Genomic DNA, 55,517 nt, shown 5'->3' on the forward strand with positions numbered 1-55,517 from the left:
GGACGCCGCGGGATCCCGGACCGGGTCAGGAGGCGGGGCCGCCCTCGGAGGTGGCGGACATCAGCTCCGACAGCGAGCCGTTGAAGCGGGTCAGCAGCCTCGTGAACACCTCGCGCTCCTCCTCCGCCCAGCCCTCGGTCACCCGGGCCATCAGCTCGCGCCGCGAGGAGCGGACCTCCTCCAGCCGCGCCAGCCCGCGCGGGGACAGGGCGAGGACCACCGCCCGGCCGTCCTCGGGGTGCGAGGTGCGCTTGACCAGCCCGCCGTCCACCAGCGGGGCCACCTGCCGGGTGACGGTGGAGGAGTCGATGCCCATGCCGCCCGCGAGCGCCTTGACGCCCATCGGGCCTTCGAGGTCGAGGCGGTTGAGCAGCAGGTAGGCGGCACGGTCCATGGAGTTGCGGGCCTGGCCGACCCCGCCGAGGCGGGTCTGCTCGGCCCGGCGGGCGAAGACGGCCACCTCGTGCTGGAGCGCGTCGAGGAGTCCGGATCCGGCGGGCGCTTCGGCCGCCGTGGGCAGGTCGGAACTGGCCGGGATGGAGGGCATGGCCGTGGCTCTCTTCGCGTGGGGCCGACAAGGATGGGGGACAGAGTACGCGGCCCTGCGGCGGCTCGTACGCCGCGTTTGACAACTGATACGCACCGTCGGGGCAGCCGCCCCCGGAGCGTTCCGCATGGCGAGATTTCGCCCCCGGTCCGAAGCCCGCCCGAGGGCTTCCTCAAGACCGCGCGGACGTCCCGTCCATCCCTGAGCCGGGGCCTTCGCGGGCTGCGAGACTGGCCGCATGAACTACCGCGTGCAGCCCGTCCCGCAGGTCATCCTCGACGACGTGCGGGGGGCTCAGAAGATGCTGTCCGGGGTGTCCCGGGTGACCGCGATGGAGGGCAGCCGGCACCTGTCCTCCCTCGTGGGCGCCCCGGTCCACCTCAAGTGCGAGAACCTCCAGCGCACCGGCTCCTTCAAGCTGCGCGGCGCGTACGTGCGCATCGCGGGCCTGCGTCCCGAACAGCGCGCGGCCGGGGTCGTCGCCGCGAGCGCCGGCAACCACGCCCAGGGCGTGGCGCTGGCCTCCTCCCTGCTCGGGGTCCGCTCCACCGTGTTCATGCCGGTCGGCGCCCCGCTGCCCAAGGTGGCCGCCACCCAGGAGTACGGGGCCGAGGTGCGGCTGGAGGGGCAGGTCGTCGACGAGACCCTGGCCGCCGCCCAGGAGCACGCGGAGCGGACGGGGGCGGTGTTCATCCACCCCTTCGACCACCGCGACATCATCGCCGGCCAGGGCACCGTCGGACTGGAGATCCTGGAGCAGTGCCCCGAGGTGCGCACGATCCTCGTCGGGGTCGGCGGCGGCGGGCTGGCCGCGGGCATCGCGGTGGCGGTCAAGGCGCTGCGCCCGGACGTCAAGGTGATCGGCGTGCAGGCGGCGGGCGCGGCCGCGTACCCGCCCTCCCTCCAGGTCGGCCACCCGGTGTCCATCGACCGGCCCGTCACGATGGCCGACGGCATCAAGGTCGGCCGCCCCGGCGACGTCCCGTTCGCGATCATCGGGGAACTGCTGGACGACGTGCGGACGGTGTCGGAGGACGCCCTGTCCAGCGCCCTGCTGCTGTGCCTGGAGCGGGCCAAGCTGGTCGTCGAGCCGGCCGGCTGCGCCCCGGTGGCCGCGCTCTTGAGCGAGCCGGAGCGGTTCGCGGGCGGGCCGGTGGTGGCCGTCCTGTCCGGCGGGAACGTCGATCCGCTGCTGCTCCAGCGGATCCTGCGGCACGGCATGGCCGCCGCCGGCCGCTACCTGTCGCTGCGGCTGCGGGTGGCGGACGCGCCGGGGGCCCTGGCGGGGCTGCTGGGGGTGCTGTCCACGGTCGACGCGAACGTGCTGGACGTCAGCCACGTACGGACCGACCCGCGCCTGGGGCTCACGGAGGTGGAGGTGGAGCTGCACCTGGAGACCAAGGGGCCCGAGCACTGCAAGGAGGTCGCCCGCACCCTGCATGGCGCGGGGTACCGGGTGATGGGCTGAGGGCGGCGCCGCCCGGGCCGGGGCCGGGTTCCGCACGCCCGACCCGTAGGTTCCGCACGCCCGACCCGTAGCGCAACGCGATATGACGCGATAGGGTGCCGTTGCGTCGGGCGGGTGCCGCCCGGCGCACCTAGGATTTGACTGGTAATGCCCCGATTCGGCTCATCGATCGCTGGGAGAATCCGTATGCCGGGCGCCATATACGCCGAAGCGCTGGTCAAGACCTTCGGCGACGTACGGGCACTGGACGGCGTGGACCTCGACGTCCCCGAGGGAACCGTGCTGGGCCTGCTCGGCCCGAACGGCGCGGGCAAGACCACGACCGTACGCGTCCTGACCACCCTCCTCCAGCCCGACAGCGGCCGTGCCGTCGTCGCCGGGATCGACGTCCTCAAGCACCCCAACGAGGTCCGCCGCTCCATAGGCCTCTCCGGCCAGTTCGCCGCCGTCGACGAGTACCTCACCGGCCGCGAGAACCTCCAGATGGTCGGCCAGCTCTACCAGATGACCGGCCGGGCGGCGAAGGCCAGGGCCGTCGAGCTTCTGGAGCGCTTCAACCTCGGCGACGCCGCCGACCGCCCCGCCAAGACCTACTCCGGCGGCATGCGCAGACGCCTCGACCTCGCGGCCGCCCTCGTCGTCCGCCCGCCGGTGATGTTCATGGACGAGCCCACCACCGGCCTGGACCCGCGCAACCGCCAGGCCCTGTGGGACGTCATCGAGGAACTCGTCGCAGGGGGCACCACCCTCCTGCTGACCACCCAGTACCTGGAGGAGGCCGACCGCCTCGCCCACGACATCTGCGTGGTCGACCACGGCAGGGTCATCGCCCGCGGCACCTCCGACCAGCTCAAGGCCCAGACGGGCGGCGAACGCGTCGAGGTCGTCGTCCACGACCGCGAGCACATCACCACCGCCCGCGAGGTCCTCACCGGCTTCGGCCGGGGCGAGACCACCGTCGAGGAACACACCCGCAAGCTCACCGTCCCCGTACAGGGCGGCGCCAAGCTGCTCGCCGAGGTCATCCGCGAGCTGGACCTGCGGGGCATCGAGATCGACGACATCGGCCTGCGCCGCCCCACCCTCGACGACGTGTTCATCTCCCTCACCGGCCACGCGGCCGAACTCACCGAGGGCAACGGCAACGGCAACGGCGAAGCCGCGCCCGCCAGGGGCGGCAGGAGGGCGGCCAAGTGACCACCACCTTCTCCGGGACGGAGCTCGCGGCCCCGCGCCCGCGCGGCGGCCTCGTCCAGGGAGTCCGCGACTCCCTCGTCATCGCCCGCCGGAACCTGATCCGGATGTCCAGGATCCCCGAGGTCATCGTGTTCGGAGTCGTCCAGCCGGTCATGTTCGTCGTGCTGTTCAGCTACGTCTTCGGCGGCTCGATCGCCGTCGGCGGCAGCACCTCGCCGGCCGCCTACCGCGAGTTCCTCATGGCCGGCATCTTCGCCCAGACCGTCACCTTCGCCACCGCCGGCGCGGGCGCCGGCATCGCGGACGACATGCACAAGGGCCTGATCGACCGGTTCCGCTCCCTGCCCATGGCCCGCGGCGCGGTGCTCACCGGCCGCACCCTCGCCGACCTCGTCCAGACCGCGCTGACCGTGGTCGTCCTGGCCGTCGTGGCCCTGATCGTCGGCTGGCGCACCCACGAGAACATCGGCAAGGTCCTCGCCGGCTTCGCCCTGCTGCTCCTGCTCGGTTACGCCTTCTCCTGGATCGGCGCCCTGATCGGCCTGTCGGTGCGCACCCCGGAGGCGGCCACCTCGGGCGGGCTGATCTGGCTCTTCCCGCTGACGTTCATCTCGAACGCCTTCGTCCCCTCCGAGAACATGCCGGCGTTCCTGCGGCACATCGCGGAGTGGAACCCCTTCAGCGCGACCGTCCAGGCGGCCCGCGAGCTCTTCGGGAACCTCCCCGAGGGCTACCCGGTGCCGGCCGCCTGGCCGATGCAGCACCCGGTCCTCGCGTCGGTCCTGTGGTCGCTGCTGATCATCGTGGTCTTCCGCACCCTCGCCGTCCGCAAGTACCGCTCGGCCACCGCCTGAGACCGCGCCCCCGCGACGGGCACACGCGCGCGAGCCCCCGCCGGAACCGGTCCGGCGGGGGCTCGCGCGTACGTCCTCGTAAAGGGCCTGGTCAGCCGTTGAAGGGCTTCACGGCCATGACCTTGACCGTGGCCTTCTTACCGTTCGGCAGCTCGTACTGGGCGTCCTCGCCGACCTTCTTGCCCAGCACGCCCGCGCCCAGCGGGGACTGCGGGGAGTAGGTCTCGAAGTCCGAGGAGGCGTACTCGCGGGAGGCCAGCAGGAACTCCAGCGTGTCGTCCTCGTCACCGTCGAACGCGATGGTCACGAGCATGCCCGGGGCCACCTCGCCCTCGGCGGACGTGGGCGCGGTGCCGACCTTCGCGTTCTCCAGGAGCTGGGTGAGCTGGCGGACGCGGAGCTCCTGCTTGCCCTGCTCCTCCTTGGCCGCGTGGTAGCCGCCGTTCTCGCGCAGGTCGCCCTCCTCGCGGGCAGCCGCGATCTTCGTGGCGATCTCCGTGCGGGCGGGACCAGAGAGGTAGTCCAGCTCGGCCTTCAGCTGGTCGTACGCCGCCTGGGTCAGCCAGGTGACGCTCTCGCTCGTCTGGGTCACGGGTGCTCCTCGTCGGTACAGGGGACTACAAAGCCGCCAGCGGCGGGCGAAACCACGAGCCTAACAATTCGGGAAGAAAAGGGGGAGGACACGATGTGTATGAAGTGTGTCATTGCACCCTGCTGACCGCAGGGGAGCGGGCTCAGCGGGCGGTGCCCGCCGCCTGGCAGCCGACCAGCTCGACCATCGTGGCGCGCGCCGTGGTCCTCAGGGTGACCATCTCGTCGACGCGCTTCTCCTGCTGCGGGAAGGTGAAGTCCGCGCGGCCGACCTCGCCGTGGTCCTTGTCCTGGGAGTCGAGGGTGCAGACACCCGTGACGGAGGCGTCCTTGCGGACCTCCAGGTGCACCTTCACCTCGGTGTCCGAGACGATCTGGAACTTGATCACCTCGGCGCTGACGCTCTGCCCGCCCACGTAGTCCCAGCCGATCCAGCCGACGACGGCCAGCAGCCCGACTCCGAGCACCGACCCCACGACCTTGAGCTTCCGGTCCGCACGCTCGTCCGCCGACCGGCCGTAACGGCCTTCCGGGAGCCCTTCGCGCACCGCGCTCATGATCGATTCCTCTCGCTGGGGAGGGTGAGGCACCCAGGAATTTTCCGTCCCCCGATTCGGTCAATATAGAGGTTGACCGTCGCGCCGAATCACAGAGGATCCTGTCTTGACCGAGCAGCTTCGACTGATGGCCGTGCACGCCCACCCCGACGACGAGTCGAGCAAGGGCGCGGCCACGATGGCCAAGTACGTTTCCGAGGGTGTGCCCGTCCTGGTGGTGACCTGCACCGGCGGTGAGCGCGGCTCCGTACTGAACCCCAAGCTCCAGGGCGACAAGTACATCGAGGAGAACATCCACGAGGTGCGCGCCAAGGAGATGGACGAGGCCCGCGAGATCCTCGGCATCGAGCAGGAGTGGCTCGGCTACGTGGACTCCGGCCTGCCGGAGGGCGACCCGCTGCCGCCGCTGCCCGAGGGCTGCTTCGCCCTCGCGGACGTGGAGGAGGCCGCCGGCGAGCTGGTGAAGAAGATCCGCGCGTTCAAGCCGCAGGTCATCACCACCTACGACGAGAACGGCGGCTACCCGCACCCCGACCACATCATGACCCACAAGATCACGATGGTGGCCTTCGACGGCGCGGCCGACACCGACAAGTTCCCCGAGGCCGAGTACGGCGCCCCGTACCAGCCGCAGAAGCTCTACTACAACCAGGGCTTCAACAAGCCGCGCACCATCGCGCTGCACGAGGCGCTCCTCGCGCGCGGCCTGGAGTCCCCCTACGGCGAGTGGCTGGAGCGGTGGAAGGAGTTCGAGCGCAAGGAGCGGACCCTGACCACCCACGTGCCCTGCTCGGACTTCTTCGAGATCCGCGACAAGGCCCTCATCGCGCACGCCACGCAGATCGACCCGGACGGCGGCTGGTTCCGCGTCCCCATGGAGATCCAGAAGGAGGTCTGGCCGACGGAGGAGTACGAGCTGGCGAAGTCGCTCGTCGACACTTCCCTCCCCGAGTCCGACCTCTTCGCGGGCATCCGGGAGAATGCGTAGCTATGAGCGCTATGCAGGCAGCAGTCGTCCAGCTCGTTCCGCTGGCCGCCGACACCTTCGACAAGAACAAGGTGACCCCGGGCCTCCTCGGGTTCGTCGTGTTCGCGGCCCTCGCCCTCGGCGTGTGGGGCCTGATGAAGTCGATGAGCAAGCACATGGGCCGGGTGAACTTCGAGGAGGCCCCGGAGCCGGCCGCCGCGACGGCCGCACCGGCGGCCGACGGCCCCAAGGCCTGACCCCACCCCACGCACGAGCGCCCGCCCCACCGCAGCCCGGCGGGGCGGGGCGCCCCCGTGCGCGCCCTCACGCCGACGGCGCCGGCAGGGACACCCCCATCACCTCCCGGGCGCGCAGGTCCGGTACCAGACCCAGACGCCAGGCCTGCCAGCCCTCCGCCGGGTCCACCCCCCGCCCCAGCACCACCCCGTACGCCTCCACGCACTCCTCCAGCCGGTCGCCCCGCAGCCCGTGCGCACCCCGCACCAGCCGGTCCAGCTCCTCCCGGGCCTCCGCCGCACCCGACGCCGGCGACGCGTACGGCAGCAGCGTGCACCGCAGGAAGCGCGCCCAGTCCTCCCCGCGCCGGTCCCCGTACGAGGCGAACAGCCGCACCGCCTCCTCGCACAGCGCCACCGCCTGCTCCGGCCGCCCGTTCCCCGCGTCCACCACGGCCAGCTCCAGGCAGGTCCAGCCCTCCCCGTGCGCCAGCCCGATCCGCCGGAAATCGGCCCGCGCGTCCACCAGCAGCTGCCGGGCGAACCCGGAATTGCGCAGGTTCCCCGTCTGCGCCGCCCGCAGATCACGCGCCACCCGCCCCGAGTGGTAGCGGGCGTGCGCCAGCCCGTACACGTCCCGCATCCGCGAGAACATCGTCCGCGCCCGCTCCAGCTCCCGCACCGCCCGGTCCAGCCCCCCGTCCTCCTCCAGCGCCAGCCCCAGGTAGTACAGCGTCCACGCCTCGCCCCGCGCGTCCTCCGCCAGCCGGTGCCGGGCCAGCGCGTCCCGCAGCCGCTCCAGCGCCGTCCCCGCGTCCCCCGCGACCACCCGGGCCCGGCCCAGCTGCGTCAGCGCCCACGCCTCACCGCGATCGTCACGCGTCCGCCCGTACAGGCCGAGCGCCAGCAGCAGCTCCTCCTCCGCCCGGGACACGTCACCCACCCGCACGTACACCTGCCCCAGCTGGAAGTGCGCCCACGCCTCCCCGTGCACGCTCTCGCTCTCCCGGTGCAGCGCCAGCGACCGCTCCAGCAGCGCCACCGCCTCCCCCAGGTGCCCCCGGTCCCGCTCCACCGCGCCCAGCGCGTGCAGCGACCACGCCCGGTCGCCCGCCAGCTCCTGCGCCTCCTGAAGCGCCAGCGCCTCCCGGATCCGCGCCGCCGCCTCGGGCAGGTTGCCCTGGTGGTGCAGCGTGATGCCCAGCGACAGCAGCGCCATCGCCGCCCCGGCCTCCTGCCGGGCCTCCTTGTACTGGTCCACCAGCGAGGTCAGCGTCGTACGCGACTTGTCCAGCTCGCCGAGCTGCCGCGCCGCGATACCCGTACGCCACTGCACCGAGCGGTTCAGCCGCCCCTGGTCCACCGCCCGCGTCAGCTCGGTGATCTCACCCAGCCGGTACAGGTCCCCGCGCAGCAGGCAGAAGTCACACAGCGCCCCCAACAGGTCCAGCACCGCCTGCTGGTCCACCCCCTCCGAATGCCGCAGCGCCGCCGTGATGAAGCTCGACTCCTCGTCCAGCCAGCGCAGCGCCGCGTCCAGCGAGGCGAAGCCGTGCCCACCGAAATGATCCGCCCGCGTCGACATCTTCCCGTCGACCATCCGGATCACCGAGTCCGCCAGCCGCGCGTAGTCCCGCACCAGCCGCTCGTGCGCGGCCGCCGCCTCCGCCCGGTCCTCGTCCGCCGCCAGCCGCGCCGCCGCGTACGCCCGCACCGCGTCGTGCATCCGGTACCGCTCCCCGCGGACGAGGTCCAGCAGGCCCGCCCGCGCCAGCTCGCCCAGCAGCCGCCCGGCCTCCACCCGCTCGGCGTCCACCAGCGCCGCGGCCGCCGCCGCGCCCAGCGAGGCCCGCCCCGCCAGGGTGAGCCGCCGCAGCAGCCGGCGCCGCTCCTCCGGCAGACGCACATAAGCCAGCTCCAGGGCCTGCTCCAGCGCCCCGTCCCCGTCCCCGCCCCCGTCCGAGGCCCGCGCCGCCCCCAGCGGAGCCAGCACGCGCAGCGCCAGCGGCAGCCCCGCCGCCAGCTCCAGCAGCCCCGCCTCCGCCGCCGGCCCCGGTACGGGCTCACCCGCCGCCCGCGCCCCGGCCCGCAGCACCTCGGCCGCCTCCGGCTCCGCCAGCCGCACCACCGGCAGGTGGTGCACCCAGGCCCCCAGATCCGCCGGCAGCTCCAGCGGCTCCCGGGCCGTGACCAGCACCAGGCTCTCGGAGCGCTCCGGCACCAGCGCCCGCACCTGCTCCGGGTCCACCGCGTCGTCCAGCACCACCGTCACCGGCAGCCCCTGGAGGTGCTGGTGGTACAGCTCCCCGAGGCGGCGCACCTGCTGCTCGGCCGGAGCCCCCTCCCGGAACAGCAGCTGCTCGCGCGGCGCGCCCAGCCGGTTCAGCAGGTGCAGCAGCGCCTCCCGCGTCGACAGCGGCGCCTCCCCGGCGGCCGGGGCCCCGCCCCGCAGGTCCACCACGCACGCCCCGCGGAACTGATCCCGCAGCCCGTGCGCCGCCCGCAGCGCCAGCGCCGTACGGCCCACCCCCGGCTCACCGTGCAGGACCACCACCACCGGACGCGTCTCCGTACTGGCCCGCGCCGTCCGCACCCACTGCGCGATCCGCGCCAGCTCCGCCCGCCGGCCGGTGAACAGGGCGTCGGCGTCCGGGAGCTGACCGAACGACTGCTCCAGCGCGCTGCGCCGCCGGGCCTCGGCGCTCCGGTCCGCCCCGCGCAGCTGCGGCGGCACCGCCGGCTGACCCTCCCCGCGCACGGGCACCCGTACGGGGGCGGGCGCGGGCGCGGCGGTCACGGTGGCGGCCGCCACCGTCCGCTCCTGCTCCAGGAAGGGCCGGATCCCGCGCACCTCCAGCGCCGTCAGCCACTTCAGCCTCAGCTGCTCCGGCCCGCCGGGGCGTCCCGCCGCCCCGGCCCGCCGGTTCGCGGCCGGAACGTGCACGGCCGCCACCCGGGCCACCGTCGTCGCGGCTCCGGCCGCCCCGACCACGATGCCCGCGCTGAGCGCCGTACCGGCGTCGACGCCGAAGGCCATGTCCGCCCCGGCGGCGGCCGCGGCGGCGACGGCCGTCACCAGCAGGGCCGTCCCGCTGCTGGCCCGCCGGAAGGCCTCCCCGAGGGACTGCGCCCCGGCGGCGGCCTCGTCGAGCGCGGCCACGTAGGCGGCGTACTCCTCGCCCGCCACCCCGGCCAGCCCGTCGAGCGCCTCCCGCCCCCGCGCGAGCAGCACGTCGGCGTCCACCCCGCCCCCCGCCCGCCGCACCTCCTCCCCGACGGCCCGGACCAGCACCCGCTCGGCCTCGACACGATGGCTGTCCCGCATCGGCATCCTCCCCGGAGAGCTCCGCAAACGTCCGCCAAGTGTCCTGCGGGACGCTCCGCCGCGCGAGTCAATCTGAGCTAGATCAGAGGGAGTTGAACCAGGAACGGCCATCGGCGTGCATATATGTACGCCCACGGCCCCAGGCGGCGGGCGCAGACCTCAGGCTCATGGCCGTCCGCGCGAGGCCGGCCGTCAGATGGTTCCGAGATCCACGGTGAAGGGGAAGGGCGCGGCGGCCTTGATCACGCCGGTGAACATCTCGCCGTCCCGGTAGGCCTTGGTGGCGGGGTCGAGAACATAGGTGTAGACGATCGGAACACCGGTGGCGGCTTGTTCGACCCGCCAGTAGAAGGGGATACCGGCCTTGGCGTACTGGTCCACCTTCACGATCCGGTCCGTGGTCTCCGAACCGGGCGAGACGACCTCGACGACCAGGAGTACGTGTTCCGGGCGGGTGGGCGTGAGGTCGATGGTCTCCGCCCGGTAGACGACGACGTCCGGACGCCGGTTGGTGAGCGGAACGTCCTGTAGGCGGACGTCGAAGTCCGTGTCGGCGTTCCAGTCCGCTCCCGCGGCGGCGTCGAGAGCGTTGGCCAGGATTCGGGCCAGCCGGTTGTGGCGCTTGGAGGCGCTCGGACTCACGACCACCATCCCGTCCACGACCTCGATTCCGGCGCACTGCTCCTCGGTCCAGGAGTCGTACTGCTCCGCGCTGATCTGGGTGTGCATCCAGGCGGGCGCCACCATCTCGGCGGTCATGGTGTGCCTCCTTAGAGGAGCTGCCGCGGGGCCGGCACTGCTGGCCCCAGCCTACTGTTCTGCGGGCCCGCGGGCTGCCGCCGGAAGGGCGGGTACCCCGGTGAGACGGGGCCCGTGCGGTTCCGCGCCGGGGACGGGCCCTGTGAGAGGCTGGGGCCATGAACCGGCTGGCTGGTGTGACCTCGCCTTATCTGCTTCAGCATGCTGACAATCCGGTCGACTGGTGGCCCTGGCAGCCGGAGGCCTTCGAGGAGGCGCGGCGGCGCAACGTCCCCGTCCTGCTCAGCGTCGGGTACTCCAGTTGCCACTGGTGCCATGTCATGGCGCACGAATCGTTCGAGGACGAGCTGGCCGCCGCCTACATGAACGAGCACTTCGTCTGCATCAAGGTCGACCGCGAGGAGCGGCCCGACATCGACGCCGTGTACATGGAGGCCGTGCAGGCGGCGACCGGGCAGGGGGGGTGGCCCATGACCGTGTTCCTCACCCCCGACGCCGAGCCCTTCTACTTCGGGACCTACTTCCCGCCCGAGCCCCGGCACGGCATGCCCTCCTTCATGCAGGTGCTCGAAGGGGTGCGGGGGGCCTGGGTGGGGCGGCCCGAGGAGGTGGCCGAGGTCGCGCGGCGGATCGTGCGGGACCTCGCCGGGCGGCAGCTGGACTACGGCAAGGCCGGACTGCCCGGCCCCGAGGAGCTGGGGCGGGCGCTGCTCGGGCTGACGCGCGAGTACGACGCCGTGCGGGGCGGGTTCGGCGGCGCGCCGAAGTTCCCGCCGTCCATGGTGCTGGAGTTCCTGCTGCGCCACCACGCCCGGACCGGGTCCGAGGGGGCCCTGCAGATGGCCGCCGACACCTGTGAGGCCATGGCCCGGGGCGGGATCTACGACCAGCTCGGCGGCGGGTTCGCGCGGTACTCCGTGGACCGGGAGTGGGTCGTGCCGCACTTCGAGAAGATGCTGTACGACAACGCGCTGCTGTGCCGGGTGTACGCGCATCTGTGGCGGGCCACCGGATCCGACCTCGCCCGGCGGGTCGCGCTGGAGACCGCCGACTTCATGGTGCGGGAACTGCGCACCACCGAGGGCGGGTTCGCCTCCGCGCTCGACGCCGACAGCGAGGAGCAGGCGACCGGGCGGCACGTCGAGGGGGCCTACTACGCCTGGACGCCGGGCCAGTTGGAGGACGTACTCGGGGAGGCGGACGCGGAGCTCGCCGCCGCGTACTTCGGGGTCACCGACGAGGGGACCTTCGAGCACGGCAAGTCGGTGCTGCAACTTCCGCAGGACGGCCCGGTGGTGGAGGCCGAGCGGATCGCCTCGATCAAGGCGCGGCTGCTCGAAGCGCGCGGCGCGCGGCCCGCGCCCGGACGGGACGACAAGGTCGTCGCCGCCTGGAACGGGCTGGCCATCGCCGCCCTCGCCGAGTGCGGGGCCTTCTTCGAGCGGCCGGACCTCGTCGAGCGGGCGATCGAGGCCGCCGACCTGCTGGTGCGGGTCCACATGGACGGGATGGCCCGGCTGGCGCGGACCAGCAAGGACGGGCGGGCCGGGGCGAACGCCGGGGTGCTGGAGGACTACGGGGACGTGGCCGAGGGCTTCCTGACCCTGGCCTCCGTCACCGGGGAGGGGGTGTGGCTGGAGTTCGCCGGGTTCCTCGTCGATCTCGTCATGGCCCGGTTCACCGCCGAGGACGGCTCGCTCTACGACACCGCGCACGACGCCGAGCAGCTGATCCGCCGCCCCCAGGACCCCACCGACACCGCCGCCCCCTCCGGCTGGACGGCCGCCGCCGGCGCGCTGCTCTCGTACGCCGCGCACACCGGCTCGCGACCCCACCGTGAAGCGGCCGAGCGGGCGCTGGCGGTGGTCCACGCGCTCGGGCCGCGTGCCCCGCGCTTCATCGGGCACGGCCTGGCGGTGGCGGAGGCGCTCGTCGACGGTCCGCGCGAGGTGGCCGTCGTCGGGCACCCGGAGGATCCGGCGACGCAGGCCCTGCACCGCACGGCGTTGCTGGGGACGGCTCCCGGGGCGGTGGTGGCGGTCGGGCTGCCGCGCGCGGCGGACGGGAGTGGAGGGGAGTTCCCCCTGCTGGCCGAGCGCACATTGGTGCGCGACCTTCCGACGGCGTACGTGTGCCGGCACTTCGTCTGCGCGCGGCCTACGACGGAACCGGTCGAGCTGGCGGACCAGTTGGGGGTGGTTCGTCCCTGAAGGGGCGGGAGTAGCGTCAATTCCGGTTGCGGTACATCAACTCGGAAATGTGGTTTTTAACTGGGCGGCGCCTCAGCTTCACATGTGCTGCCTAGTCTCGTGTCTTCGGGAGTCACCGAGGGGAGTCACCGAGACGCGCACTGGGGGGTGTGCACGAGGGGGAACGCGGAGGCGGCGGGCCGGGGGGCCCGCGTCACGCCTCCGGGGGGTTTGCCGGTCGCCGCCTGGGGTTGCGGCATGTCTGTGGGGGGACGGTTTGTTCACCTCTGTCGTTATATCCGCCATTTCTCTAGCACTGTTCTGGATGGCCGCCTTCACCCTGTGGTGGCAGATGCACGCCTGGCGCACGCCCGAGACGCTGGCCTCGACCCGTTTCGACCGCCCCGACGGCGGTGACCGGCTGGCCTTCTCGCTGCTGCTGCCCGCGCGTCACGAGCAGGCCGTACTGGAACACACCATCGACCGGCTCCTGGAGTCCGGCCACACCGACTACGAGATCATCGTGATCGTCGGCCACGACGACCCCGACACCGCCGCCGTCGCCGACCGCGCCGCCGCCAGGGCGCCCGAGCGGGTCCGGGTCGTGGTCGACCACAACGAGACGAAGAACAAGCCGAAGGCCCTCAACACCGCCCTGCCGCACTGCCGGGGCGACATCGTCGGGGTCTTCGACGCCGAGGACCAGGTCCACCCCCAGCTGCTGTCCCACGTCGACCACGCCTTCCGCGCCACCGGCGCCGACGTGGTCCAGGGCGGGGTCCAGCTGATCAACTTCCACTCCAGCTGGTACAGCCTGCGCAACTGCCTGGAGTACTTCTTCTGGTTCCGCTCCCGCCTCCACCTGCACGCCGAGAAGGGGTTCATCCCGCTCGGCGGGAACACCGTCTTCGTCCGCACCGAGGTGCTGCGCGAGGCCGGCGGCTGGGACCAGAACTGCCTCGCCGAGGACTGTGACCTGGGCGTACGGCTCTCCTCGGTCGGCAAGAAGGTGGTCGTCGCCTACGACTCCGACATGGTCACCCGCGAGGAGACCCCGGGCTCGCTGATCAGCCTGCTCAAGCAGCGCACCCGCTGGAACCAGGGCTTCCTCCAGGTCTACCGGAAGAAGGACTGGCAGCAGCTGCCCGGCCGCGGGCAGCGGTGGCTGGCCCGCTACACGCTGATGACCCCCTTCATGCAGGCGGCTTCCGGGGTGATCATCCCGGTCAACTTCGCCGTGGCGGTCTTCCTCGACGTGCCCGTCGGGGTCGCGATCATCACCTTCCTGCCCATGATCACGGCGATGGTGACGTTCGTCTTCGAGATCGTCGGCCTGCACGACTTCGGCCGCCAGTACGGACTGCGCGTGCGCTTCGTGCACTACCTCAAGCTCATCGCCGGCGGGCCCTTCTACCAGGTGATGCTGGCGGGCGCCGCGATCCGGGCGGTCTGGCGCGAGCAGCGCGGACGCAACGAGTGGGAGCTGACCAGCCACACCGGCGCCCACCTGGAGACCGCCGCAGCCCCGGCCGAGACCGCCGCCGCCCCGGCCGAGCACTCCGCCGCCCCGATCCGAGAGGACGCCCACCGGTGACCGCCACCGTGCGTACGGCCACTGATCCCCAGCCGGCGGACGACACCGCCACCGCCACCGCCCAGCTCCTGCCCGTACGCGACCTGCCCGGCTCCCGGCGCCCCGAGGACGGCGCCCCCGAGGACGGCGCCCCCGAGGACGGCGCCCCCGGCGGCGGCACCGGAAGCACCGGCGGCGGCACCGGCGGCGGGGGCCTGGGCGTCCGGCCGCCCGCCCCGGTCCGCCCGCTGGTCCGCTTCCGTTCCTCGCGCCCCGACCTGATCCTGTGCGGGGCCCTGCTGCTGGTGATCGTCCTCGTCCAGGGCTGGAACCTCACGAACTTCCCGGCCCTGAGCGACGACGAGGGCACCTACCTCGCCCAGGCGTGGGCCGTCCAGCAGGGGGACGGCCTCGCGCACTACACCTACTGGTACGACCACCCGCCGCTCGGCTGGATCCAGATCGCCGCCCTGACCTGGCTGCCGTCGCTGTTCGTGCCCGACTGGATGACGGTCGCGCCGATGCGCTTCTCGATGCTCGCCGTCTCCGCCGCCGGGTCCGTACTGATCTACGTGCTGGCCCGCCGCCTGTGGCTGCCGCGCTGGGCGGCCGGGCTCGCGATGGGCCTGTTCGGGCTGTCCCCGCTGTCCGTGGTGCTCCAGCGGGAGATCTTCCTCGACAACCTCGCCGTGGTGTGGATGCTGCTGGCCTTCTGCCTGGCCGCGTCCCCCAGCCGGCACCTGTGGCACCACTTCGGCTCGGGGCTGGCGGCCGCCACCGCCGTCCTGACCAAGGAGACGATGCTGGTGGTGCTCCCGGCGCTGCTGGTGACGATGTGGCGCCACAGCCACCGCGACACCCGCAAGTTCGCCGTCACCGGAGCCATCACCGCCTGCGCCCTGATCGGCCTCTCGTACCCGCTGTACGCCCTCCTCAACAACGAGCTGCTGCCCGGAGCGGGGCACGTCTCCCTCATCGACGGCATCACCTACCAGATGAGCCGCCCCGGTTCCGGCTTCATCCTCGACCCCGGCTCCGGCTCCAACGGGGTCTTCGAGTCCTGGCTCTACTACGACACCGTGCTCCCGCTCGGCGGGCTGGCCGGCGCCGTCCTGCTGCTGGCCACCCACCGGTGGTCGGTCACCGCCCGGGCGCTCGCGGGCCCGGCGCTGGCCGCCGTCATCCTCGCGGCGGTCGCCATGCGGCCCTCCGGTTACCTCCCGGCGATGTACGTGATCCAGGCGCTGCCCTTCCTCGCCCTGGTCCTCGCCGCCGCCGCGGCCAGCGTCACCCACGCCGTGCTGCGCCGGCGCCGCACCGCCGGCGAGCGGCGGGCCCTGCTGTACGCGCGCCGGGCACTGCTCGGCGTCCTCGCCCTCGCGGCGGCCGCGTACGTCCTGCCGCGCTGGTACGAGGGCGACCGCACCGCCCTCACCGCTGACGCCAACGCCCCCTACCGGCAGGCCGCCGCCTGGCTGGGCCGCGAGGTGCCCGACCCGGCGCACACCCGTGTCCTCGTCGACGACGCGCTCTGGCTCGACGCCGTTCACTCGGGTTTTGCACCCGGACCGGGCGCGATCTGGTTCTACAAGGCGGACCTCGACCCGGCCGTCACCAAGACCCTGCCCCGCGGCTGGCGGGACATCGACTACGTGGTCTCCTCGCCCACCGTGCGTCGCGACGCGGTGGACCTGCCCACCGTGAAGGCTGCTCTGGAGCATTCGACCGCGGTCGCCGTCTTCGGTACGGGCGAGGACCGTATCGAGATCCGCCGCACCGACCGCGAGAGTGGGAGCTGAACCACCATGAGCGAGGACCTGTGGCCCCCGCACGCCCTGGACCATCCGGAAGTCGGCACTCCGCCGGTCTCCTCCGGGACCGGCGGCGTCACCCTGATCATCCCGACCTTCAACGAGTCCGCCAACGTGGCCGAGCTGCTCCGCCAGCTCCGTGACGCCCTGCCGGCAGGGCCGCCGTACGAGGTGCTCTTCGTCGACGACTCCACCGACGACACCCCGGCCGTCATCGAGAAGGCCGCCGCCGACTGCCCCTTCCCGGTCGCCGTCCTGCACCGCGACACCCCCTCGGGGGGCCTCGGCGGAGCCGTCGTCGAGGGCATCGCGCGGGCCGGCTCCGAGTGGATCGTCGTCATGGACGCCGACCTCCAGCACCCGCCGCACCTGGTCCCCGAGCTGGTCGGCGAGGGGGAGCGCACCGGCGCCGACCTCGTCGTCGCCTCCCGCTACCTGCCCGGCGGCAGCCGGGCCGGACTCGCCGGCGGCTACCGCGTCGCCGTCTCGCGCGGCGCGACCTGGCTGGCGAAGGGGCTCTTCCCGCGCGCCCTGCGCGGGATCAGCGATCCGATGAGCGGCTTCTTCGCCGTGCGCCGCTCCGCCGTCGCCGGCGCCGTCGCCGGCGAGGCCCTCAAACCGCTCGGCTACAAGATCCTGCTGGAGCTGGCCGTCCGCCTCCGGCTACCGCTGGGAGGTGCCCCCGGCCGGTCGCGCACGACGGCCGAGGTGCCCTTCGTCTTCCAGGACCGGTTCGCGGGCGAGTCCAAGTCCACCGCCCGCGAAGGACTGCGCTTCCTGACCCACCTGGCCGCCCTCCGCTCGGCGAGCCCGCTCGCCCGGATGATCGGCTTCGGTCTGATCGGGCTCTCCGGCTTCGTCCCCAACCTCCTCGCGCTGTGGCTGCTCACCCACGCCGGGATGCAGTACCTCGTCGCCGAGGTCGTCGCCAACCAGGCGGGGGTGCTGTGGAACTTCCTCCTCATCGAGAACCTCCTCTTCCGCGACCGCCGCCGCCACCGCCACTGGGCGGACCGCGTCGGGCGCTTCGCCCTCCTCGCCAACGCCGACCTGCTGCTGCGCATCCCGCTGATCGCGCTGTTCGTCGACCGGTTCGGCCTCGGCGTCCTGCCCGCGACGGCCCTGGCGCTGGTCACCACCTTCGTGCTGCGCTTCGCCGCCACCGAGACCCTCGTCTACCTGCCGCGCGGGCCACGCGCGGCGGCCCGCAACCGCGTCATGCCCAGGAGTTGAGCCGCACCGAAAGGACCACCGCATGCCAAGGACGATCCGACGGAGGGCAGGGCGCAGGGCCGCGCTGGCCGCCGTCGGGGCGATGACCGCAGGCCTGCTGCTCACCGCCCCCCAGCAGGCCACGGCCGGAGCGCCCAACCTGCTCACCAACCCCGGTTTCGAAACCGCCGGCGCGCCCGGCTCCGACATGCCGTCCTGCTGGGAGAAATCGGGCTGGGGCGACAACGACTTCACCTTCGCCACCGTCGCCGACGTCCACAGCGGCACCAAGGCCGTGCAGGTCTCGCTCACCCGCCGCGTCAGCGGCGACCGCAAGGCCCTGGTCACGGAGAACGCCACCTGCGCGCCCACCGTCGTGCCGGGCAAGCAGTACGACTTGTCGGCCTGGTACAAGTCGAACACCCCGGACGTGGCGGTGACCGTCTTCCGCCACGACACCGCCGCCGGCTGGCAGTACTGGACCGACCTGCAGAACCCGCCGGTCAGCGCCGCCTGGTCGCGCACCCAGGTGCGTACGCCGGCCGTCCCGCCGAACACCGACAAGATCACCTGGGGGCTGTCCGTCTACGGGGTGGGCACCCTCACCACCGACGACTACGCGCTGGAGGAGGTGGGCGCCGTCCCGCCCCAGCCGGCCTGTACGGGGACGGCCGAGGAGTGCGCCAAGGGCAAGTGGGAGGTGATGGGCACCCAGAACCCGGTGCGCTCCATGCACGCGGTGGTGCTGAAGAACGGCAAGGTGCTGCTGATCGCCGGTTCCGGCAACGACATCTCCCAGTTCAACGCCGGGACCTTCACCTCCGCCGTCTACGACCCGGTCGCCGGGAGCGTGAAGACCATCCCGACCCCGGTGGACATGTTCTGCTCCGGGCACGTGCAGCTGGCCGACGGCCGGGTGCTGGTGATGAGCGGCAACAAGGGCTACCCGTCCGCCGACGGCAAGATCGGCTACCAGGGGCTGAAGGACTCGTACGTCTTCGACCCGGCGACCGAGACGTACACCAGGACCAACGACCTGAACGGCGGGCACTGGTACCCGTCCGCGACCATCCTCGGCAACGGTGACGTGATCTCCTTCGGCGGGCTGAAGGAGGACTCCACCGGCAACGTCACCGCGGAGAGGTTCTCGGCGGCGCAGAACAAGTGGCTGCCGCTGAACCAGGTCAACCAGACCTGGTCGTACTGGGGCCTGTACCCGTCGATGATCCTCATGCAGGACGGCCGGCTCTTCTACTCCGGCAGCCACACCTTCGGCAACGGCACCGCCGGATCCGGCTCCTCCGTCTACGACTACGCCGCCAACACGATCACCGACGTGCCCGGCCTGCGCAAGAAGGACGAGCGCGACGAGTCGGCGAGCGTCCTGCTGCCCCCGGCCCAGGACCAGCGGGTCCTGACCATCGGCGGCGGCAACAACGAGACCAACCCGGCCGCGAACCGGCTCACCGACCTCATCGACCTGAAGAAGCCGAGCCCCGCCTACACCCCGGGTCCCGACCTGCCCCAGGGGCTCGTCGACACCGGTACGGGCAAGCGCCCGCAGACCGGTGCCGAGGGCAAGATGTACGTCTCCGCCGTGCTGCTGCCCGACGGCAAGGTGCTGGAGACCGGCGGCGGTCTGCACGACCGGGCCGACCCGGTCTTCGAGGCCTCCTTCTTCGATCCCGGGACCAACACCTACCAGCCGGGCCTGGCCGCCGACCCGATCCCGCGCACGTACCACTCGGGGGCCTTCCTGCTGCCCGACGGCCGGGTCATGTCGGTCGGCGACAACCCGGGCAACGGCACGTACAACCACGCGGTGTCGGTCTACACCCCGCCCTACCTGTTCAAGGGGCCGCGCCCGAAGCTCACTTCGGTGATCGACACCGAGTGGGTGTACGGGGACACCCAGCGGATCACCGTCGACCGGCCCATCGCCAAGGCGGAACTGATCCGGCCGGCGGCGGTCACCCACTCCTCCGACCCCAACCAGCGGTTCGTCGACCTGCCGATGAGCGTGGTCAACAACACCACCATCGACCTCAACGTCACCAGCAACCCCAACCTGGCACCGCCCGGCTGGTACATGCTCTTCGGCGTCGACGCGGCCGGCGTCCCCTCGGTCGCCACCTGGGTCCACCTCGGCGGGGCGCCCTCGCTGGCGGCGGCCGCCGCCAGGCAGCAGCCCGCCCCGCACGAGCACACGTTCGCCGATGAACTGGCCGCGCCGAAGGAGAACCCGCGGCAGCGGGCCTCCGTCCCGGTCGCGCCCGCCGTGGCCGGCTGCGACCGGCACTACGGGACGGTCAACGTGTGCGTCCCGACGGCCTTCCCCGCGGAGGTGGCGAACACCACACCGGCCCGCTGCGAGTGGCTGGCCGCGCACCGCTTCCCGCGGCGGATGAAGGTCAACGGCAGTGACCCGCTGCGCCTGGACGCGGACGGCGACGGCTACACCTGCTAGCCGCCCGCACGGGAAAGGGCCCCGCCGCGTGCTGCGGCGGGGCCCCTCCATGAGCGGCGTCCGGAATGCGCCCTCCGGGCCGCCGTGCGATAACGGCAGGATGAAGCGGTACCCGGGGCAGTCCTCAGTGCGAGTACGCGGCCAGCGAGATGCCGACGTAGTGGGCCACGAAGGCCGCCAGCGTCAGGGAGTGGAAGACCTCGTGGAAGCCGAAGAAGCGGGGGGAGGGGTTCGGGCGCTTGATCCCGTAGATGACCCCGCCGGCGCTGTAGAGGAGACCGCCGACGATCACCAGCACCAGGACCGCGATGCCGCCGGTGCGCATGAAGTCCGGCAGGAAGAAGACGGCGGCCCAGCCCATCGCTATGTAGCAGGGGGTGTAGAGCCAGCGCGGGGCGCCGACCCAGAAGACGCGGAAGGCGATGCCCGCGGCGGCGGCGAGCCACACCGCCCACAGCAGCGTCCGCCCGGTGGAGTCCGGCAGCAGCAGGACGGTGAGCGGGGTGTAGGTGCCCGCGATGATCAGGAAGATGTTCGCGTGGTCGAGCCGGCGCAGGATCGCCTCGCCGCGCGGGCCCCAGGTGCCCCGGTGGTAGACGGCGCTGACGCCGAAGAGCAGGCAGGCGGTGAGGATGTACACCCCGCACGCGACCCGGGCCCGGGTCGAGTCGGTGAAGGCCATCAGCACGAGGCCGGCGACCACCACGGCAGGGAACATTCCGGTGTGCAGCCACCCGCGCATCAGCGGCTTGGCCTCCGGAGCTGCGCGTCCGGCCGGTGCGGTCGCTACGGCAGCGGCGTCAGAAGTCATGGTCTTCATGCTACCTACGGGTGCGTAGGTTTCCGTTAGTCCTCTTTACGGAAGATTGACTGACGTGGCGATGCTCACGTGAGAGGCCCCCTGGACATATGCGCACACGCACCGGATGATCAGATGAGTGCGGTCGACACCGGATGAGCGGAGCGCGAAGCGTCCGGGTCGCGGCCCCCACGGGGCATACACCAAACAAACCCCTCAACAAGGAGCAATCGTGGCGCGCGACAACGCGGCTCCCACCCCTTCCCTCCCGACGACGCACCAGGAGCTGATCTCCTGGGTCGACGAGATCGCGGCGATCACCCAGCCCGACCGCGTCGTCTGGTGCGACGGCACCGAAGCCGAGTACGAGCGCCTGTGCGAGGAGCTCGTCGCCAAGGGCACGTTCAAGAAGCTCGACGAGACCAAGCGCCCGAACTCGTACTACGCCGCCTCCGACCCCTCCGACGTCGCGCGCGTCGAGGACCGGACCTTCATCTGCTCCGAGAAGGAGGAGGACGCGGGCCCGACCAACCACTGGAAGGCCCCTTCCGAGATGAAGGAGCTCTTTGCCGGGCAGGAAGGTATCTTCCGCGGCTCCATGAAGGGCCGCACGATGTACGTCGTGCCCTTCTGCATGGGCCCCCTCGGCTCGGAGCTCTCCGCGATCGGCGTCGAGATCACCGACTCCGCCTACGTCGCGGTCGCCATGCGCACCATGACCCGCATGGGCAAGGCCGTCCTCGACGAGCTCGGCACCGACGGCTTCTTCGTCAAGGCCGTCCACACCCTCGGCGCCCCGCTCGCCGAGGGCGAGGCCGACGTCCCGTGGCCCTGCAACACCACCAAGTACATCTCGCACTTCCCCGAGACCCGCGAGATCTGGTCCTTCGGCTCCGGCTACGGCGGCAACGCCCTGCTCGGCAAGAAGTGCTACGCGCTGCGCATCGCCTCGGTCATGGCCCGCGACGAGGGCTGGCTCGCCGAGCACATGCTGATCCTCAAGCTCACCCCGCCGGCCGGCGAGGGCGAGACCAAGTACGTGGCGGCCGCGTTCCCCTCCGCCTGCGGCAAGACCAACCTCGCCATGCTGGAGCCGACGATCCCCGGCTGGACCGTCGAGACCATCGGCGACGACATCGCCTGGATGCGCTTCGGCGAGGACGGCCGCCTCTACGCGATCAACCCCGAGGCCGGCTTCTTCGGCGTCGCCCCCGGCACCGGCGAGCACACCAACGCCAACGCCATGAAGACGATGTACGCCAACACCGTCTTCACCAACGTCGCGCTCACCCCCGACGGTGGCGACGTCTGGTGGGAGGGCATGACCGAGGAGCCCCCGGCCGAGCTGATCGACTGGCGCGGCAACCCGTGGACCCCGGAGTCCCAGACCCCGGCCGCCCACCCCAACGCCCGCTTCGCCGTCCCGGCGTCGCAGTGCCCGACGATCGCCCCCGAGTGGGAGGACCCCAAGGGCGTCCCGATCTCCGCGATCCTCTTCGGCGGCCGCCGCGCCTCCGCCGTCCCGCTGGTCACCGAGTCCTTCGACTGGAACCACGGCGTCTTCATCGGCTCGAACATCGCCTCCGAGAAGACCGCCGCCGCCGAGGGCAAGGTCGGCGAGCTGCGCCGCGACCCGTTCGCGATGCTGCCGTTCTGCGGCTACAACATGGGCGACTACATGGCCCACTGGGTCAAGGTCGCGGCCGACAAGGACCAGACCAAGCTCCCGAAGATCTACTACGTGAACTGGTTCCGCAAGAACGACGCGGGCAAGTTCGTGTGGCCCGGCTTCGGCGAGAACAGCCGCGTCCTGAAGTGGATCGTCGGCCGCCTCGACGGCAACGCCGAGGGCGTCGAGACCCCGATCGGCGTCCTGCCGACCAAGGCCGCCCTCGACCTGAACGGCCTCGACATCTCCGACGAGGACCTCGACTTCCTGCTCACCGTCGACAAGGACGTGTGGCGCGAGGAGGCCGCCCTGGTCCCCGACCACCTCAACACCTACGGCGACCACACGCCGAAGGAGCTGTGGGAGCAGTACCACGCGCTCGTCGAGCGCCTGGGCTGAGCCCGACGCCTGCCGATGCCGCAGGCCACCTGAACGTGGGAGTCCCCGACCAAGGTTCTCCCACCGCTGTGGGAATCCCCGACCAAGGCTTTCCCATCGCAGCACACGCCCGACGACGAGCGGCGGCCACTGTCCCGGCCGCCGCCCGTCCCGCCCCTCAGGAGCGCCCGCGCTCCTCGAGGTAGGTCGTGTGCGTCTGCTGACGGCGGGCCTCCCTGTCCTGGAGGCCCGCCGTCAGGCGTTCCGCCTCCTCGGACAGCACCGTCAACTGCCGCTCCAGGTGCCGCTCCGGCGACTCCCCGCCCGGCGTCAGCCGGGTCCACCAGCGGGTCCGGTCGTAGGTGTCCACGCACTCCGGGACGTCCAGCCGGATCGCCCGCGACAGCGCGTGCACCGCGTCCGGCTCCGTGGCCAGCGCCTCCGAGACCCAGCCCGGCTCCAGCAGCGCCGCGTACAGGTCCAGCAGCCCGCCCAGCCGCCCCCCGGCCGCCGGCGCGAGCTCCACCTCCGCGATGTAGTCCCGCAGCCGGCCCAGGTCCTCCCGTAGGACACCCAGCCGCTCGGCCGTCCCCGGGAACACCGGGACGGGGGCCCGCTCGGGCGGGGCGACCAGCGCCCCCGCCGCGTACAGGCCCGCGATCACCACCGGCCAGTACGCACCCGCCACCCCGGCTACGGTCAGCCCCAGGCCCACGAGGCCGCAGACGCCGCCCGCCAGGTTCTTCTTCGACTCCAGATACCCCAGCGCCCGCGCCAGGGCCCTATTGGTAGCCACGGATCTCCTCGAAGGCACCGTCCAGCGAGCTGTTGCCCTTGGTCGCGTCGAAGAGCCGGCCGCCCGTCAGCTCGGTGATGTGGGAGAGCTCCTTGCGGTCCGAGTCCCCGAACAGCACCGCGAAGACCGGGGTGTGCTTCTGCCCCTCGGGCAGGCCGGCGTAGAAGGAGTCGAAGTCCCGCACCTTGTCCCCGCTCTCCCCGTCCGTCATCAGCACGATCGAGGTGAACGCGTCGGCGTTCCCCTTGCCCAGGTGCTGGTAGGCGGCCTTCAGGCTCCCGTACACCGCCGTACCCCCGTCGGGACGCAGCGACTTCACGTCACCGCGGATCGCGTCCAGCGCCGGGCCCGGGTTGCCGGGCTCCACCACGTGCGTCAGCACCTGCTTCACCCCGTCACCGAACGGCAGCAGCGTCACCTCCTCACGGTCGCGGAACCGCTGACCGGGGCCCGAACTCCCCGTCCCGGTCAGGTCCGTGAGCGCGTCGCGCAGCCGGCCGATGCGGTTGTCGTCGCCCATCGAGCCGGAGGTGTCGAGCACGTACACGGTGCGCGACGGCCGGCGCAGCTCGTTCTCGTACGAGGCCAGCAGCCCGTCGGCGACCGCACGCGAGCCCGGGAAGGGCAGCTCGCGGCGCTTGTCCGCGTCCAGCCCGGCGGCGGGGGCCACCCCGGCCGCCACCGGCCTGCGGAAGGTCTTCTCGGTGATGGCCTTCTGCGCCGCGTCGCCCCGCAGGTACTCCGTCAGCCGCCGCCCCGACTCCCGGGCCCCGGCGGGGGAGGAGGTCAGGAGGGTCAGCGGGTAGTGGGCGGTGACCACGCCGTCCTTGGGGCGGATGACGGTCAGCGGCGCCTTGGCGTCCTTGTTCACGGAGAGCAGGACCGACTCGTAGTTCACGAGGGCGTCGACGTCCCCGCGCCTGGCGTACGCCGTCGCCAGCCAGCCCGAGGAACCGGAGGTCAGCTTCTGCCCGTTGAAGAACCCCTTCAGGCGGGGCTGCGCCTTCCGCACGTCCTCGGCGGTGAGCGCCGCCTGGGCCCCCGAAAGCCCCGAGGCCACCGAAACCAGGGCCGAGAAACCGGAGTTGGAGCGGACGGGGTCCGTCATCCCGTACGTCAGCCTGCCCGCGGCCACGGCCTCCTCGACCGCCGACCAGGTCACCTCCTGCGGCTTCCAGCCGAGCCGGGCCAGCGCCTCCGGCCGGACGCCCAGCGCGACCGGCGAGGACATCACCGGGGTCTCGTTGGCGAGCTTCGCGGCCGCCTCGGGGCGCAGGCGCAGGTAGTCGTTGGAGGAGAGCCAGATCGCGTCGTACCGGCCGTCCGCCTTGCCCGAGGACACCTGCTCGGCCGCGTCGAGCGTCCCCGACCAGGTGAAGTCGACGGCGACGCCGGTGGCGGTCTCGGCGTCCTTGAGGACCGGCGCCATGTCGGCGAGCTCGCTGGACGCCAGGACGCGCAGCCGGCCCTCCTTGTACTCGGCCGCAGGCCTCCCCGAACCGGCCGACGGCGTGTCGTCCGGCGAGCCCCCCGCGCAGGCCGAGGCCCCCAGCAGGGTGGCGGCCAGCGCGACGGCCGCCGCGAGGCGTCTGCGCATCCGCGCGGTGTGCCGCCTCATCGGTCGCCCCCTTCCAGGGCGTTCGGCGTACGGGTCCGGGCCAGGTACGCCGAGGCCGCCTGGAGTTCGCCCGTCAGGGACTCGACCGTCGCCGCCATGTTCTCCGTGGCCTGGACCTTGAAGGAGTCGATGGCGTCGAGGGTCTTGTAGATCTGCCCGAAGGCCGTGCGCAGCGTCTCCACCCCGACCGCCGGGTCCGCGGCGATCCGCTGGATCTCCCCGCTCTGCTGGGCCAGCATCTCGGCGTTCCCGCGGATCAGCTCCTCGGTGGTCCCGCGCAGGGCGTTGACCTGCTCGATCACCTTGCGCTGGCCGTCGAGGGCCGAAGCCAGCATCACCGCGATGCGCAGGGCCGAGACGGTGGTGGTCGCGGCCCGGTCGACGCCCTTGATCAGCTCGTCGTTGTTGCGCCGGACCACGTCCATGGCCAGGTAGCCCTGGGCGCAGACGGCCAGCTGCGTCAGCAGGTCCTGGTGCTTCTGGCGGACCGGGAACAGCACGTCGGAGCGGAGCGCGTCCGCCTGGCCGGGATCGGTGCGTTCCGCCTCGCTGATCCGCTCCTCGACGGCCGCGTCCAGGGCCTCGGTGAGGACCGCGTACTCCTGGAGCCTGCCCATGGTCTCCCAGAGCCGGGCCCGCTCGGTGTGCAGGGCGGCGTTGTCGCGGCGCAGCTCGTCCTGGCCGCCGAGCAGGGCCTGCACGATCCGGTTGAGGGTGTCCTGGGCGGAGGCGTACTTGGCGACGTGGTCGCGCAGCCGGTTGCCGCCCGGCAGCTTCGCCAGCAGCCTGCGGGCCCCCTTGGCGGGGGCGCCGGCCTGCGGGTCGAGGTCCTCGACGGTCCGGCGCAGCTCGACGAGGGAGCCGGCGACCCGGGCCTGGGCGTCACCGCCGCCGTCCGGGCCGATCGAGCGCACGGCCCGCTCCAGCATCCGGTTGGACTGGTGGGCGGCGGTGCGCATGTCGGCGGAGCCGAGGGCGGTGATGTCGTGGATGCGGGTGGCGAACTCGGGGGAGCGCGTGTCGATCCCGGAGAGCTGGCCGACGTACTCTCCGGCCCGGCGCGACATCTCGTCGCGTACGCCCTCGTCCAGCGGGACCAGGCCGGAGGCTTGCTCCCGCTTCACGGTGGGCACGGGCTCGGGCGCGGTCAGGACGAGCGGGCTGCCCGCGTCGTCCCCGGGCGGCGTCAGCGGAGTCGTCGTCATCAGTGGTCCCCCTGGCCCTTGGCGCGGGCGGCCATCGCCATCAGCGCCTTGACGGTCGGAGCGCCCACCTGCCGGATCCCCGTCAGGCCCGGGTTGAGGTAGCCGGCGTAGGGCGCGGTGGCGGCGGTGAACTCGGCGACGCCCTCCTGGGGGCGGAACCCGTGGCGGACGGCGAGCCGGCGCAGCTGCGGGTCGGTGGCCAGGAGGGTGCCGAGTTCCCCGCTCTTGTCGTTGAGCGGGACGAAGGTGTGCGGGGAGTTGACGGTGGTGTCCGGGTAGAGGACGACCATGCCGCCCAGCTCGGCGTTGGTCTGCTTCTGCATCAGGAGGGAGGCCACCTGTGCCTCGTAGGCGAGGACCAGCGGCTCCCCGCTGCCGCTGACGAAGGAGCGGAAGGGGCCGTCGGTTGAGGTCTCCAGGGCCCCCTGGACCTCGATCAGCTTGCGTAGGAGCGGTGCCGTGCGGGTGATCCCGGCGTCGTCCGACACGACCGTGCCGCCGTTGGCGACGTTGGAGGTCGCGGCGAGGAACAGGGCGCCGGAGTTGGAGGCGGCCGGGTCGGTGGTCTTGATGAACAGGGTGCCGGTCAGCTCGGTGTAGGCGGCGGAGCCGTTCAGCTGCTGCCAGGTGCGGTCCTCGCCGGCGGCCTTGAGGTAGGGGCCCGTCAGGAGGGTGCCGGAGTTCTTCCCGTTCATCTTGACCAGCCCGTTGTCCGCGAGGACCTTCGCGGCGTTGGCCCGGGCGAGGACGACGAGGGGGGAGAAGAAGGGCTTGGCGGTCTGTGCCCCCTTGACCCCGGCGGCGGCCTCGATCTCCTGCGCGGGTTCACTGCTGCTGGGGAAGGCGAAGTCGAACTCCTTGAGGGCCAGCCGGTCCATGGCCCAGGAGCCCGAGGTCTCCGTCTTCACGGTGTAGCCCTTGTCCGCAAGGGCCTTGACGACGTCGGGATCGCGGAAGAACTCGGACTTCTCCGATCCGATGACGCCACGCACGGTCTTCGTTGCCGTGCCCTCTGCCGCGTTCCCCCCGAGGACGATGACGGCGATCACGCCGCCCGTCAGGAGGACCGCCAGAGCGATTCCAAGGATGCGTCTCACGGGTGCAGCCTGCTCACGGAAACCCACATTCCGCGAGGAGTCGGGTGAACGGGAGGTGTCCAGGCGGTCCCGCTTCGAAATGCTGTGTGAGTGGGCGGGTGCTGGCGGCGTGCCTGCCGTACCGGGAGGATCGGGGGCATGGCACTGAAATGGCAGGGCTGGGTGGTCGGCCTCGTCGGCCTGGCCGGGCTCCTGGTGTTCGCCCCGCTGGGCCTGTACGTCTGGGCCAGCGGCCCGCCGTCCCAGCCGGCCGCCGCGGCCGTCCCGCCGCCGCGGGTCGAGGTCACCGACTGCCGCGTCGACCCGGCGAGCCGGCGGGTCCTGGCGGTGGTGGAGGCCCGGGGCGGTCAGGGCTCGTACGTGGTCACGGTCGAGTTCCGCGACCGCAGGCCGCCCCTGCCGGACGCCCGCACGTCCCAGTCGCTGGTCCGCCTCCCGGGGCTCACCCCGACCACCCCGCCGGCCCGCACGGAGGCCGTCGGCCCGGTCTGGCCCCCGGCGACGGTCCCGTGGTGCGGGGTGGCGGGGGTGGCGGCGACACCCGGCTGAGGCGGCCGTGCCGCCGGGCGCCGCCGTCAGCCGGTGAAGGACTCGGGGCCGAAGCGCCCCCACGCCACGAAGGCGGCGAGGAGGACGTAGACCAGGTCCACCACCACGAGCTTGGGCTCGTGACGGCGGAAGCGGACGACCGCCGCACCCAGCATGAGCAGCACCAGCCCGAGGGCGGCCAGCGGCACCAGAACCGGCGCGACGTCGAGTACGGCGGGCAGGACCAAGCCCACCGCGGCCAGGACCTCAAGGGCGCCGATGGCCTTGACGCCGCCGTCGCTGAAGTCCTCGACCCATCTGCCGCTGGAGCCGGAGGCGGCTATCTTCTCCTTCGGCGTGATCACCTTGAAGGCCCCGCCCAGCAGGTAGGCGGCGGCGAGCAGTCCGGTCACGATCCACAGGGCGATGTTCATCGGGTGTGTCCTTCGGGGCTGGGGGAGCGGATCCGTCAGTGCTCGTACTGGCCGGGCTCGTAGCCGCCGGCCGGCGTCCGCACGATGACGTTGCCGCGGTTGAAGGCGTTGATGAGGGCGATCTGGGTGACCAGGGCGCCGAGCTGGTCCTCGTCGAAGTGCTTGGCCGCGTTGCCCCAGACCTCGTCGCTGACGCCGCCGGCGGCGTCGGCGATACGGGTCGCCTCTTCGGTCAGCTCCAGGGCGGCGCGCTCGGCCTCGGTGAAGACCGTGGCCTCCCGCCAGGCCACCACGAGGTTGAGGCGCACGGCGGTCTCGCCGGCGGCGGCGGCGTCCTTGGTGTGCATGTCGATGCACCCGGCGCAGCCGTTGATCTGGCTGGCCCGGAGCATCACGAGCTCGCGCGTCGAGGCCGGCAGGGTCGACTCCCCGAGCGCCTTGCTCGCCGCGATGATGTGCTTCCACGCCTTGGCGGCGACCGGGTTGGCGAAGAGGTTCAGACGAGCGCTCATGGTGGACTCCATTGCCGTTGTTGTCGTTGCCCCCTCAAGACACCGCGTGTCGGCGGCCTGTGACACGACCCCGATGTGACCTGCGTCTCCCGCACGCCGAGCCGGCTCGGGCGCCTTCGGCTTGGGCGCCTTCGGCTCGGGCGCCTTCGGCTCGGGCTCAGGCGCCGCCCAGCCAGCTGGTCGCGTCCAGGCGGAAGGCCGTCTCCGGGGGGACGACCCGGCGCAGGCCGTTCTCGATGCCCCGCACCTGCTCGGCGCCCAGCGCGGCGACCCATTCCCCGCGCAGCTCGTCGAAGACGGCCGCCGAGCGGTGCAGGGCGGCCCGGCCGTGCGGGGTGAGGCGGACGAGCTTGCGGCGGGCGTCGTGGACGTCGTCGATCCGCTCCGCGTAGCCGAGCGCCACCAGCCGGTCGACCGTCTTGCCCGCCGCCTGCTTGGAGACACCGAGCCGCCGCCCGATCTCGCTCGCCGTCGCGCCTCCGGCGCCCACGGCCTGCATGGCGAAGCCATAGGCCGGACGCAGATCGGGATGCCCCTCCTCCGCGAGCCGGGCGTGCAGGCGGTCGATCAGGGTGCGGAACGCACCGAAGAGCAGGAGGGGCAGCTCGAAGCCGGGGGGATCGGAAACCTCCTTGCCCTGATCGACAACCTGCTTTACGTTTTCTCCACGGACATCGTCAACCATGTTGTCGATTCTATCCGCAGGCCGTCCCATCCACTGGTCCAGGAGCCGCCGTGAACGCCACCCCCCTGTCCGCCCGCGCCACCAACGCCGTCGCCCTGCTGAAGGAGTCCTCTCCGGAAACCCTGGAGGGCTTCCTCAAGCTCAGCGAGATCTTCGAGTCGACCACGCTCGACCCGCACTCCCGCGAGACGGTCATCCTGACCGTCGCCGCGCACAACCGGTGCGGCCTCTGCGTCGACATGCACGAGACCAAGCTCGCCGCCCTCGGCCCGGCACCGGCCCCCGAACGCCTCGACGCCGTACGCCGGTTCACCCTCCAGGCGCTCGCGACCACGGGCGCGGTGAGCGACGAGGAACTGGCGGCGTTCCAGTCCCACGGCTACACCCGCCGCAACGCACTGGAGGTCGTCCTCGGCATCGGCACGTACACGGTCTCCACCTTCGCCAACCGCCTGAACCGAGCGGACTAGACGACGCGGCCGGGACGGGGGCTATCGGGGTCTGACCCGGGCGGTCTCAGGGAGGGTTGGGGGTTTCCCGTCATTCTCATCGTCCTTCCGCGTCGGGCCGCCCTGTCAAGGGCGCTCCTTCGTCGCGTCGCTTCGCGATGGCCTTCGGCCACCCTTGACAGACCGACCCGCCACGAAAAGCCGAAGACTGCCGGGAACCCCCCAAAGGAACGGGACGGACGTTCCTTGGACATGCGGCGGGATCAGCGACCAGCCGGGCAGACCGGGACACGGCAGACCACCCATCCGGCCCGTCAGCCAGTAAGCCATGCCACCCCACGCATCAGATCGCTACGCGCTTCTCCCGTCTCAGCGTCCGGCGGCCGTCTGGGGCCGCTACCCGCACGACACGCCGCCAGGTCCAGCTGGGCGGTGTACGAGAGGCATGGCGACGACCACGGCGTGAACCTCGGCAAGCTGCGCGCGGTCGCGAAGAGGTGGTCAGCAGGTCGAGTGGAACAGCCCGCCGACCGCCTCGTCCGCACCCGCCAGCCGGTTGTAGAGCCGGACAGCCTCCCGCGTCTCCTCGACGTGCACGGCGACACCGGCTTCCCGCAGCACGAGCAGCGTCTCGGGCATGGTCTTCAACCGCCGGTCCATCCCCCGGCTGAGGACGACGACCGTGCAGCCACGCTCCATCAGCTGCCGCACGTCCTCGGGCCGGATCCCCGGGTCGTGCCGGGTCCCGTACTCGTTCCAGTCCCAGGGCTTCCCGCCCCCTGGGTACAGCACGAAGTCCTTCCCCGGCGCGAGCCCTTCGACTTCCATCTCGCCCCAAGCGAGGTGAGTGATCACCGGCGACCGGTCCATCAGCCCCCTCCGCCCGCCTTCTCGATCGCTTCGAAGACGTCCGCGTCGGTCTCCTGCTGCCAGGCCGGAAGGTCAGGCCAGTCGGCGACGTAGCCCGGCTTCGGGGCGTCGAAGTGCCGGAACATCTGCGCGGTCCAGCAGACGGCGACGAAGCGCCCCTTCTGCTCCCGTGAGAGCCGGTCCGTCCTCCCGCCGCTGACCTCGATGAACTGCCGCACCTGCGCGTACACGGCCCCGGCCGCCTCGCGCTCCCACTGCGGGGTGTCGTCCCACGGGGTCACGTAACCGGCCTTCGGCTCACCCGGAAAATGCCGCCGCACCCCGGCGATCCAGGCTTCCCGGAACAACCGCGCTCCACCGGTCTCCGCCATGCCAACCCCTCTCGTCACGGTGCCCTCAGCGAGGCGATCTCCGCCCCCAGCTCCGCCACACGGTGGTCTCGGGCCAAGGGACCGAACTCGTCGCACAGGCTTCGGAGTCTACGGGCGATGTATCCCGATGATGATGCGCGGGCGAGATCGAGCGCTTCACGGGCGTACGTCGCGACCTGCTCAGGATCCCGACGCTTGACGCCGATCACGGCCAGATCGGCCAGCACTGCTCCCCTTCGGCGATACGAGTGGCCGAAGGCCAGTGCGCTTTGGGCCAACGCCTTGAGGAGTACCTCTTCTGCGAGGTCGAAACGACCTAGCTGCACGTACCGCGCACCGCGTTCCTCGGCGAGCCGGGTGCCTTCGAACCGGAGCCACCCGCCATTCGAGCTGTTGTCAGGCAGGTGCTGTACCTCGTCGGCTCGTGCGAGGGCCCGCTCGCACCCTGTGAGATCACCCAATCCAGCCAGTACCTCTGCCTGTACCGAGGCGACCCAGTGGCGGGTGGACAGAGCGCTATCGCCCCGGGCCGCAACGATCTCTGCCGCACGCAGGACGTCAGCTGCCTCGCGGTACCTCTTCTCGGACACGTCCACGTACGCGTGGCGTACGAGTGCACATGCCCACAGGTCGTACGCCCCGGCTTCCTTCCCTACCGAAGCCGCTAGGGCATAGGAGGCTGCCGCGTCCACATACCGGTCGGAGTCGAAGGCGACTTCGCCTGCCAGCTGGAAGAGGTCGGCGGCTGAGCTGAGGAGAGGAACCGAGTTGCCGTTTCGGCCCCGGGAAAGAGCTTCCTTCAGTGTGGCCAATTGATCACGAACGACGGGATAAACCGCTCCCTTGGTTCGCGCGAGCTGGTAGACCTGCCACAGGTGGCTGTTCATGCGGGCGAAGTCTTCTGGGTTCCCTCTGTGCACGCCATCGGCGAGAGCCTCTGCCTCGTCGAGCGGCAGGGCGCTCAGCGCGCCGCTAACGGTGAGTATGCGGAGGAACTCGCGGCGGATCATCTCGTCGGGGTCTCCCACGCTCGGGTGGTCAGTGGATTTCGGCTCCGCGTCCCCCTGGCCTGCTGCTTGTGACGGTGGCAGGAGGACTTCCAGTTCCTGAAGGCTGAGGCCCAGGGCGCTTGCCAAGCATGGCCGTTGGCATGGTTGCGGCGCGGTCTTGCCGCCTTCCCAGCGCCCAACCGTTGTACGGTCCACGCCAAGCAACTCGGCCAATTTCTCCTGACTGTAACCCAGGGTCCTGCGTCGTTCCGCCAGTCCCATGCGACCCCTTCTCGCGCCCTTGGCCCTTTCGGGCCCCACGCACGGATCTGCATCAAGCCTGCCGCATGGCTGCCGTGGAGGTACCCGATTCGCTCCGCTTTCCTGGAGGTTGTCGCAAGCAACATGACTTGTGGAATGCGGAGGGGTTCAGGCATGCCAACGTTCCACGCCGATCGGAGTAACGGCCACGAAGCCGCGACGGACATCGCCTTGTCCAGAGTGAGAGCCGTAGGCGACCCCAGCAGCGAGCTCTTGGACCGTGCGCTCGCCGGCTGGCAGCGCTTCCTGGCTACCTTCGAGGCGGCGCCCGATGAGTGAGCAATACGAATACGTCCCACACCGCCTCCTGCGCCGTCGTGTGCGCGACATCGCCTCCGGCGCCGAAGGTGTCCTGATGGCCGTGATCAACGAGAACGTCTCCGACTCCGCCGACTACGACCGCTGGATGGAACTGGCCTACATCCGGGGCGCATCCGGCCGCGAATTCACCACCGCCGTCGCCAACGTCGAGCCCGCCTATGACCAGCCCCAGAAGGCCCGCAGCCGCCGAGACGTGAGAAGCGCGTAGCGATCTGATGCGCCCACCGCTCCCGGATGCCTCTCTGATCGGCATGTCGTGCAGGTAGCGGCCCCAGACGGCCGGTGGACGCCGAGACGGGAGAAGCGCGTAGCGATCTGATGCGTGGGGTGGCCCAGATTGCTGCTCATGGGGGCCGGATGTGTGGTCTGCCGGCCCCCGGCCTGCCCGGCTGATCCCTGACACGGCCGCATGCCCCATGAACGTCCGTCCCGTTTCTTTGGGGGTTTCCCGGCAGTCTTCGTTTTTCCGTGGCGGGACGGTCTGTCAAGGGTGGCCGAAGGCCATCGCGAAGCGACGCGACGAAGGAGCGCCCTTGACAGGGCGGCCCGACGCGGAAGGACGATGAGACTGACGGGAAAGCCCCAACCCTTCTCTGAGACCGCCGAGTGAGGCCCCGCCCTCTCCGGCCCCTCGCGGAGGAGATGGCGGGCCCGCGCCGCGAGGGCGCCCGGCCCCGCCGAGGTGTATGGCGCCCGGTCCGGAGCCTCCGCGGCCCCGGACCGGGGCCGTTAAGGGGCGCCGACCGGGTTGGCGGCGGCGGCGTGGGCGTCCATGCGCTGGGCGGCGAGGATGGCCACGGCGGTGTCGGCGCGGGAGGCGGCGACGAGGAGGGCGCGGGCGGCGAGGTCGTGGGCCCGGCGGTGGAGCGTGAGGGTGTCGGCGCCCTGGGGCGGGGCCGGGTGGGCGACCCGTACCGGCTGGGAGCCGCGCAGGCGGGCCACCTGCTCCGCGATGCGGGCGGCGCCGCCGTCCTCCAGCCCGAGCTCGTCGGTGACGGCGAGCAGGGCCGCGAGGTGTCCGGCGAGCTGGATGTCGAGGGCTTCGCCCCGGCTGCTCTGCGGGTACTGGGGTTCGCTGCGGCTGCCGTCCACGACGTGGACGGCCGACTTGGAGCGGATCGGCTCGTACATGAGGAGGCCTCCTGCGGGGTCAGGAGACCATCCTACCTTGGATCCGTTCTAAAGTTGAGCTGTATCCGGACTCTGGGACGCCATCCCCGGACGCCATCCGGGCCCCATCCCCGGACGCCGCCCCCCGAAGCCCCCTCAGTGCTGGCCGTAGCCGTCCAGGAAGCGGCCGATGCGGGTCACCGCGTCCGCGAGGTCCTTCGAGCTGGGCAGGGTCACGATCCGGAAGTGGTCCGGTTCGGGCCAGTTGAAGCCCGTCCCGTGCACGACCATGATCTTCTCGGCCCGCAGCAGGTCGAGGACCATCTGCCGGTCGTCCTTGATCTTGTAGACGGCCGGGTCCAGCTTCGGGAACAGGTACAGCGCGCCCTTGGGCTTGACGCACGTGACGCCCGGGATCTGGGTGAGCAGGTCGTACGCCGTGTCGCGCTGCTCCAGCAGCCGCCCGCCCGGGAGCACCAGGTCCACGATCGACTGCCGGCCGCCGAGCGCGGTGGCCACCGCGTGCTGCGAGGGCATGTTCGCGCACAGGCGCATGTTCGCGAGGATCGTCAGGCCCTCGATGTACGAGGCGGCGTGCTTCTTCGGGCCGCAGACCGCCATCCAGCCGGCCCGGTAGCCGGCGACGCGGTAGTTCTTGGACAGGCCGTTGAAGGTGAGGACCATCAGGTCGGGCGCGATGGCGGCGGTGTTGGTGTGCGTGGCGCCGTCGTAGAGGATCCGGTCGTAGATCTCGTCCGAGCAGACGATCAGGTTGTGGCGGCGCGCGATGTCCGTCAGGCCCCGCAGCATCTCGTCGTCGTAGACGGCGCCGGTCGGGTTGTTCGGGTTGATGATCACGAGCGCCTTGGTGCGGTCGGTGATCTTGCGCTCGATGTCCGCCAGGTCGGGCATCCAGTCGGACTGCTCGTCGCACCGGTAGTGCACCGCCGTGCCGCCCGCCAGGCTGACGGAGGCCGTCCACAGCGGGTAGTCGGGCGCCGGGACCAGGACTTCGTCGCCGTCGTCGAGCAGCGCCTGCATCGACATCTGGATCAGCTCGGAGACGCCGTTGCCGAGGTAGATGTCCTCGACGTCCAGGTCGATGCCCTTGGTCTGGTAGTGCTGCATGACCGCGCGCCTGGCCGACAGCAGGCCCTTCGCGTCCCCGTAGCCGTGGGCGTTGCCCAGGTTGCGGAGCATGTCCTCAAGGATCTCCGGCGGGCAGTCGAAGCCGAAGGCCGCGGGGTTGCCGGTGTTGAGCTTGAGGATGCGATGACCTGCCGCTTCGAGCCGCATCGCCTCTTCGAGGACGGGTCCGCGGATCTCGTAGCAGACATTGGCGAGTTTCGTTGACTGGATCACCTGCATGACGGGAGCTTACGGGCCTCTTTGTTTGTCCGCTCGGGCATTCGGGCCGGACATCAGGGAGGCAAATGCCCCTTTTCAACTGATGGACGGGTGGGTTCCCCGTCCACCCTTTGAAACGGCGGCCGCCCGGCCGCCCGCACCTGCGGATCGGGTGGGGGCGGGGCCGGGCGAAGTGTTCCGGTGTTGCGCTCGTCACCCTGCGGGGTCACCCCCGCGTGTGCCGCCGCTCTACCCGCCGGTAGGGCGGCAGTTGGGCCCGGGCCCCGGTTCCGCCCCGTGGACCCGGATTGACGCACGGGATTCTTTAGGTGAGCCTTACCTTGCTTTCACGACCCGGTGCCCACCGGCGCCACCTCGCACTGACGGAGCCCGCCCCCTCATGTCCTCGCCAGCCGCCAGACTCTCCCCCCGCCCCGTCCGCCTGTACGACTCCTGGTGGACCGTGGCGGCGGGCGCGCTGTGCGCGCTGGTCGTCCTGGCGGCGGGGCTGTGGTGCTCCCTCCACGTGCGGGCCGACGCGGCCATGCACTCCGCGGCGCTCTTCGCGCACCTGGCCTCGCTGGTCCTCGGCTTCGGCGCGGTGCTGTCCGCGGACTACTACGGCCTCCTGTGGGTGACCGGCCGTTGCACCCTGGACGAGGTGGTCGCCGCGACCGGGCGCCTGCACGTGCCGATCTGGGCCGGCCTCGGGGGTCTCGTGGTCAGCGGGCTGATGCTCCACCCCGACGTCGACTCCCCGCTGACCCTCACCAAGCTCGGCCTGGTCGCCGCCCTCACCGTGAACGGCCTCCAGGCGGGCCTGCTCGGCCGCCGCCTGGCGGCGGTGGACGGGGAGACCGGCCGCGGGCTGCTGCTGTGGGGCGGGGTGACCGCCCTGGTCTCCCAGGGCTGCTGGTGGGGCGCGGTCGTCATCGGCTTCCTCAACACCAACACCTGACGGCCCCCGCCCCGCCGTGGCAGCATCGGCGCCATGCGCTACCGATACGCCACCGAGGCCGACGCGCCCGCCCTGGCCCGGCTCTTCGCCGCCAACCACCACGACGCCCTGACCGAGGAGCAGCGCACCGCACAGGGCTTCGTACAGGGCACCTTCGACGCCGCCACCCTCCGCGCCATGGCCGCCGCCGGTGAACTGCTGGTGGCCGACGACGGCGAGGGCCGCATCGCGGGCCTCCTCGCCCTGTCCGTCGCCGCTGACATGGCCGATCCGCCGGCGGCGGTGACCGGCCTGCTGCGGGCCCAGGCCGGTCTCGCCTGGCGCGGGCGCCCGCTGGGCGAGGTGCCGTGGCTGCTGTACGGGCCGGTCGTGGTCGACGCCGCCTTCCGGGGGCACGGGGTGGCCCGGGGGCTGTTCGCAAGGGCCGTCGAGGCGTCGGCGGGACGAGCGGAGGCCCTGGTCGCCTTCATCGAGGCGGGCAACGCCCCCTCCTGGCGGGTCCACGTGGACGCCTTCGGCATGACCCCGCTCGGCGACTACACCGTCGCGGGCCGCACCTACCACGCCGTGGCCACCCCCGCCGGGCCGGTCAGCCCTCGATGATCACCAGCGGGAGCTCCCGGGGCCGGGCGGAGGCGCGCTGGTCGTCGAAGCGCGGCCACAGCGCCGTCATCGCCTCCCAGTACGTCTCCCGCTCCTCCGGGCTCGCCGTCCGCGCCCAGGCCGCGAAGACCGACGTTCCCACCTGGACCCGGACCCCCGGGTGCGCGACGAGGTTCCCGTACCAGGAGGGGTGCTGCGGGCCGCCCGTGCCGGCGGCCACCACCAGCAGCCGGCCCGCGTCCCGCCCGTAGATCAGCGGGGTGCGCACCGCCCGTCCGGAGGTCCGGTCGAGGGTGGTGAGCAGGAGGGTCGGGACCCCGTGCCACAGGTGCCCGTCGGTACCGCCGCTCGACACGTACGTGCGGACGTGCTCCAGCCGGGGCCCCGGGCGGGGATCGGCGGGGTGCTCCCAGTCGACGGCGACGGCGACGCTGTTCATCTGACCTCCGTAGGGCGTCCCCCCTACGGCTAACGAGCCTTCACCGATTGTGGATGCGCCGCGCCCGCCACGCACCCCGGCGCCACGGGAAGGCCACGGCCCGGGGGCGTCCCCGGGCCGTGGCCCACAGCAGCGCGTCCGGCCGGCCGTCCGCTACGGCAGGTAGCGTTCGATGACGGACGGGCCCTTCTCCGCGATCAGCTTCCGCGCCTTCTCGACCCGCTCCGGAGTCGGGTCGTGTCCGGTCGCCATCACCAGGTCCTCAGGGTCGTACGGGCGCTCACCACCGGTGAAGAGCCGGTCCGACCGGGTGGGCTGCTCGTTGGTTTCACTGTCCATCGGATACCTCCTACGGTGCCCCAGGCCCCCATCCTCCGGCCCCGGCCCCAAGAACGCACCTCGGGCGGCCGTCCCGTGCCTCAGCGGGCGGCGAGCGTCGCCGCCGCGCCGATCGCGACCAGCAGCCCGCAGATCGACAGGTTCACCCGCCGGTGCTCCCAGAACACCGCGACGAACTCGCGCAGGGTGGCGCTCGGCCAGAAGTAGCGGGCCGTGGGCGAGCCCACGACCTGCCCGTTGACCCCCGCCTTGCGGGCCATCATCGCGGCCCGGAAGGCGTGGAAGTTGTTGGTGACGACCACGCACCGGTAGCCCGGGTCGTCCGCCAGCATGATCTCCTTCGAGAAGAGCATGTTCTCCTCGGTCGTCCGCGACCGGTCCTCCAGCGTGACGTGCTCGGCCGGGACGCCCTCCGCGATCAGCCAGTCCGCCATCGCCCGCGCCTCCGCGACCCGCTCGTCCGACCCCTTGCCGCCCGAGGTCAGCAGCACCGGCGGGCGCGAGCCCCGGGCCAGCTGGGCGGCGTAGATCTCCTGCCCCTTGCGCAGCCGCGAGGCCAGCAGCGGGGGCACCCGGTCCCCGCCGATCAGCCCGGAGCCCAGCATCACCACGTGGTCGACGTCCCCGCGCACCTTGATCCGGCCGTAGAGGAAGGCGTAGCCGAGGAAGCACAGGAAGACGAAGGAGACGTAGGCGACGACCAGCGTGAGGGTCGCCGCCATGCCGTTGAGGACGGTGGAACGGAACATGGGGACGACGATCAGCAGCGCGACCATCCCGAAGATCCCGAGCCCGGCGAGCAGCGACAGCAGGTTGGCCGGGCGGCGTCCCTCCTTGCGGATCATCGTCACGCCGTTGGCGATCAGGAAGCCGCCGATGGCCATGGTGCCGAGCGTGGGCGCGGCGAAGGCCAGGGCGATGATCGTCAGGGCCGCCCACCCCGGCAGCGCCGTCACCTGGAAGAGCAGGGCGGCCGAGAAGGTGATGAAGGTCAGCCCGAACAGCACCGCGTTGCTGAACCGTCGGCGGTCCTTGTACGCGCTGAAGCACAGGGCGAGGAAGAAGAGGGCGGGGAGGGCGAAGGCGGCCATGCCGTTCATCGTATGGGCCGGCCGCGGGCGGCGGTCCGGGACGAAGGCCCCCCGGACCTGCGGCGCGGCCCCGAACCCCCTACCGCCCGACGGGTGTTCTGCGGACGGACCGCCCGGCCAGCACGTCCGTCCGGCGCCCGTCCCGCATCACGAACCGGCCGTCGATCAGTACGTGCGGGATCCCGGCCGGCAGTCTGCGCGGGTCCTCGTACGTGGCCCCGGCCGCGACCGTCAGCGGATCGAAGAGCACCAGGTCGGCCCGGTAGCCCTCGCGGACCAGCCCCCGGTCCGGCAGCCGCAGCCGAGCCGCCGGCCGGCCCGACAGGTGCGCGACGCACTCCTCCAGCGAGAGCACGCCCAGTTCGCGCACGTAGCGGCCGAGGTAGTGCGGGAAGGTGCCGTACGCCCGCGGGTGCGGCTTCGCGCCGTGCAGGATGCCGTCCGAGCCGCCGGTGTGGACGCGGTGGCGCATGATCGCCCGCACGTTGCCCTCGTGGCCCACGTGCTGGAGGACGGTCGTGCCCAGCCGGTCCTCCAGCAGCAGCCGGCGGGCGCCCTCCCAGCCGTCGAGGCGGGTGCCGACGCGGTGCGCGTACGCGGGGTCGGCGGTCCCCGACACCTCCACCGACGACCAGTCCACCGGCACCCCGTGGCACCCGTCGGACCCCTCCACCTCCAGGGCGCGGCGGATCCGCGCGGCGGTGGCGTCGTCGGCCAGCCGGGCCAGCAGGGCCGCCGGCCCACCCTCGTGCGCCCAGCCGGGCAGCAGGGCGGCGAGGGTGGTGCAGCCGGGGGTGTACGGGTAGCTGTCGAGGGTGACGTCGGTCCCTTCGGCGAGCGCCGCGTCCAGCAGGGCCAGCAGTTCGGGGGCGCGGCCCTCGTTCTCGGCGAAGTTCATGGTGGCGTGCGCCAGGTGCAGGGCGCAGCCGGTCTCGCGGGCGAGGGCGAGCATCTCGGCGTAGGCGTCGAGGGCGCCGTGCCCGTACGAGCGGTGGTGCGGGCAGTAGTAGCCGCCGTAGCGGGCCACGACCGCGCACAGTGCGGCGAGTTCGGCGCCGGTGGCGTACATGCCGGGGGTGTAGGTGAGCCCGGAGGACATGCCGACGGCTCCGTCCTCCAGCCCCCGGGCGACCAGCCGGCGCATCCGGCCGGTCTCGGCCGGGGTGGCGGGCCGGTCCTCCCACCCGAGGACGTGGGCCCGTACGGTGCCCTGCGGGACGAGGTAGGCGGCGTTCACGGCGGTGCCGTGCCCGCCGTGGGCCCGGTCGATCCGGTCCAGGTACTCCCCGACGGTCCTCCAGTCGAAGTCGACGTCCTCCCCGGTGCCGTTCCAGCCGGCGATCGCGGTCCGCACCTCGGCGAGGGTCCGCTCGTCGACGGGCGCGTACGAGAGCCCGTCCTGGCCGAGGACCTCCAGGGTCACGCCCTGGGCGGCCTTCGCGCTGTGGTCCGGGTCGCGGAGCAGCGCGAGGTCGCTGTGGGCGTGCATGTCGACGAACCCGGGCGCGAGCACGAGCCCGTACGCGTCGACGGTCCGCCGGCCGCCGCCGGGCAGCCGCCCGACGGCGGCGATCCGCCCCTCGTGCACGCCGACGTCGGCGAGGCGGGAGGCCCCGCCGGTCCCGTCGGCGACGCGGGCACCGCGTATGACGAGGTCCATGACCGGCCTCCGGTCTAGAAGAAGGTCCGCACGTACTCGCGGACGGCCCCGTCGGAGCTGACGACGGGGATCAGCGGCCACTTCTCGAAGATGGTGCAGGGGTGCGACATGCCGAGTGCCACCCAGTCGCCGACCTGGACGTCGTCGGCGGAGCCGGTCTCCAGCCAGGCGTGCTGGTCGGACAGTTTGACGACCCGTACGCCGGTGGCCGGCCGCTCCTCGCCGGTGAGCGCGTCGCGGACGAGCTCGGCCTCGGGCAGTCCGAGGTCGTAGGCGATGTCGCGCTTGCCGGCGTTGACGAAGGCCTGGGTGGGGGAGGGGCGGGAGACGACCTGGGTCCAGAGCCGGAACGCGGGGCGCAGTGCGCCTTCCCCGGGGATCCGGTTGAAGGGGGTGAGGCGGGAGTACCAGCCGTGGTCGTGGGAGACGTAGGCGCCCGAGCGCAGCAGCCTGAGCACGGGCCGGGACAGCTCGGGCAGTTCCCCGAAGACGTCGGCGACGGCGTCGAACCAGGCGGAGCCGCCCGCGCTGACGACGATCTCCTCGACGTCCTCCCCGAACCTCCCGGCCTTGTCGAACTCCACGGCGAGGCCGGTGAGCCGGCGCAGCCAGGCGTGCACCTTCTCGGGGTCGGGGTCGGGGACCTCTGCCTCGTACCCGGCGATGCCGACGAGGCGCAGGGTGGGGGCGCCGGCGACGGCGTCGGCGACGGCCCGGCAGTCCTCGTCGGTACGGGCGCCGGTGCGGGCCCCCTCGCCGGCGCCGAGTTCGACGACGACGTCGACGCGGGCGGGCTGCCCCCGGAGGGCCCGGTCCATCAGCTCGACCCCGCGCACGGAGTCGACGTAGCAGACGAACCGGAAGGCGGGGTCGGCCGCGAGTTCGGCGGCGACCCAGCGCAGGGCGGCGGGGTCGACGAGCTCGTTGGCGAGGAAGATGCGCTGGATCCCGAAGGCGCGGTAGACGCGGGCCTGGTGGGGTACGGCGGCGGTGATCCCCCAGGCGCCGTGTTCGAGCTGGCGCTCGAAGAGCTGGGGGGCCATGCAGGTCTTGCCGTGCGGGGCGAAGGCGAGGTGGTGGCGGGCGGCGTACTCGCCGAGGACGGTGAGGTTGTGGGTGAGGGCGTCGGCGTCCAGGGTGAGGACGGGGGTGGTGAACCCGCCGTCGTGGAGGTCCCGGGCCTGTGCGGCGAGCTCGCCGACGCTGAGGCCGGCGGCCTCGGCGTCCGGGGGGAGGCCCTTGAAGCGGTGGTCGACGGGTTCGGCGGCGAGGCGTCGGACGGCGTCGCTGGGCATGGGGCCTCCTGGTGGTGCGGGTGGTGCCTGTGGTGTAACACCGCTGACGACGAGGGGTCAACGTCTCCCGGTTCCGGGGCGTCGCGCCCCTCCCCCGGCGACCGGGGGCTAGCGAACCGGTCGAACCGTCACCCCGCGTACCCCGCGGCGCTGACACCATCGGTGCGGAGCACCGCTCCGCACCGGACACCACGAACGAAGCAGAGGACGACCCCGTGAGCGAGAAGACCGCCGTCACCCCCGAGTCCCACCCCGCCCCGCCCGCGAAGTTCTCGCACGGCGTGCGCAAGGGCAACATCCTCCAGGTCGCCGGCCAGGTCGGCTACCTTCCCGCCGTCGCGGGGCAGCCGCCCGTCACCGCGGGGCCGGGGCTGCGCGAGCAGACCCTCCAGACGCTGGAGAACGTCCGCTCCGTGCTGGAGGCCGGCGGCGCGAGCTGGGACGACGCCGTGATGATCCGCGTCTACCTGACCGACACCGCCCACTTCGGCGAGATGAACGAGATCTACAACGCGTACTTCGACGAGCAGGGCGTCAAGGTCCCCGCCGCCCGCACCACCGTGTACGTCGGCCTGCCCGCCGGCCTGCTGATCGAGATCGACGCCCTCGCGGTGCTCGGCTGAGCAGCCGAAGGGGCGCCCCCCTGGCGGTGGGGCGCCCCGCGCCGGCCCGTCCGCGTCTAGACGCAGTACTGGGCTTCCTTGCCGATCGACCGGTACATGCAGTCCGCGTTCTCCAGCAGCTGGAGCACCGCGTCCTTGTTGCGCGCCGTCTCACGGTCGATGACCTCGTCCGGAGGGTAGAAGCCGCCGCCGCCACCGGTGTCGCTCGGGTACATCTCGAAGGTGTAGGCGAAGATCTTCTGGTTGCCCCACAGCCAGTCGTCGATCGTGCCGTCGGTGATGTACAGGTCGCTGGACTGCTCCGGCGTGTAGCCGTTGCTGGCGGCCATGCTGGTGCCGATCTTCTTGTAGACCGCGAGGTCGTCCGCGGTCAGGCCCGGCGCGGTGTCGTTGTACGTCCACCCGAAGGGCCACAGCACGAGCTCGCTGTAGGTGTGGAAGTCGATGGCGGCCTTGATCTGCTGCTTGCCGCCGACGATCCGGCTGCGCACGAAGTCGGAGACCACCTTGACCTCGGGAGCCGACGCGGCGGCCGGTCCGCGGTAGGTCTCGGAGCTCTTGCTGCTGCTGGAGCCGCCGCAGCAGCCCCACTTGTAGTCCCAGTTGCGGTTGAGGTCGGTGCCCACGGCCGTGGAGCCGGAGTTGGGCTGCCGGTTCTTGCGCCAGGAGCGGTAGGAGCCGGTGGCGATGTCGTACTCGCCGCCGTCCGGGTTGAGGTCAGGGACGATCCAGATCTCACGGTTGTTGACCATGTTGGTGATCCGGGAGTCGCTGCCGTACTTGGAGCCGAACTCCTGGAGCAGGTACAGGGCCATCTCGACGGTCAGGTGCTCGCGGGCGTGCTGGTGGGCGGTGAAGAGCACCTCGGGCTCGTTCTCGTCCGTGCCGACGTTGTCGCTGATCTTGATCGCGACGATGTCCCGGCCCTGGTACGACTTCCCGATGACCTGCTTGCTCATGATCCCGGGGTACTGGGCGATGCGCTGGTCGATCTCCGCGCTCGCCTCCGCGTAGTTGTGGTACTTGGAGTCGGCCGACGGGAAGTCCATCGGGCGGGTGGCGACGCCGCGCTCGGAGCGGTCCGGCGGGCCGGCCAGGGCGGTCAGCTTGTAGCCGCGGGCGCGCAGGGCCTTGGCCTGCGCGGGGTTCGCGCTGACCACGACCGAGCGGGCGTCCACCTCGTCGATGGAGACACCGCTGCTCAGCAGGGCGGTGCGCTCGGCGGCGGTGGAGGGGCCCTGGATCTCGTACTGGACGACCGACTCGTCCTGGGTGGCCGTCGACGGGGTGGGCGGAGGTGCCGCCGTCGCGCTCATGCCGTAGGCGGGTGCGCCGAGCGCGAGTGCCAGCAGGGCCGCCGTGACGGCGGCCCTCCGGCGGGTGTGGAGCCGCATGCGTTCTCCTGGGTGGGAGTGTGGGGGTAGCCGTGCGGACGCGCACAGCGTGCTCTCATGGCATGTCCCGGTCAATAGCCCCGGGCGTACCCGGCGCTGCGCACCGGACCGAATCAGCCACCCCCACACCTACCGCCTACGGCAGCCCGTGGACCTTCGGACCCACCGCGTTCGACCAGGTACTACCCGCCTTGGCGTCCCAGTTGGTCGACCAGGTCATCGCCCCGCGCAGTCCCGGGTAGGTCTTCGACGGCTTGAAGGACCCGCAGTTCGTCCCCCGGGCCAGGCAGTCCAGGGCGTTGTTCACGACGGCCGGTGAGACGTACCCGCTGCCCGCGCCGCTGGGGGAGGCCGGGACCCCGATGCCCACCTGCGAGGGGTCGAGCCCGCCCTCCAGCTGGATGCAGGCCAGCGCGGTGAGGAAGTCCACCGAGCCCTGCGAGTAGACCTTGCCGTCGCAGCCGTTCATCGCGCCGCTGTTGTAGTACTGCATGTTCACGACGGTGAGGATGTCCTTCACCGCCAGCGCGGTCTTGAAGTAGCCGCCCTGGGTGGACTGCATGTCGATGGTCTGCGGGGCCATCGTCAGGACCAGGGAGGGGCCCGCCTTCGCCGCCAGGGCGCGCAGTGCCTGGGTCATGTAGGTCGGGTTGAGCCCGTTCTCCAGGTCGATGTCGATCCCGCTGAAGCCGTACTCCCGCATCAGGGCCCAGGCGGAGTCCGCCAGGTTCGCCGCGGAGGCGGAGTCGTTGACCGAGATCGTGCCCTTCTCGCCGCCGATGGAGAGGACGACGGACTTGCCGGCCGCCTTCTTCGCCGCGAGGTCCGCCTTGAACTGGGCCACCGTGTAGCCGCCGAGGCCGGCCGAGTCGAGGTTGAAGGTGATCGCGCCGGGCGTGCTCGTGGCGTCGGCGAAGGAGACGGCGATGATGTCGTACTGGGCGGAGACGTCGGAGAGCTTCTGGACGGTCGCGCCGTTGTTGAAGTTCTGCCAGTAGCCCGTCAGGGCGTGCTTGGGCACGGAGGGGTTGGGGTTCGGGTTACCCCCGCCGCCGGTGGTGGTGCCGGTGACCGGCGGGGACTTGGGCCCCTCGCCGGCCGCGTTGTACGCGCTCACCTGGAAGGAGTACGAGGTGGCGGCGGAGAGCCCGGCGATCTGCGTGGAGGTGCCGGTGACCGTCTGGACGCGGACGCCGTCCTGGTAGACGTGATATCCGCCCGCCCCGCTGACCGCGTTCCACGAAAGGGTGAGCGCGGTGTCGCTCTGGCCGGAAACCGTGGCCGCCGAGGGGGCGCCCGGCAGGCTCGGGCCGGGGTCGGTGCCGCCGCCCCCGTCGGGTCCGAAGACGCTGAACTCGTCGACGAGGTAGGCCGGCTGGCCGTACCAGCCGTGCGTCCAGACGGTGACCTTGGTGGTACCGGGTCCGGTGGTGAAGGTGGTCGACAGCTTCTGCCAGCCGCCGCCCGAGCCGGGGGTCCAGGTGGAGACGTCCTGGGTGCCGGTGCCGGTCGCGCCCAGGTAGACGTACGAGCCCTGGACCTGGGTGCTGAGGGTGTAGGTGGAATTCGGCTTGACCGTGACGGTCTGGGCGCACTGGGCGTTGTCCTGGCCCGCCGGGGTGGCGCGCAGGGCGCCCGAGCCGGCGTAGACGGGCGAGGAGACGACGGTGCCCGAGCCGCCGGAACACGACCAGTCGGCGAGGCCGGACTCGAAGCCTCCGTTGCGGGCGACGTTGACGTCGGCGGCCTGGGCGGGGCCCGCCGCCAGGGCGGTGAGCCCGCCTGCGGCGAGGGTGGCCGCGACCGGCAGGGCGAGGGAGCGTATGCGGTTCACGTGGGCTCCGTGGGGGGAGTGAAGGGGGTGGAGCGGAAGGGGGTTCGAAAGGGGTCCCGAGGGCGGGGGAGTGGGGTTCCCCGCGACCGAAGGCTGGCGCAGCCAAGTTGGTCCAGACCAATCCCGCTGTCAAGGGTGTTTGCGAAGTGGCTTGAAATGAATGGGCGTCGGATCCCTGTTGTCCGGGTTTTTCGTCACCTGTGACATGTGCTTCCGGCACAGGAATCCCCAAGCCCCTGACCTGCTCGGGGTGACGCGGATATGGTGCTGGGGCAAGGGGGAAGGCGCGTCGGACGTTTGCGGTCGCGCAGTACCGTGCGCGTGCCGTTGGGCGCGTGCGCGTACGTGACGGCCGGGGGAACGGCCTTCGCGCACAGGGTGAACGGGGGGATTCGCGTGCCGACCGCCATCGCTGTCACCAGTGCCGACCTGGTGCTGCCGGCCCCCGACCGGCACACCCCCGGGGCCGCCGTCCTGCGCCCGCCCGGCGAGGCCGGCCTGGAGGACGCCCTCGCCGAGACCACCGCCCTGCTGGAGCGCCACGGCCACCTCGTGGCCCTTGTACCGCCCTGGCTGCCCCCGGCCACCGTCCGCCGGCTGCACACCGTCCGGGCCATCCTGGAAACCGACCGGATCGCGCTCCTCGACATCGACCTCCCGCCCCTGGGCACGGCCGTGCTGGCCCGTCAGCTGCGCCAGCTCACCGTCACCGACTTCAGCCCCGGCGTACTCGCCTCCGCCGCCCGGCTGCTGTCCCACTACGTCTACGCGGGCGCCCTGCTGGGCAGCGTCGCCAAACTGGACCGGGTCCCCGTCGGCCTCAAGGCGCACGCCCGCTCCTGGTCGCCGGGCGCCCAGTTCGCCGTACTGGCCCACCCGCAGCCGCACCTGGCCCGGCTCGGCGCCTCCGCCGCTCCCGCCCACGGGGGCGTGATCCCGCCCGGGCCCGCCTTCGCCACCCACCTCACCTTCGCCCGCGGCCAGCTCACCTCCGACTGGGTCGCGGCCGAACTGGCCCCGGCCTGGAAGGTCCAGGGGGTCATGGAGAACCCCCTCCCGGCCGACTCGGCGCGCTGGTGGGCCACCCCCAAGCTGGTCGAGTTCGCCGCGGCCATCCCGGACGTCTCCGTCCTCTACCAGCTCGTCGCCTCGGTCCGCCGCGAGCAGTGCCGCTGGTGCGGCTACGAGCTCATCGGCGACCGCTGCGGCTTCTGCGCCGCCCCGCTCGCCGCCCCACCGCCCGAGGACGCCGCCGCCTCACGGGCCCGCGCCCGCACCGGATCCTGACCGCCCGAACGAACGAAGAACGGCGAGGTAAGACGGCCCATGAACTCACGCCAGCGCCGCGGCGTCATCCTGCTCCTGCTGTCGGCCCTGTGCGCCCTCGCGGCGTTCGCCGGGGTGCTCGTGGTGATCGGCGACGTCAACTCCAAGGTCGGCACCGAGGTCGTCGCGTACCGCGTGAAGGGCGACATCGCACCGTACAGCGCCCTGAGCGCGGGCCAGTTCGAGGAGGTCAAGGTCCCCAAGCGGTGGCTGTCCGACACCGCCGTCAGCGACCTCGGGGCCCTCCAGGGCAAGATCGCGCTCACCACCCTGAAGAAGGGCTCCCTGCTCCAGAGCGACATGTTCGTCGACAAACCGCAGCTCCAGCCCGGGGAGCAGGAGATCGCCATCATGATCGACGCGGCCACCGGCGTGGCCGGGAAGATCACCTCCGGCGCCAAGGTCAACATCATCGCCACCTTCAAGGGCGCCAAGGAGACGGACCCCTCCCGCTCGGTGATCATCGTCGCCAACGCCCGCGTCCTGGGCGTCGGCAAGCTCACCGCCCTCGACAAGGACGGCGACAAGAAGGGCCCCGCCGAGGCCGTGCCGATCACCTTCGCCCTGAACACCAAGGACACCCAGCGCGTCGCCTACGCCGAGTCCTTCGCGGAGCACGTCCGCCTGGCCCTCGTCGCCCCCGGCACCGACTCCGCCCCCAGTCCCACCGACCGCACGTACACCCTCGACGGGGACAAGTGAGCCGCGGATGACCACTCGAATCCTCCCCGCGGCCGGCGACGCCGACGCCGCCCGCTCCATCGTCGCCCTGCTCAGCCAGCTCCCGGACGCCGAACCCGCACCGCCCGTCCCCGACTCCACCTCCCTGCTCGACGCCCTGGGCCGGCTCGCCGCCGACTCCGTCGACGAGCTCCCCGAGGTCGTCCTCGTCCACGAACGGATCGGGCCCGTCCCCGCGCTGGAACTCGTCCGCGAGGTCGCCCTGCGCTTCCCCGCGGTCGGCGTGGTCCTGCTCTCCTCGGACACCGGGCCCGGGGTGTTCTCCGCCGCCATGGACTCCGGCGCGCGGGGCCTCGTCGGCCTGCCCCTGCACTACGAGGAGCTCGCCACCCGGGTCGGCGCGGCCGCCCAGTGGTCGGCCGGCGTACGCCGCCACCTGGGCCGGGGCGCGGAGGCCGTCTCCGGCCCGGGCGGCCGGGTGGTCACCGTCACCGGTGCCAAGGGCGGCGTCGGCACCACCTTCACCGCCGTCCAGTTCGCGCTGGCCGCCGCCGCCTCGGGACGCCGCACGGCCCTCGTCGACCTCGACCTCCAGGCCGGGGACGTCGGCTCCTACCTCGACGTCCAGTTCCGCCGCTCCATCGCCGACCTCGCCGGCATCCAGGACATCTCGCCGCGCGTCCTCCAGGACGCCGTCTACGAGGACCGCACCGGCCTGGCCCTGCTGCTGGCCCCGGCCGAGGGGGAACGGGGCGAGGACCTCGACGAACGCGCCACCCGGCAGGTCCTCAGCGCCCTGCGCGCCCGCTACGAGCTGGTCGTCGTCGACTGCGGCACCCAGGTGACCGGCGCGAACGCCACCGCCGTGGAGCAGGCGGACGTGGCCGTGCTGGTCACCACCCCGGACGTGGTCGCGGTCCGGGCGGCCAAGCGGATGGTGCGGATGTGGGAGCGGCTCCAGGTGCGCAAGGCGGAGGACACCTCGATGGTGGTCAACCGGTGGAGCAAGCACACGGAGATCCAGCCCTCGCTGATCGAGAAGATCACCAGGACCCGTCCGACCCGCACCCCGGTCCCCGCCGCCTTCAAGGAGCTCCAGGGGGTCGTGGACGCGGGCCGGGTGCAGGACCTCGACAACCGCTCGACGGTGAAGCAGGCCCTGTGGGCGCTGGCCGGGGAGCTGGGCCTGCTGTCGGCCCCGGAACAGGGGTCCGCCGTCCCGGCACGGGCCTCCGCGGGCTCGGCCCTGGCGGTCCGGGCGGCGGGGCCGGTGGCCCGGCTGCGGCGCGGCCGGGAGGGCTGACGGATGCGCCGGTGGCCGGGGGAGCGGGACCGGGGGCAGGTGGCCCTGGAGTTCGTGGGCACCGTCCCGCTGATCCTGCTGCTCGTGGCGGCCGTCTGGGAGTGCGTGCTGATCGGGTACGCCTTCTCGCTGGCCGGGAACGCCGCCGACGAGGGCGCGCGGGCGGGCGCGGTGCACGGCGACGGGGCCTGTGCGGCGGCCGCCGGCGAGCACATCGGGGGAGCGTGGAACCTCACGACCGAATGCGGCCCGTCCGGCGACGTGTACAAGGCCACGGTCAGCCTGGAGATCCCGGTCCTCTACCCGGGGCTGAGCTTCGGCCGGATCACGGGCACGGGCGGGGCGGCCATGGAAAGGGAGGCGAAGTGAACCGGTACCGGCGTCGGCTCCGCTCCGACCGGGGCCAGGTGGCCCTGGAGTACATCGGGTTCGTCCCGATCCTGCTCTTCGTCGCCCTCTGCGGGATCCAGCTGGGCTGGATCGCGTACGTCCACGAACAGGCCGACACCGCCGCCCGTACGGCGGCCCGGGTGGAGGCCCGCAAGGGCTCGGGCGGGGAGGCGGCCGGACAGGCGGCCGTCCGGGGCGGCCTCACGGCCACGGTGTCCATCAGCAAGAGCACGGACGCGGTCACCGCCACCGTGACCATACCCATCAACTCGATCGTGCCGGGGCTCGACATAGAAGACGCCAAGGCCACAGCCGTCATGCCCGACGACGACCCGACCGGAGCCCGACCATGAGCCTGCGTTCCCGGGTCAACACCCCCGACGACCGGCACAGCCCCCGCGAGGACGGCCGGCTCGTCTCCACCTACCGCGCCAAGCTGCTGGAGGAGATCGACCTCGCCGAGATGTCCGCGCTCGCCCCCGCCGAGCGCCGGGCCCGTCTGGAGCGGGTGCTCGGCCACATCATCAGCCGCGAGGGCCCCGTCCTGTCCACCGCCGAGCGGGCCCAGCTGATCCGCCGCGTCGTCGACGAGGCCCTCGGCCTCGGCGTGCTCGAACCCCTCCTGGAGGACGCCTCCATCTCCGAGATCATGGTCAACGGCCCCGACCAGATCTTCGTCGAGCGCGCCGGCCGGGTCGAGCAGCTGCCCCTCCGCTTCGCCTCGCACGAGCAGCTGATGCAGACCATCGAGCGCATCGTCTCCACCGTCAACCGCCGCGTGGACGAGGCCAACCCGATGGTCGACGCCCGTCTGCCCAGCGGCGAGCGCGTCAACGTCATCATCCCGCCGCTGTCCCTCACCGGCGCGACCCTCACCATCCGCCGCTTCCCGCGCGCCTTCACCCTGCACGAGATGATCGCCCTCGGCTCGCTCGACGAGCAGATGCTCCTGCTGCTCTCCGGCATGGTCCAGGCACGGATGAACCTGATCGTCTCCGGCGCCACCGGCACCGGGAAGACCACCCTCCTCAACGCCCTCTCCGGCCTGATCCCCGAGGGCGAACGCGTCATCACCATCGAGGACTCCGCCGAACTCCAGCTCCAGCAGGCGCACGTCATCCGCCTCGAATCCCGGCCGGCCAACGTGGAGGGCAAGGGCCAGATCACCATCCGCGACCTCGTACGCAACTCCCTGCGCATGCGCCCCGACCGCATCATCGTCGGCGAGGTCCGCGGCGGCGAGACCCTCGACATGCTCCAGGCGATGTCCACCGGCCACGACGGCTCCCTCGCCACCGTCCACGCCAACAGCTCCCAGGACGCGCTGATGCGCCTCCAGACCCTCGCCTCCATGTCGGAGGTCGAGATCCCCTTCGAGGCGCTCCAGGACCAGATCAACAGCGCCGTCAACGTCATCGTCCAGCTCACCCGGTTCGGTGACGGCTCGCGCCGCGTCACCGAGATCTCCGTCCTCGACTCGCACGGCCGCGAACCGTTCCGGATCACCACGGTCTGCCGGTACGTCGCCCAGCCCATGGCCGCCGACGGGCGCGTGCACGGCTACTTCGCCTACGCCCCCCTCCCGCGCCGGATCGCGGAGCGCCTCTACATGAACAACCAGCCGATTCCCCAGGCCTTCGGGGTCGCTCCGCCCGAGGACCCCTTCGACCCGCTCACCCACCGGACCGTCCTGTGACCGACCTCGTCCTCCTCACCCTCGGCGCCACCCTGCTGGCCGGCCTGCTCGTCTCCCTCGGGGTGCACGCCTACTCCGCCGGCCTCGCCCAGCGCGCCGCCCTCGTCGAACGCCTCGCCGCCGAGGGCGCCCCCGAGGCACCCGGCCGCCGCCGCCGCTTCCCCGGCCTCGACCGGCGCCTGCGCGGGACGAAGCTCGGCCGGCGCATCGAGGTGAAGCTGGCGACCACCGGCCTGGACCTCACCCCCGGCGAGTTCTTCGCGTACATGCTGATGGCGGTCGCCGGGGTATGGCTGCTCTCCGCCTCCCTCCTGGCGCCCTTCTTCGGCCCGGTCGCCGGCCTGATCGGCCTGTGGGCGGCGAACGCCTTCCTCAACTGGCAGCGGGCCCGCCGCACCGAGCGGTTCATCAACCAGCTGCCGGAGCTCGCCCGGATCCTCGCCAACGCCACCCAGGCCGGGCTCGCCCTGCGCACGGCCATCGGGATCGCCGCCGAGGAACTGGAGGCCCCGGCGGGGGAGGAGCTGTCCCGGGTCGCGGACCGGCTCGCGGTGGGCCACTCCGTCGAGGAGTCCCTCGGGGAGATCGTCGAACGGCTGCCCTCCCGCGAACTGGTCGTCCTCGTCTCCACCCTCGTGCTGTCGGCGCGGGCCGGCGGCGCCATCGTCGGCAGCCTGCGCAACCTCGTGGTCACCCTGGAGCAGCGCAAGGAGACGCGCAGGGAGATCCGTACGCAGCTCTCGCAGGTCACCGTCACGGCCTACCTGGTCCCCGCGATCGGCCTGGGCTCGCTCCTGCTGGTCGACACGATGATGCCGGGCGCGCTGGACCGGATGACCGGCGCCCTGGTCGGCCAGACCGCCGTGCTGATCGCCCTGGGCCTGTTCACGCTCGGCTTCGTCCTCATCCGCCGCCTGTCGAAGATCGACGTCTGACGGGAGGACGACCAGACCCGTGAACACCTACCTCGCGCTCCTCCTGGCCACCGTGACGGCCCTCTCCGTCTTCGGCGTCCTGCACGGCATCCGCCTCTACCGCGCCGACGTGGAACTGCCGACCGACCTCGCCCTCGCCCTGGAGGTCGGCTCCTCCCGCACGACGGCGGTCGGCTCGCTCGTCGACCGCCTCGGCATCCGCTGGGCACCCCTGGTGCTGCGGCTGATGGGCCCCAGGCGGGTGGCCCGCAAACGCGCCCAGATCGACCGGGCCGGCAACCCGGCCGGCCTGACCATCGACCGGTACGCCGCCCGGCGCGCGGTGTACGGGTTCCTGGGCGGCCTGGGCGCCTTCGCGATGCTGCTCAACGGCCAGCTGGTCGTCGCCCTCCTGATGGTCGCGTTCGGCCTGTTCTGGATCGAGGCCGGCCTGTGGTCGGCCATCCGGGTCCGCCGCGACGACATCGAGCGCACCCTGCCCGACTTCCTCGACGTCCTCGCGGTCGTCGTGAGCGCGGGGCTGGGCTTCCGGCAGGCACTGGAACGCGTGGCGGCCAAGTACGAGGGCCCCTGGGCGGACGAGATCCGCATCACCCTCCAGCAGATGGACATGGGCGTGAGCCGCCGCCAGGCCTTCGACGAGCTGCGCCGCCGCAACGACAGCGAGCAGGTGGCCCAGTTCGTCACGGCCCTCCAGCAGGGCGAGGAGCTGGGCTCCCCGATCGTCGACACCCTGATCGCCATCGCCGAGGACATGCGCCGCACGGACGCCCAGAACGCCCGCCGCCGCGCCGCGCGGGCCGTCCCCAAGGCCACGTTCGCGGTCACCATGTTCATGCTGCCGGGCACGCTCATCCTCCTCGTCTGCGGCTTCGTCTACGGCGCGAACGTCGACTTCGGCGCCCTGCTGGGCGGAGGCTGACGATGGCGGTCCTCACCCCTGCCGCCCCCGGCCCCTCCCTGCGCCTGCGGGCGAACGCCCTCCAGTCCCTGTGCCGCCAGGTCTTCGCCCTCCGCCTGGTGATGATCCCGCTGGGCACCCCGCTGGCCCTCTCCCGCACGGCGCCGGGAGTCCCGGCGTACCTGGTCTCCGGGGCGGCCGTGGCCACCTTCACCCTCTCCTACGCGCTCTTCCGCGACGGGGAGCGCCCGGGCCCCCTGCTGCCGCGCCACCGCTGGCTGCTGGCGCCGGACATGGCCCTCGGCACCCTCCTCCTCATCACCGCCACCCCCTCCTCCCCGCTGGGCCTGGTCGCCCTCGGCACCCCGCTCCTCGCCGGACTGGTCTACGGCTGGCGGGGCTCGGCCGTGTACGCGGCGGCGCAGACGGCGGTGGTGGCGGCGCTGGGCGGCGGCCTGGTCCTGTCCCTGCTGTGCGTCCTGTCCGGTGCGGCGGGCTCCTCGGTCCGGGACTTCCTGACCCGGCTGACGCAGGCGCGCGCGCAGCTGGCGGTGGCCGAGGCGATCCGCGCCGAACGGGACCGCCTGGCCCGCGAGATGCACGACTCGCTGGCCAAGACCCTCCACGGGCTGGCCCTGACCGCCGACGCCCTGGCCCTCACCGACGACCCGGCGGCGATCCGCACCCGGTCCGCCCAGCTGGCGGTGGCGGCCCGCCGCGCGGTGACCGAGTCCCGGGCCCTCCTGACGGACCTCCGCGAGCCGCTCGCGGACGTCCCCCTCCTCCCGGCCCTGCACCGCCTGGCGGGCCCCGGCACGACCGTCCACGCCCCGGGCCCGCTCCCCGTGCTCCCGGCCCCGGCGGCCCACCACCTCCTGGCCATCGCGTCGGAGGCGCTGGAGAACGCCCGCCGCCACGCCCACGCGACCACGGTGGCCCTCACGGCGGCGTCGACCCCCACCCACCTCACCCTCACCGTCACCGACGACGGCCGCGGCCTGCCGCCCCGGCCCACCCCCTCCCCGGGCCACTACGGCCTGCTCGGCATGCGGGAACGCGCCACGGCCCTCGGAGCCCGCCTCCGCGTCGGCCCCCACCCCGACGGCCGCCCGGGCACCCGGATCGACCTGACCCTCCCCCTGGAAGGGAGCTCCTGATGGCCGGCCTCCGCGTCCTGATCGCCGACGACAACCCGGTCGTACGGGCCGGCCTGGCCGCGCTCCTGTCGGCGGCGGGCGACATCACGGTGGCCGCCCAGGCCGCGGACGGCCACGAGGCCCTCAGCCTGACCCGCCGGCACGCCCCGGACGTGGTCCTGCTGGACGTCCGCATGCCGGGCGTGGACGGCATCTCGGCCCTCCCGCACCTGGTGCGGCTGGCGCCGGTCCTGATGCTCACGTACAGCCGGGAGTCGGAAATCGTCCGGGAATCGCTGCTGCTGGGCGCGGGCGGCTACCTGGTCCACGGCGAGTTCACGCCGGAGGACCTGGTGAGAGCGGTCCACGACGTCCGCGAGGGCCGCCCCCACTTCACGCCAACGGCGGCCGGCGCCCTCCTGGACAACCTCCGCACCTCTTCGCACCCGCAACGAACTGTGACACAGTCTCCGGAGCGGCTGCACAACTCCGCGCTCTTCGGGCTGAGTTCGAGGGAGGTGGAGATCATGGACCTGATCGCGTCCGGGATGAGCAACCAGCAGATCGCGGCGGCGTGCTTCATCAGCGAGAAGACGGTGAAGAACCACATCAACCGCATCTTCGCCAAACTCCAGAGCACGAGCCGAAGCGAAGCGATAGCCCACTGGCTGGGAACGGCCCGCCCGGGGGTGAGTGGACATGGGTAGACGCGGTGCGCAGTGGGTCCGTAATTGGGCCCCGGGACCCTTGGTTATCACTCGTCACTCGCCGTACCGTCCGCAAATCACCAGCGGTACCGGCCCGGGAGGGAACCCCCATGTCACACAACTCGCTGCTGAAGGCATCGGTCGAGGCGAAGATCCGCCTGGCAGGCTGGACGGACACGGCGGTGACCCGGCTCCGCAGGCGGTACTCGAACCCGGACCGGGGGCAGACCGCGTTCGAGTACCTGGGGATCATCCTGGTGGTCGTGGTGATCATCGGGGCGATCGTCGGCTCCGGCATCGGGTCGGAGATCACCACCCGGATCAAGGACGCGGTGAAGAGCATCAAGGCCGGGTAGTGGCGGTGTCCGCGAAGCACGGCGCCGACGGCGGGCAGGCCTTCCCCGCCTACGTGGTCGTGGTGGCGGGCCTGCTCCTTGCGGCCCTGGCCTTCTTCGTCATCGGGCAGGCGTCCGTCACCCGTAGCGATGCCCAGGGCGCGGCCGACGCCGCCGCGCTGGCTGCGGCTCAGGACGCCCGGGATCACCTGGTTCCGGGGCTGGTCCTGTCCGAGCTGCAGCCGAAGGACTGGGCCGAGGTGCTCAAGGGCAACCGATTCGGCACCGGGGGGTGCGGGAAGGCGGACGACTTCGCTGAGAGGAACGGCGCGAAGGCGTCATGCAGGGCGTCCGGACTCAGCTTCACCGTCGCGGTGGAGACCACGAGGACGGTCGGCGACTCGGTGATCCCCGGGACCGAAGGCATGCACGGGACGGCAGATGCCACGGCGGTCATCGAACCGCGATGCCACCTCGGGGAGTTGCCGGTGCCGGTTCCGACCTCCTCCGCACCTGCGGGGGAGACGCCTCCGCCCGCCGACGGAGGCAGCCCCAAGGTGCCGACAGTCAAGATCCAGTGCAAGGGCGGGAAGGAGATCACCTTCGATCCGGCGAAGCC

At 72.1% G+C, this 55,517-nt stretch carries 54 protein-coding genes and 1 pseudogene (1 of these 55 running past the window's edge); 30 read left to right on the forward strand and 25 right to left on the reverse strand.

Features of this window, described 5'->3' with window-relative positions:
* Positions 1 to 25: 25 nt before the first annotated feature.
* Positions 26 to 547, reverse strand: a complete 522-nt coding sequence (locus ABT403_RS08245) for a MarR family winged helix-turn-helix transcriptional regulator (RefSeq protein WP_344164052.1) — start codon at positions 545 to 547, stop codon at positions 26 to 28.
* Between the two features lie 238 nt (positions 548 to 785).
* On the opposite strand from ABT403_RS08245, the gene ilvA reads away from it, so the two are divergent.
* From ilvA to ABT403_RS08260, 3 genes are all read left to right on the forward strand, one after another.
* Positions 786 to 2,015, forward strand: a complete 1,230-nt coding sequence (gene ilvA, locus ABT403_RS08250; RefSeq protein ID WP_344164055.1) for a threonine ammonia-lyase — start codon at positions 786 to 788, stop codon at positions 2,013 to 2,015.
* Between the two features lie 186 nt (positions 2,016 to 2,201).
* Positions 2,202 to 3,212: an ATP-binding cassette domain-containing protein gene (locus tag ABT403_RS08255; RefSeq protein WP_344164058.1), complete on the forward strand. Its 1,011-nt coding sequence runs from the start codon at positions 2,202 to 2,204 to the stop codon at positions 3,210 to 3,212.
* Positions 3,209 to 4,066 (forward strand): ABC transporter permease, encoded by an 858-nt coding sequence (locus ABT403_RS08260; RefSeq protein ID WP_344164061.1) that lies wholly within the window; start codon positions 3,209 to 3,211, stop codon positions 4,064 to 4,066. Before ABT403_RS08255 ends, ABT403_RS08260 begins: the two co-directional genes overlap by 4 nt.
* A 91-nt stretch (positions 4,067 to 4,157) precedes the next feature.
* On the opposite strand, the gene greA is transcribed toward ABT403_RS08260, so the two are convergent.
* Positions 4,158 to 4,658: a transcription elongation factor GreA gene (gene greA / locus ABT403_RS08265; RefSeq protein WP_344164064.1), complete on the reverse strand. Its 501-nt coding sequence runs from the start codon at positions 4,656 to 4,658 to the stop codon at positions 4,158 to 4,160.
* Positions 4,659 to 4,800: 142 nt separating this feature from the next.
* Positions 4,801 to 5,214 carry a DUF4307 domain-containing protein gene (locus tag ABT403_RS08270; RefSeq protein WP_344164067.1) on the reverse strand — a complete coding sequence of 138 codons (414 nt, stop codon included), beginning with the start codon at positions 5,212 to 5,214 and terminating at the stop codon, positions 4,801 to 4,803.
* A 106-nt stretch (positions 5,215 to 5,320) separates the two neighbouring features.
* Between ABT403_RS08270 and mca the strand changes: the two genes are divergently transcribed.
* Entirely contained in the window at positions 5,321 to 6,202 is an 882-nt protein-coding gene (gene mca, locus ABT403_RS08275; RefSeq protein WP_344164070.1) for a mycothiol conjugate amidase Mca, read from the forward strand.
* Positions 6,203 to 6,204: 2 nt separating this feature from the next.
* Entirely contained in the window at positions 6,205 to 6,438 is a 234-nt protein-coding gene (locus tag ABT403_RS08280; RefSeq protein WP_344164073.1) for a hypothetical protein, read from the forward strand.
* Between the two features lie 67 nt (positions 6,439 to 6,505).
* Here ABT403_RS08280 and ABT403_RS08285 read toward each other — a convergent pair whose 3' ends face one another.
* The gene (locus ABT403_RS08285; RefSeq protein WP_344164076.1) at positions 6,506 to 9,742 is read right to left on the reverse strand and encodes a tetratricopeptide repeat protein; all 3,237 of its coding nucleotides are present in this window, start codon (positions 9,740 to 9,742) and stop codon (positions 6,506 to 6,508) included.
* 192 nt (positions 9,743 to 9,934) lie between these two features.
* Positions 9,935 to 10,501 carry a Uma2 family endonuclease gene (locus ABT403_RS08290; RefSeq protein WP_344164079.1) on the reverse strand — a complete coding sequence of 189 codons (567 nt, stop codon included), beginning with the start codon at positions 10,499 to 10,501 and terminating at the stop codon, positions 9,935 to 9,937.
* 158 nt (positions 10,502 to 10,659) lie between these two features.
* On the opposite strand from ABT403_RS08290, the gene ABT403_RS08295 reads away from it, so the two are divergent.
* The 5 genes from ABT403_RS08295 to ABT403_RS08315 all read left to right on the forward strand — a co-directional run bounded on the left by ABT403_RS08295 (position 10,660) and on the right by ABT403_RS08315 (position 19,753).
* Positions 10,660 to 12,711, forward strand: a complete 2,052-nt coding sequence (locus tag ABT403_RS08295; RefSeq protein ID WP_344164082.1) for a thioredoxin domain-containing protein — start codon at positions 10,660 to 10,662, stop codon at positions 12,709 to 12,711.
* A gap of 256 nt (positions 12,712 to 12,967) precedes the next feature.
* Complete coding sequence (locus tag ABT403_RS08300) at positions 12,968 to 14,284, forward strand: glycosyltransferase (protein WP_344164085.1); 1,317 nt, start codon at positions 12,968 to 12,970, stop codon at positions 14,282 to 14,284.
* Between the two features lie 194 nt (positions 14,285 to 14,478).
* Positions 14,479 to 16,062 carry an ArnT family glycosyltransferase gene (locus ABT403_RS08305; protein WP_425580273.1) on the forward strand — a complete coding sequence of 528 codons (1,584 nt, stop codon included), beginning with the start codon at positions 14,479 to 14,481 and terminating at the stop codon, positions 16,060 to 16,062.
* A gap of 6 nt (positions 16,063 to 16,068) precedes the next feature.
* Positions 16,069 to 17,307: a glycosyltransferase gene (locus tag ABT403_RS08310; RefSeq protein ID WP_344164088.1), complete on the forward strand. Its 1,239-nt coding sequence runs from the start codon at positions 16,069 to 16,071 to the stop codon at positions 17,305 to 17,307.
* A 22-nt stretch (positions 17,308 to 17,329) separates the two neighbouring features.
* Entirely contained in the window at positions 17,330 to 19,753 is a 2,424-nt protein-coding gene (locus tag ABT403_RS08315; protein WP_344164090.1) for a galactose oxidase early set domain-containing protein, read from the forward strand.
* A 124-nt stretch (positions 19,754 to 19,877) separates the two neighbouring features.
* Here the strand turns inward: ABT403_RS08315 and trhA are convergent, their stop codons facing one another.
* Positions 19,878 to 20,573: a PAQR family membrane homeostasis protein TrhA gene (gene trhA, locus ABT403_RS08320; protein ID WP_425580247.1), complete on the reverse strand. Its 696-nt coding sequence runs from the start codon at positions 20,571 to 20,573 to the stop codon at positions 19,878 to 19,880.
* A gap of 211 nt (positions 20,574 to 20,784) precedes the next feature.
* Between trhA and ABT403_RS08325 the strand changes: the two genes are divergently transcribed.
* Complete coding sequence (locus tag ABT403_RS08325; protein WP_344164096.1) at positions 20,785 to 22,620, forward strand: phosphoenolpyruvate carboxykinase (GTP); 1,836 nt, start codon at positions 20,785 to 20,787, stop codon at positions 22,618 to 22,620.
* 157 nt (positions 22,621 to 22,777) lie between these two features.
* Here ABT403_RS08325 and ABT403_RS08330 read toward each other — a convergent pair whose 3' ends face one another.
* Genes ABT403_RS08330 through ABT403_RS08345 form a run of 4 tightly spaced genes read right to left on the reverse strand, consistent with a single transcriptional unit; the run spans position 22,778 to position 27,315 of the window.
* Positions 22,778 to 23,395, reverse strand: coding sequence for a hypothetical protein (locus ABT403_RS08330; protein WP_344164099.1), 618 nt, complete (start codon positions 23,393 to 23,395; stop codon positions 22,778 to 22,780).
* Complete coding sequence (locus tag ABT403_RS08335) at positions 23,382 to 25,013, reverse strand: substrate-binding and vWA domain-containing protein (RefSeq protein ID WP_344164102.1); 1,632 nt, start codon at positions 25,011 to 25,013, stop codon at positions 23,382 to 23,384. Before ABT403_RS08335 ends, ABT403_RS08330 begins: the two co-directional genes overlap by 14 nt.
* The gene (locus ABT403_RS08340; protein WP_344164105.1) at positions 25,010 to 26,218 is read right to left on the reverse strand and encodes a toxic anion resistance protein; all 1,209 of its coding nucleotides are present in this window, start codon (positions 26,216 to 26,218) and stop codon (positions 25,010 to 25,012) included. The genes ABT403_RS08335 and ABT403_RS08340 overlap by 4 nt, the downstream gene beginning before the upstream one ends.
* Positions 26,218 to 27,315 carry a hypothetical protein gene (locus tag ABT403_RS08345; protein WP_344164108.1) on the reverse strand — a complete coding sequence of 366 codons (1,098 nt, stop codon included), beginning with the start codon at positions 27,313 to 27,315 and terminating at the stop codon, positions 26,218 to 26,220. Before ABT403_RS08345 ends, ABT403_RS08340 begins: the two co-directional genes overlap by 1 nt.
* Before the next feature lie 138 nt (positions 27,316 to 27,453).
* Here ABT403_RS08345 and ABT403_RS08350 point away from each other — a divergent pair, with 138 nt between their 5' ends.
* Positions 27,454 to 27,864 (forward strand): hypothetical protein, encoded by a 411-nt coding sequence (locus tag ABT403_RS08350; RefSeq protein ID WP_344164111.1) that lies wholly within the window; start codon positions 27,454 to 27,456, stop codon positions 27,862 to 27,864.
* A 26-nt stretch (positions 27,865 to 27,890) separates the two neighbouring features.
* On the opposite strand, the gene ABT403_RS08355 is transcribed toward ABT403_RS08350, so the two are convergent.
* The 3 genes from ABT403_RS08355 to ABT403_RS08365 form a co-directional block, all read right to left on the reverse strand.
* A complete protein-coding gene (locus ABT403_RS08355) occupies positions 27,891 to 28,277 on the reverse strand; it encodes a DoxX family protein (protein WP_344164113.1) in 387 nt (128 codons plus the stop codon).
* A gap of 35 nt (positions 28,278 to 28,312) precedes the next feature.
* Positions 28,313 to 28,789 (reverse strand): carboxymuconolactone decarboxylase family protein, encoded by a 477-nt coding sequence (locus tag ABT403_RS08360; RefSeq protein WP_344164116.1) that lies wholly within the window; start codon positions 28,787 to 28,789, stop codon positions 28,313 to 28,315.
* A gap of 157 nt (positions 28,790 to 28,946) precedes the next feature.
* Complete coding sequence (locus tag ABT403_RS08365) at positions 28,947 to 29,474, reverse strand: MarR family winged helix-turn-helix transcriptional regulator (RefSeq protein ID WP_344164119.1); 528 nt, start codon at positions 29,472 to 29,474, stop codon at positions 28,947 to 28,949.
* Between the two features lie 50 nt (positions 29,475 to 29,524).
* Between ABT403_RS08365 and ABT403_RS08370 the strand changes: the two genes are divergently transcribed.
* Complete coding sequence (locus ABT403_RS08370) at positions 29,525 to 29,944, forward strand: carboxymuconolactone decarboxylase family protein (RefSeq protein WP_344164122.1); 420 nt, start codon at positions 29,525 to 29,527, stop codon at positions 29,942 to 29,944.
* A gap of 408 nt (positions 29,945 to 30,352) precedes the next feature.
* Positions 30,353 to 30,421 (forward strand): annotated as a pseudogene (locus ABT403_RS39015) (DNA alkylation repair protein); the annotation flags it as partial.
* Positions 30,422 to 30,424: 3 nt separating this feature from the next.
* Here ABT403_RS39015 and ABT403_RS08375 read toward each other — a convergent pair.
* From ABT403_RS08375 to ABT403_RS08385, 3 genes are all read right to left on the reverse strand, one after another.
* Positions 30,425 to 30,715, reverse strand: a complete 291-nt coding sequence (locus tag ABT403_RS08375; protein WP_425580248.1) for an MTH938/NDUFAF3 family protein — start codon at positions 30,713 to 30,715, stop codon at positions 30,425 to 30,427.
* A gap of 77 nt (positions 30,716 to 30,792) precedes the next feature.
* Positions 30,793 to 31,164, reverse strand: a complete 372-nt coding sequence (locus ABT403_RS08380; protein WP_344164128.1) for a hypothetical protein — start codon at positions 31,162 to 31,164, stop codon at positions 30,793 to 30,795.
* Positions 31,165 to 31,178: 14 nt separating this feature from the next.
* On the reverse strand, positions 31,179 to 32,435 hold the full coding sequence (locus ABT403_RS08385; RefSeq protein ID WP_344164131.1) for an NsdA family TPR-like regulatory protein: 1,257 nt from the start codon (positions 32,433 to 32,435) through the stop codon (positions 31,179 to 31,181).
* 310 nt (positions 32,436 to 32,745) lie between these two features.
* Here ABT403_RS08385 and ABT403_RS08390 point away from each other — a divergent pair, with 310 nt between their 5' ends.
* The gene (locus ABT403_RS08390) at positions 32,746 to 33,003 is read left to right on the forward strand and encodes a hypothetical protein (protein ID WP_344164134.1); all 258 of its coding nucleotides are present in this window, start codon (positions 32,746 to 32,748) and stop codon (positions 33,001 to 33,003) included.
* Positions 33,004 to 33,524: 521 nt separating this feature from the next.
* Here the strand turns inward: ABT403_RS08390 and ABT403_RS08395 are convergent.
* Positions 33,525 to 33,926, reverse strand: coding sequence for an SCO4983 family protein (locus ABT403_RS08395; protein ID WP_344164137.1), 402 nt, complete (start codon positions 33,924 to 33,926; stop codon positions 33,525 to 33,527).
* Positions 33,927 to 34,061: 135 nt separating this feature from the next.
* Positions 34,062 to 35,273 (reverse strand): pyridoxal phosphate-dependent aminotransferase, encoded by a 1,212-nt coding sequence (locus tag ABT403_RS08400; protein WP_344164140.1) that lies wholly within the window; start codon positions 35,271 to 35,273, stop codon positions 34,062 to 34,064.
* Between the two features lie 379 nt (positions 35,274 to 35,652).
* Here ABT403_RS08400 and ABT403_RS08405 point away from each other — a divergent pair, with 379 nt between their 5' ends.
* Entirely contained in the window at positions 35,653 to 36,210 is a 558-nt protein-coding gene (locus ABT403_RS08405) for a hypothetical protein (protein WP_344164143.1), read from the forward strand.
* Between the two features lie 33 nt (positions 36,211 to 36,243).
* The gene (locus tag ABT403_RS08410; RefSeq protein ID WP_344164146.1) at positions 36,244 to 36,813 is read left to right on the forward strand and encodes a GNAT family N-acetyltransferase; all 570 of its coding nucleotides are present in this window, start codon (positions 36,244 to 36,246) and stop codon (positions 36,811 to 36,813) included.
* Here the strand turns inward: ABT403_RS08410 and ABT403_RS08415 are convergent.
* The 5 genes from ABT403_RS08415 to ABT403_RS08435 form a co-directional block, all read right to left on the reverse strand.
* Positions 36,800 to 37,252, reverse strand: coding sequence for a nitroreductase/quinone reductase family protein (locus ABT403_RS08415; protein WP_344164149.1), 453 nt, complete (start codon positions 37,250 to 37,252; stop codon positions 36,800 to 36,802). The two genes, ABT403_RS08410 and ABT403_RS08415, sit on opposite strands and share 14 nt — an antisense overlap.
* A gap of 153 nt (positions 37,253 to 37,405) precedes the next feature.
* Positions 37,406 to 37,591 (reverse strand): hypothetical protein, encoded by a 186-nt coding sequence (locus ABT403_RS08420; protein WP_344164152.1) that lies wholly within the window; start codon positions 37,589 to 37,591, stop codon positions 37,406 to 37,408.
* An 80-nt stretch (positions 37,592 to 37,671) separates the two neighbouring features.
* Positions 37,672 to 38,682, reverse strand: a complete 1,011-nt coding sequence (locus ABT403_RS08425; protein ID WP_344164154.1) for a YdcF family protein — start codon at positions 38,680 to 38,682, stop codon at positions 37,672 to 37,674.
* 79 nt (positions 38,683 to 38,761) lie between these two features.
* Complete coding sequence (locus tag ABT403_RS08430) at positions 38,762 to 40,342, reverse strand: N-acyl-D-amino-acid deacylase family protein (RefSeq protein ID WP_344164157.1); 1,581 nt, start codon at positions 40,340 to 40,342, stop codon at positions 38,762 to 38,764.
* Positions 40,343 to 40,356: 14 nt separating this feature from the next.
* Positions 40,357 to 41,637 (reverse strand): amino acid deaminase, encoded by a 1,281-nt coding sequence (locus tag ABT403_RS08435; RefSeq protein WP_344164160.1) that lies wholly within the window; start codon positions 41,635 to 41,637, stop codon positions 40,357 to 40,359.
* A gap of 215 nt (positions 41,638 to 41,852) precedes the next feature.
* Between ABT403_RS08435 and ABT403_RS08440 the strand changes: the two genes are divergently transcribed.
* Positions 41,853 to 42,260, forward strand: coding sequence for a RidA family protein (locus tag ABT403_RS08440; protein ID WP_344164163.1), 408 nt, complete (start codon positions 41,853 to 41,855; stop codon positions 42,258 to 42,260).
* Between the two features lie 56 nt (positions 42,261 to 42,316).
* On the opposite strand, the gene ABT403_RS08445 is transcribed toward ABT403_RS08440, so the two are convergent.
* Both ABT403_RS08445 and ABT403_RS08450 read right to left on the reverse strand, forming a co-directional pair.
* The gene (locus ABT403_RS08445; protein WP_344164166.1) at positions 42,317 to 43,654 is read right to left on the reverse strand and encodes a M14 family metallopeptidase; all 1,338 of its coding nucleotides are present in this window, start codon (positions 43,652 to 43,654) and stop codon (positions 42,317 to 42,319) included.
* Between the two features lie 136 nt (positions 43,655 to 43,790).
* On the reverse strand, positions 43,791 to 45,488 hold the full coding sequence (locus ABT403_RS08450; protein WP_344164169.1) for a chitinase: 1,698 nt from the start codon (positions 45,486 to 45,488) through the stop codon (positions 43,791 to 43,793).
* A gap of 396 nt (positions 45,489 to 45,884) precedes the next feature.
* Here ABT403_RS08450 and ABT403_RS08455 point away from each other — a divergent pair, with 396 nt between their 5' ends.
* The 12 genes from ABT403_RS08455 to ABT403_RS08510 all read left to right on the forward strand — a co-directional run.
* Entirely contained in the window at positions 45,885 to 46,775 is an 891-nt protein-coding gene (locus tag ABT403_RS08455; RefSeq protein WP_344164171.1) for a hypothetical protein, read from the forward strand.
* A 39-nt stretch (positions 46,776 to 46,814) separates the two neighbouring features.
* Positions 46,815 to 47,516, forward strand: a complete 702-nt coding sequence (gene cpaB / locus ABT403_RS08460; RefSeq protein ID WP_344164174.1) for a Flp pilus assembly protein CpaB — start codon at positions 46,815 to 46,817, stop codon at positions 47,514 to 47,516.
* Between the two features lie 7 nt (positions 47,517 to 47,523).
* On the forward strand, positions 47,524 to 48,798 hold the full coding sequence (locus ABT403_RS08465; RefSeq protein ID WP_344164177.1) for a CpaE/TadZ family protein: 1,275 nt from the start codon (positions 47,524 to 47,526) through the stop codon (positions 48,796 to 48,798).
* Positions 48,799 to 48,801: 3 nt separating this feature from the next.
* Positions 48,802 to 49,167: a TadE family protein gene (locus ABT403_RS08470; RefSeq protein WP_344164180.1), complete on the forward strand. Its 366-nt coding sequence runs from the start codon at positions 48,802 to 48,804 to the stop codon at positions 49,165 to 49,167.
* Positions 49,164 to 49,541, forward strand: a complete 378-nt coding sequence (locus ABT403_RS08475) for a TadE/TadG family type IV pilus assembly protein (RefSeq protein ID WP_344164183.1) — start codon at positions 49,164 to 49,166, stop codon at positions 49,539 to 49,541. The genes ABT403_RS08470 and ABT403_RS08475 overlap by 4 nt, the downstream gene beginning before the upstream one ends.
* Complete coding sequence (locus ABT403_RS08480) at positions 49,538 to 50,884, forward strand: TadA family conjugal transfer-associated ATPase (protein ID WP_344164186.1); 1,347 nt, start codon at positions 49,538 to 49,540, stop codon at positions 50,882 to 50,884. Before ABT403_RS08475 ends, ABT403_RS08480 begins: the two co-directional genes overlap by 4 nt.
* A complete protein-coding gene (locus ABT403_RS08485) occupies positions 50,881 to 51,819 on the forward strand; it encodes a type II secretion system F family protein (protein WP_344164189.1) in 939 nt (312 codons plus the stop codon). Before ABT403_RS08480 ends, ABT403_RS08485 begins: the two co-directional genes overlap by 4 nt.
* A gap of 19 nt (positions 51,820 to 51,838) precedes the next feature.
* Positions 51,839 to 52,741 (forward strand): DUF5936 domain-containing protein, encoded by a 903-nt coding sequence (locus ABT403_RS08490; protein ID WP_344164192.1) that lies wholly within the window; start codon positions 51,839 to 51,841, stop codon positions 52,739 to 52,741.
* A gap of 2 nt (positions 52,742 to 52,743) precedes the next feature.
* Entirely contained in the window at positions 52,744 to 53,877 is a 1,134-nt protein-coding gene (locus tag ABT403_RS08495; protein ID WP_344164195.1) for a sensor histidine kinase, read from the forward strand.
* Entirely contained in the window at positions 53,877 to 54,563 is a 687-nt protein-coding gene (locus ABT403_RS08500; protein ID WP_344164198.1) for a response regulator, read from the forward strand. The genes ABT403_RS08495 and ABT403_RS08500 overlap by 1 nt, the downstream gene beginning before the upstream one ends.
* A gap of 110 nt (positions 54,564 to 54,673) precedes the next feature.
* On the forward strand, positions 54,674 to 54,919 hold the full coding sequence (locus ABT403_RS08505; protein ID WP_344164201.1) for a hypothetical protein: 246 nt from the start codon (positions 54,674 to 54,676) through the stop codon (positions 54,917 to 54,919).
* A 5-nt stretch (positions 54,920 to 54,924) separates the two neighbouring features.
* A protein-coding gene (locus ABT403_RS08510) for a pilus assembly protein TadG-related protein (RefSeq protein ID WP_344164204.1) crosses the window boundary here: on the forward strand, positions 54,925 to 55,517 show its 5' portion. 55 nt of this gene lie beyond the right edge of the window; 593 of the gene's 648 nt are visible here — the first part of the coding sequence; its start codon is at positions 54,925 to 54,927; its stop codon lies beyond the right edge, outside the window.

It is taken from the genome of Streptomyces sp. NPDC000075 (assembly GCF_040301925.1).
Lineage (GTDB): Bacteria > Actinomycetota > Actinomycetes > Streptomycetales > Streptomycetaceae > Streptomyces > Streptomyces polychromogenes.

Bases quoted from the DNA above. Each gene is read 5' to 3' on its own strand.
- ilvA (WP_344164055.1), top strand. From the start codon at position 786: ATGAACTACCGCGTGCAGCCCGTCCCGCAGGTCATCCTCGACGACGTG.
- ABT403_RS08400 (WP_344164140.1), bottom strand. From the start codon at position 35,273: ATGCAGGTGATCCAGTCAACGAAACTCGCCAATGTCTGCTACGAGATC.
- ABT403_RS08500 (WP_344164198.1), top strand. From the start codon at position 53,877: ATGGCCGGCCTCCGCGTCCTGATCGCCGACGACAACCCGGTCGTACGG.
- ABT403_RS08365 (WP_344164119.1), bottom strand. From the start codon at position 29,474: ATGGTTGACGATGTCCGTGGAGAAAACGTAAAGCAGGTTGTCGATCAG.
- ABT403_RS08495 (WP_344164195.1), top strand. From the start codon at position 52,744: ATGGCGGTCCTCACCCCTGCCGCCCCCGGCCCCTCCCTGCGCCTGCGG.
- ABT403_RS08415 (WP_344164149.1), bottom strand. From the start codon at position 37,252: ATGAACAGCGTCGCCGTCGCCGTCGACTGGGAGCACCCCGCCGATCCC.
- ABT403_RS08350 (WP_344164111.1), top strand. From the start codon at position 27,454: ATGGCACTGAAATGGCAGGGCTGGGTGGTCGGCCTCGTCGGCCTGGCC.
- ABT403_RS08465 (WP_344164177.1), top strand. From the start codon at position 47,524: ATGACCACTCGAATCCTCCCCGCGGCCGGCGACGCCGACGCCGCCCGC.
- ABT403_RS08405 (WP_344164143.1), top strand. From the start codon at position 35,653: ATGTCCTCGCCAGCCGCCAGACTCTCCCCCCGCCCCGTCCGCCTGTAC.
- ABT403_RS08430 (WP_344164157.1), bottom strand. From the start codon at position 40,342: ATGGACCTCGTCATACGCGGTGCCCGCGTCGCCGACGGGACCGGCGGG.
- ABT403_RS08285 (WP_344164076.1), bottom strand. From the start codon at position 9,742: ATGCGGGACAGCCATCGTGTCGAGGCCGAGCGGGTGCTGGTCCGGGCC.
- ABT403_RS08295 (WP_344164082.1), top strand. From the start codon at position 10,660: ATGAACCGGCTGGCTGGTGTGACCTCGCCTTATCTGCTTCAGCATGCT.
- ABT403_RS08470 (WP_344164180.1), top strand. From the start codon at position 48,802: ATGCGCCGGTGGCCGGGGGAGCGGGACCGGGGGCAGGTGGCCCTGGAG.
- ABT403_RS08395 (WP_344164137.1), bottom strand. From the start codon at position 33,926: ATGTACGAGCCGATCCGCTCCAAGTCGGCCGTCCACGTCGTGGACGGC.
- ABT403_RS08280 (WP_344164073.1), top strand. From the start codon at position 6,205: ATGAGCGCTATGCAGGCAGCAGTCGTCCAGCTCGTTCCGCTGGCCGCC.
- ABT403_RS08310 (WP_344164088.1), top strand. From the start codon at position 16,069: ATGAGCGAGGACCTGTGGCCCCCGCACGCCCTGGACCATCCGGAAGTC.
- ABT403_RS08270 (WP_344164067.1), bottom strand. From the start codon at position 5,214: ATGAGCGCGGTGCGCGAAGGGCTCCCGGAAGGCCGTTACGGCCGGTCG.
- trhA (WP_425580247.1), bottom strand. From the start codon at position 20,573: ATGAAGACCATGACTTCTGACGCCGCTGCCGTAGCGACCGCACCGGCC.
- ABT403_RS08390 (WP_344164134.1), top strand. From the start codon at position 32,746: ATGAGTGAGCAATACGAATACGTCCCACACCGCCTCCTGCGCCGTCGT.
- ABT403_RS08420 (WP_344164152.1), bottom strand. From the start codon at position 37,591: ATGGACAGTGAAACCAACGAGCAGCCCACCCGGTCGGACCGGCTCTTC.
- ABT403_RS08335 (WP_344164102.1), bottom strand. From the start codon at position 25,013: ATGAGGCGGCACACCGCGCGGATGCGCAGACGCCTCGCGGCGGCCGTC.
- ABT403_RS08425 (WP_344164154.1), bottom strand. From the start codon at position 38,682: ATGGCCGCCTTCGCCCTCCCCGCCCTCTTCTTCCTCGCCCTGTGCTTC.
- ABT403_RS08410 (WP_344164146.1), top strand. From the start codon at position 36,244: ATGCGCTACCGATACGCCACCGAGGCCGACGCGCCCGCCCTGGCCCGG.
- ABT403_RS08315 (WP_344164090.1), top strand. From the start codon at position 17,330: ATGCCAAGGACGATCCGACGGAGGGCAGGGCGCAGGGCCGCGCTGGCC.
- ABT403_RS08360 (WP_344164116.1), bottom strand. From the start codon at position 28,789: ATGAGCGCTCGTCTGAACCTCTTCGCCAACCCGGTCGCCGCCAAGGCG.
- ABT403_RS08290 (WP_344164079.1), bottom strand. From the start codon at position 10,501: ATGACCGCCGAGATGGTGGCGCCCGCCTGGATGCACACCCAGATCAGC.
- ABT403_RS08505 (WP_344164201.1), top strand. From the start codon at position 54,674: ATGTCACACAACTCGCTGCTGAAGGCATCGGTCGAGGCGAAGATCCGC.
- ABT403_RS08245 (WP_344164052.1), bottom strand. From the start codon at position 547: ATGCCCTCCATCCCGGCCAGTTCCGACCTGCCCACGGCGGCCGAAGCG.
- ABT403_RS08435 (WP_344164160.1), bottom strand. From the start codon at position 41,637: ATGCCCAGCGACGCCGTCCGACGCCTCGCCGCCGAACCCGTCGACCAC.
- ABT403_RS08380 (WP_344164128.1), bottom strand. From the start codon at position 31,164: ATGGCGGAGACCGGTGGAGCGCGGTTGTTCCGGGAAGCCTGGATCGCC.
- ABT403_RS08355 (WP_344164113.1), bottom strand. From the start codon at position 28,277: ATGAACATCGCCCTGTGGATCGTGACCGGACTGCTCGCCGCCGCCTAC.
- ABT403_RS08255 (WP_344164058.1), top strand. From the start codon at position 2,202: ATGCCGGGCGCCATATACGCCGAAGCGCTGGTCAAGACCTTCGGCGAC.
- cpaB (WP_344164174.1), top strand. From the start codon at position 46,815: ATGAACTCACGCCAGCGCCGCGGCGTCATCCTGCTCCTGCTGTCGGCC.
- ABT403_RS08340 (WP_344164105.1), bottom strand. From the start codon at position 26,218: ATGACGACGACTCCGCTGACGCCGCCCGGGGACGACGCGGGCAGCCCG.
- ABT403_RS08385 (WP_344164131.1), bottom strand. From the start codon at position 32,435: ATGGGACTGGCGGAACGACGCAGGACCCTGGGTTACAGTCAGGAGAAA.
- ABT403_RS08480 (WP_344164186.1), top strand. From the start codon at position 49,538: ATGAGCCTGCGTTCCCGGGTCAACACCCCCGACGACCGGCACAGCCCC.
- ABT403_RS08445 (WP_344164166.1), bottom strand. From the start codon at position 43,654: ATGCGGCTCCACACCCGCCGGAGGGCCGCCGTCACGGCGGCCCTGCTG.